The sequence below is a fragment of the Corynebacterium pyruviciproducens ATCC BAA-1742 genome, assembly GCF_000411375.1.
GTDB lineage: Bacteria > Actinomycetota > Actinomycetes > Mycobacteriales > Mycobacteriaceae > Corynebacterium > Corynebacterium pyruviciproducens.
This window is the reverse complement of record NZ_KE150446.1, coordinates 1,402,151-1,458,142: the sequence shown is the minus strand read 5'-3', so window position 1 is coordinate 1,458,142 and position 55,992 is coordinate 1,402,151. Positions and strand designations below refer to the sequence as shown.

The 55,992-nt window shown below is 61.8% G+C and carries 53 protein-coding genes, 1 tRNA gene, 1 pseudogene and 1 riboswitch (1 of these 56 running past the window's edge); of the genes and pseudogenes, 32 read left to right on the top strand and 23 right to left on the bottom strand.

All coding sequences use genetic code 11. The features are described from left to right. Positions 1-61: 61 nt before the first annotated feature. On the top strand, positions 62-1,345 hold the full coding sequence (locus HMPREF1219_RS06405; RefSeq protein ID WP_156823214.1) for a hypothetical protein: 1,284 nt from the start codon (positions 62-64) through the stop codon (positions 1,343-1,345). On the opposite strand, the gene HMPREF1219_RS06400 is transcribed toward HMPREF1219_RS06405, so the two are convergent. The 5 genes from HMPREF1219_RS06400 to HMPREF1219_RS06380 form a co-directional block, all read right to left on the bottom strand. Then, entirely contained in the window at positions 1,342-2,118 is a 777-nt protein-coding gene (locus tag HMPREF1219_RS06400) for an ABC transporter ATP-binding protein (RefSeq protein ID WP_016458081.1), read from the bottom strand. The genes HMPREF1219_RS06405 and HMPREF1219_RS06400 overlap by 4 nt on opposite strands. A 3-nt stretch (positions 2,119-2,121) precedes the next feature. Beyond that, positions 2,122-3,108: an ABC transporter substrate-binding protein gene (locus HMPREF1219_RS06395; RefSeq protein ID WP_016458080.1), complete on the bottom strand. Its 987-nt coding sequence runs from the start codon at positions 3,106-3,108 to the stop codon at positions 2,122-2,124. A gap of 59 nt (positions 3,109-3,167) precedes the next feature. Next, positions 3,168-4,220: a FecCD family ABC transporter permease gene (locus HMPREF1219_RS06390; protein WP_016458079.1), complete on the bottom strand. Its 1,053-nt coding sequence runs from the start codon at positions 4,218-4,220 to the stop codon at positions 3,168-3,170. A 39-nt stretch (positions 4,221-4,259) separates the two neighbouring features. Beyond that, positions 4,260-6,173 carry a cytochrome ubiquinol oxidase subunit I gene (locus HMPREF1219_RS12195; RefSeq protein WP_016458078.1) on the bottom strand — a complete coding sequence of 638 codons (1,914 nt, stop codon included), beginning with the start codon at positions 6,171-6,173 and terminating at the stop codon, positions 4,260-4,262. Between the two features lie 106 nt (positions 6,174-6,279). After that, complete coding sequence (locus HMPREF1219_RS06380) at positions 6,280-6,996, bottom strand: lipoprotein LpqH (protein ID WP_016458077.1); 717 nt, start codon at positions 6,994-6,996, stop codon at positions 6,280-6,282. 260 nt (positions 6,997-7,256) lie between these two features. Beyond that, positions 7,257-7,525, top strand: a riboswitch (cobalamin riboswitch). 63 nt (positions 7,526-7,588) lie between these two features. Here HMPREF1219_RS06380 and HMPREF1219_RS06375 point away from each other — a divergent pair. Genes HMPREF1219_RS06375 through HMPREF1219_RS06360 form a run of 4 tightly spaced genes read left to right on the top strand, consistent with a single transcriptional unit; the run spans position 7,589 to position 10,068 of the window. Then, positions 7,589-8,287, top strand: coding sequence for an energy-coupling factor ABC transporter permease (locus HMPREF1219_RS06375; protein WP_016458076.1), 699 nt, complete (start codon positions 7,589-7,591; stop codon positions 8,285-8,287). Then, entirely contained in the window at positions 8,284-8,619 is a 336-nt protein-coding gene (locus HMPREF1219_RS06370; RefSeq protein WP_016458075.1) for an energy-coupling factor ABC transporter substrate-binding protein, read from the top strand. Before HMPREF1219_RS06375 ends, HMPREF1219_RS06370 begins: the two co-directional genes overlap by 4 nt. Before the next feature lie 4 nt (positions 8,620-8,623). After that, entirely contained in the window at positions 8,624-9,337 is a 714-nt protein-coding gene (locus HMPREF1219_RS06365; RefSeq protein WP_016458074.1) for an energy-coupling factor transporter transmembrane component T family protein, read from the top strand. Next, complete coding sequence (locus HMPREF1219_RS06360; RefSeq protein ID WP_016458073.1) at positions 9,334-10,068, top strand: energy-coupling factor ABC transporter ATP-binding protein; 735 nt, start codon at positions 9,334-9,336, stop codon at positions 10,066-10,068. Before HMPREF1219_RS06365 ends, HMPREF1219_RS06360 begins: the two co-directional genes overlap by 4 nt. 76 nt (positions 10,069-10,144) lie before the next feature. On the opposite strand, the gene HMPREF1219_RS06355 is transcribed toward HMPREF1219_RS06360, so the two are convergent. The 6 genes from HMPREF1219_RS06355 to HMPREF1219_RS06330 all read right to left on the bottom strand — a co-directional run bounded on the left by HMPREF1219_RS06355 (position 10,145) and on the right by HMPREF1219_RS06330 (position 14,426). Further along, positions 10,145-11,491 carry an MFS transporter gene (locus HMPREF1219_RS06355; protein WP_016458072.1) on the bottom strand — a complete coding sequence of 449 codons (1,347 nt, stop codon included), beginning with the start codon at positions 11,489-11,491 and terminating at the stop codon, positions 10,145-10,147. A gap of 188 nt (positions 11,492-11,679) precedes the next feature. Continuing rightward, entirely contained in the window at positions 11,680-12,012 is a 333-nt protein-coding gene (locus HMPREF1219_RS06350) for a fluoride efflux transporter FluC (protein ID WP_016458070.1), read from the bottom strand. After that, positions 12,009-12,308, bottom strand: coding sequence for a CrcB family protein (locus tag HMPREF1219_RS06345; protein WP_051120490.1), 300 nt, complete (start codon positions 12,306-12,308; stop codon positions 12,009-12,011). Before HMPREF1219_RS06345 ends, HMPREF1219_RS06350 begins: the two co-directional genes overlap by 4 nt. 11 nt (positions 12,309-12,319) lie before the next feature. Next, complete coding sequence (locus HMPREF1219_RS06340) at positions 12,320-12,658, bottom strand: FluC/FEX family fluoride channel (protein ID WP_016458068.1); 339 nt, start codon at positions 12,656-12,658, stop codon at positions 12,320-12,322. Between the two features lie 3 nt (positions 12,659-12,661). Next, positions 12,662-12,997, bottom strand: a complete 336-nt coding sequence (locus tag HMPREF1219_RS06335) for a CrcB family protein (protein ID WP_016458067.1) — start codon at positions 12,995-12,997, stop codon at positions 12,662-12,664. A gap of 10 nt (positions 12,998-13,007) precedes the next feature. Further along, the gene (locus tag HMPREF1219_RS06330) at positions 13,008-14,426 is read right to left on the bottom strand and encodes an alanine/glycine:cation symporter family protein (RefSeq protein ID WP_016458066.1); all 1,419 of its coding nucleotides are present in this window, start codon (positions 14,424-14,426) and stop codon (positions 13,008-13,010) included. Between the two features lie 277 nt (positions 14,427-14,703). Here HMPREF1219_RS06330 and pgm point away from each other — a divergent pair, with 277 nt between their 5' ends. The 4 genes from pgm to HMPREF1219_RS06310 all read left to right on the top strand — a co-directional run bounded on the left by pgm (position 14,704) and on the right by HMPREF1219_RS06310 (position 18,000). Then, a complete protein-coding gene (gene pgm, locus HMPREF1219_RS06325) occupies positions 14,704-16,362 on the top strand; it encodes a phosphoglucomutase (alpha-D-glucose-1,6-bisphosphate-dependent) (protein WP_016458065.1) in 1,659 nt (552 codons plus the stop codon). Positions 16,363-16,525: 163 nt separating this feature from the next. Next, a complete protein-coding gene (locus HMPREF1219_RS06320) occupies positions 16,526-16,981 on the top strand; it encodes a MauE/DoxX family redox-associated membrane protein (protein ID WP_016458064.1) in 456 nt (151 codons plus the stop codon). 93 nt (positions 16,982-17,074) lie between these two features. Next, the gene (locus HMPREF1219_RS06315; RefSeq protein WP_016458063.1) at positions 17,075-17,803 is read left to right on the top strand and encodes a DsbA family protein; all 729 of its coding nucleotides are present in this window, start codon (positions 17,075-17,077) and stop codon (positions 17,801-17,803) included. Between the two features lie 121 nt (positions 17,804-17,924). Beyond that, positions 17,925-18,000 (top strand) — tRNA-Ala (locus HMPREF1219_RS06310). 45 nt (positions 18,001-18,045) lie between these two features. Here HMPREF1219_RS06310 and HMPREF1219_RS06305 read toward each other — a convergent pair. Together HMPREF1219_RS06305 and HMPREF1219_RS06300 are read right to left on the bottom strand one after the other, a co-directional pair. Further along, a complete protein-coding gene (locus HMPREF1219_RS06305) occupies positions 18,046-19,863 on the bottom strand; it encodes an MFS transporter (protein WP_016458062.1) in 1,818 nt (605 codons plus the stop codon). Further along, the gene (locus HMPREF1219_RS06300) at positions 19,853-20,344 is read right to left on the bottom strand and encodes a MarR family winged helix-turn-helix transcriptional regulator (protein WP_016458061.1); all 492 of its coding nucleotides are present in this window, start codon (positions 20,342-20,344) and stop codon (positions 19,853-19,855) included. The genes HMPREF1219_RS06305 and HMPREF1219_RS06300 overlap by 11 nt, the downstream gene beginning before the upstream one ends. A gap of 433 nt (positions 20,345-20,777) precedes the next feature. Between HMPREF1219_RS06300 and HMPREF1219_RS06295 the strand changes: the two genes are divergently transcribed. The 6 genes from HMPREF1219_RS06295 (at position 20,778) to HMPREF1219_RS06270 (ending at position 26,341) form a co-directional block, all read left to right on the top strand. Then, entirely contained in the window at positions 20,778-21,389 is a 612-nt protein-coding gene (locus HMPREF1219_RS06295; RefSeq protein WP_016458060.1) for a DUF4956 domain-containing protein, read from the top strand. Next, positions 21,379-22,191, top strand: a complete 813-nt coding sequence (locus tag HMPREF1219_RS06290) for a polyphosphate polymerase domain-containing protein (RefSeq protein WP_016458059.1) — start codon at positions 21,379-21,381, stop codon at positions 22,189-22,191. Before HMPREF1219_RS06295 ends, HMPREF1219_RS06290 begins: the two co-directional genes overlap by 11 nt. A gap of 61 nt (positions 22,192-22,252) precedes the next feature. Next, positions 22,253-24,085: a carbohydrate-binding domain-containing protein gene (locus tag HMPREF1219_RS06285; RefSeq protein WP_016458058.1), complete on the top strand. Its 1,833-nt coding sequence runs from the start codon at positions 22,253-22,255 to the stop codon at positions 24,083-24,085. A 50-nt stretch (positions 24,086-24,135) separates the two neighbouring features. Continuing rightward, positions 24,136-25,116 carry an MDR family oxidoreductase gene (locus HMPREF1219_RS06280; RefSeq protein WP_040427343.1) on the top strand — a complete coding sequence of 327 codons (981 nt, stop codon included), beginning with the start codon at positions 24,136-24,138 and terminating at the stop codon, positions 25,114-25,116. 44 nt (positions 25,117-25,160) lie between these two features. Further along, complete coding sequence (locus tag HMPREF1219_RS06275; RefSeq protein ID WP_016458056.1) at positions 25,161-25,577, top strand: pyridoxamine 5'-phosphate oxidase family protein; 417 nt, start codon at positions 25,161-25,163, stop codon at positions 25,575-25,577. After that, positions 25,577-26,341 carry a fructosamine kinase family protein gene (locus tag HMPREF1219_RS06270; protein ID WP_016458055.1) on the top strand — a complete coding sequence of 255 codons (765 nt, stop codon included), beginning with the start codon at positions 25,577-25,579 and terminating at the stop codon, positions 26,339-26,341. Before HMPREF1219_RS06275 ends, HMPREF1219_RS06270 begins: the two co-directional genes overlap by 1 nt. 48 nt (positions 26,342-26,389) lie before the next feature. On the opposite strand, the gene nadE is transcribed toward HMPREF1219_RS06270, so the two are convergent. Next, entirely contained in the window at positions 26,390-27,265 is an 876-nt protein-coding gene (nadE, locus tag HMPREF1219_RS06265) for an ammonia-dependent NAD(+) synthetase (RefSeq protein ID WP_051120489.1), read from the bottom strand. Here nadE and HMPREF1219_RS06260 point away from each other — a divergent pair. Beyond that, a complete protein-coding gene (locus HMPREF1219_RS06260; RefSeq protein ID WP_016458053.1) occupies positions 27,264-28,592 on the top strand; it encodes a sugar porter family MFS transporter in 1,329 nt (442 codons plus the stop codon). The two genes, nadE and HMPREF1219_RS06260, sit on opposite strands and share 2 nt — an antisense overlap. A gap of 111 nt (positions 28,593-28,703) precedes the next feature. Next, entirely contained in the window at positions 28,704-28,826 is a 123-nt protein-coding gene (gene ykgO, locus HMPREF1219_RS06255; RefSeq protein ID WP_016458052.1) for a type B 50S ribosomal protein L36, read from the top strand. A 94-nt stretch (positions 28,827-28,920) separates the two neighbouring features. Here the strand turns inward: ykgO and HMPREF1219_RS06250 are convergent, their stop codons facing one another. The 3 genes from HMPREF1219_RS06250 to bcp are packed head-to-tail and all read right to left on the bottom strand — an operon-like array spanning position 28,921 to position 31,135. After that, the gene (locus tag HMPREF1219_RS06250; protein ID WP_016458010.1) at positions 28,921-29,400 is read right to left on the bottom strand and encodes a gluconokinase; all 480 of its coding nucleotides are present in this window, start codon (positions 29,398-29,400) and stop codon (positions 28,921-28,923) included. Next, positions 29,400-30,629 carry a D-mannonate dehydratase ManD gene (gene manD, locus HMPREF1219_RS06245; RefSeq protein WP_016458009.1) on the bottom strand — a complete coding sequence of 410 codons (1,230 nt, stop codon included), beginning with the start codon at positions 30,627-30,629 and terminating at the stop codon, positions 29,400-29,402. The genes HMPREF1219_RS06250 and manD overlap by 1 nt, the downstream gene beginning before the upstream one ends. 53 nt (positions 30,630-30,682) lie before the next feature. After that, positions 30,683-31,135 (bottom strand): thioredoxin-dependent thiol peroxidase, encoded by a 453-nt coding sequence (gene bcp, locus HMPREF1219_RS06240; RefSeq protein WP_016458051.1) that lies wholly within the window; start codon positions 31,133-31,135, stop codon positions 30,683-30,685. 615 nt (positions 31,136-31,750) lie between these two features. Between bcp and HMPREF1219_RS06235 the strand changes: the two genes are divergently transcribed. The 7 genes from HMPREF1219_RS06235 to HMPREF1219_RS12800 are packed head-to-tail and all read left to right on the top strand — an operon-like array spanning position 31,751 to position 39,698. Next, entirely contained in the window at positions 31,751-31,849 is a 99-nt protein-coding gene (locus HMPREF1219_RS06235) for a potassium-transporting ATPase subunit F (RefSeq protein WP_016458049.1), read from the top strand. Further along, positions 31,846-33,588: a potassium-transporting ATPase subunit KdpA gene (gene kdpA / locus HMPREF1219_RS06230; RefSeq protein ID WP_016458048.1), complete on the top strand. Its 1,743-nt coding sequence runs from the start codon at positions 31,846-31,848 to the stop codon at positions 33,586-33,588. The genes HMPREF1219_RS06235 and kdpA overlap by 4 nt, the downstream gene beginning before the upstream one ends. Next, on the top strand, positions 33,585-35,651 hold the full coding sequence (gene kdpB / locus HMPREF1219_RS06225) for a potassium-transporting ATPase subunit KdpB (RefSeq protein ID WP_016458047.1): 2,067 nt from the start codon (positions 33,585-33,587) through the stop codon (positions 35,649-35,651). Before kdpA ends, kdpB begins: the two co-directional genes overlap by 4 nt. Positions 35,652-35,666: 15 nt before the next feature. Further along, on the top strand, positions 35,667-35,867 hold the full coding sequence (locus HMPREF1219_RS06220; protein ID WP_016458046.1) for a hypothetical protein: 201 nt from the start codon (positions 35,667-35,669) through the stop codon (positions 35,865-35,867). After that, entirely contained in the window at positions 35,849-36,427 is a 579-nt protein-coding gene (locus HMPREF1219_RS06215; protein ID WP_016458045.1) for a potassium-transporting ATPase subunit C, read from the top strand. Before HMPREF1219_RS06220 ends, HMPREF1219_RS06215 begins: the two co-directional genes overlap by 19 nt. Positions 36,428-36,431: 4 nt before the next feature. Then, positions 36,432-38,993 (top strand): ATP-binding protein, encoded by a 2,562-nt coding sequence (locus HMPREF1219_RS06210; protein ID WP_016458044.1) that lies wholly within the window; start codon positions 36,432-36,434, stop codon positions 38,991-38,993. Next, positions 38,994-39,698, top strand: coding sequence for a response regulator (locus HMPREF1219_RS12800; RefSeq protein WP_016458043.1), 705 nt, complete (start codon positions 38,994-38,996; stop codon positions 39,696-39,698). 57 nt (positions 39,699-39,755) lie between these two features. Here the strand turns inward: HMPREF1219_RS12800 and HMPREF1219_RS06200 are convergent. Continuing rightward, positions 39,756-40,730, bottom strand: a pseudogene (locus HMPREF1219_RS06200) (IS1634 family transposase); the annotation flags it as partial. Between the two features lie 650 nt (positions 40,731-41,380). Between HMPREF1219_RS06200 and nrdH the strand changes: the two are divergent. The 3 genes from nrdH to nrdE all read left to right on the top strand — a co-directional run bounded on the left by nrdH (position 41,381) and on the right by nrdE (position 44,390). Then, positions 41,381-41,614 carry a glutaredoxin-like protein NrdH gene (gene nrdH / locus HMPREF1219_RS06195; RefSeq protein WP_016458040.1) on the top strand — a complete coding sequence of 78 codons (234 nt, stop codon included), beginning with the start codon at positions 41,381-41,383 and terminating at the stop codon, positions 41,612-41,614. A gap of 195 nt (positions 41,615-41,809) precedes the next feature. Then, positions 41,810-42,241 (top strand): class Ib ribonucleoside-diphosphate reductase assembly flavoprotein NrdI, encoded by a 432-nt coding sequence (nrdI, locus tag HMPREF1219_RS06190; protein ID WP_016458039.1) that lies wholly within the window; start codon positions 41,810-41,812, stop codon positions 42,239-42,241. Continuing rightward, a complete protein-coding gene (gene nrdE, locus HMPREF1219_RS06185) occupies positions 42,234-44,390 on the top strand; it encodes a class 1b ribonucleoside-diphosphate reductase subunit alpha (protein ID WP_016458038.1) in 2,157 nt (718 codons plus the stop codon). The genes nrdI and nrdE overlap by 8 nt, the downstream gene beginning before the upstream one ends. 64 nt (positions 44,391-44,454) lie before the next feature. On the opposite strand, the gene HMPREF1219_RS06180 is transcribed toward nrdE, so the two are convergent. Then, positions 44,455-45,180 (bottom strand): FadR/GntR family transcriptional regulator, encoded by a 726-nt coding sequence (locus HMPREF1219_RS06180; RefSeq protein ID WP_016458037.1) that lies wholly within the window; start codon positions 45,178-45,180, stop codon positions 44,455-44,457. A gap of 240 nt (positions 45,181-45,420) precedes the next feature. Here HMPREF1219_RS06180 and nrdF point away from each other — a divergent pair, with 240 nt between their 5' ends. From nrdF to HMPREF1219_RS06155, 5 genes are all read left to right on the top strand, one after another. Beyond that, a complete protein-coding gene (gene nrdF / locus HMPREF1219_RS06175) occupies positions 45,421-46,428 on the top strand; it encodes a class 1b ribonucleoside-diphosphate reductase subunit beta (RefSeq protein ID WP_016458036.1) in 1,008 nt (335 codons plus the stop codon). 762 nt (positions 46,429-47,190) lie between these two features. Further along, the gene (gene ctaD / locus HMPREF1219_RS06170; protein ID WP_016458035.1) at positions 47,191-48,885 is read left to right on the top strand and encodes an aa3-type cytochrome oxidase subunit I; all 1,695 of its coding nucleotides are present in this window, start codon (positions 47,191-47,193) and stop codon (positions 48,883-48,885) included. An 84-nt stretch (positions 48,886-48,969) separates the two neighbouring features. After that, complete coding sequence (gene serB / locus HMPREF1219_RS06165; RefSeq protein ID WP_016458034.1) at positions 48,970-49,860, top strand: phosphoserine phosphatase SerB; 891 nt, start codon at positions 48,970-48,972, stop codon at positions 49,858-49,860. Next, positions 49,857-50,573 carry an aminoacyl-tRNA hydrolase gene (locus tag HMPREF1219_RS06160; RefSeq protein WP_016458033.1) on the top strand — a complete coding sequence of 239 codons (717 nt, stop codon included), beginning with the start codon at positions 49,857-49,859 and terminating at the stop codon, positions 50,571-50,573. The genes serB and HMPREF1219_RS06160 overlap by 4 nt, the downstream gene beginning before the upstream one ends. Positions 50,574-50,601: 28 nt before the next feature. Continuing rightward, positions 50,602-51,222 (top strand): hypothetical protein, encoded by a 621-nt coding sequence (locus HMPREF1219_RS06155; protein ID WP_016458032.1) that lies wholly within the window; start codon positions 50,602-50,604, stop codon positions 51,220-51,222. Between the two features lie 16 nt (positions 51,223-51,238). Here the strand turns inward: HMPREF1219_RS06155 and HMPREF1219_RS06150 are convergent, their stop codons facing one another. The 4 genes in view from HMPREF1219_RS06150 to HMPREF1219_RS06135 are tightly spaced (at most 50 nt apart) and all read right to left on the bottom strand, a layout consistent with a single transcriptional unit that may run on beyond the window. After that, on the bottom strand, positions 51,239-52,630 hold the full coding sequence (locus HMPREF1219_RS06150; protein WP_016458031.1) for a class I adenylate-forming enzyme family protein: 1,392 nt from the start codon (positions 52,628-52,630) through the stop codon (positions 51,239-51,241). A 26-nt stretch (positions 52,631-52,656) separates the two neighbouring features. After that, the gene (locus HMPREF1219_RS06145; protein ID WP_016458030.1) at positions 52,657-54,579 is read right to left on the bottom strand and encodes an ATP-dependent DNA helicase; all 1,923 of its coding nucleotides are present in this window, start codon (positions 54,577-54,579) and stop codon (positions 52,657-52,659) included. Between the two features lie 3 nt (positions 54,580-54,582). Next, positions 54,583-55,887, bottom strand: a complete 1,305-nt coding sequence (locus HMPREF1219_RS06140; protein WP_016458029.1) for a nicotinate phosphoribosyltransferase — start codon at positions 55,885-55,887, stop codon at positions 54,583-54,585. 50 nt (positions 55,888-55,937) lie between these two features. Continuing rightward, positions 55,938-55,992: the final stretch of a hypothetical protein gene (locus tag HMPREF1219_RS06135; protein ID WP_016458028.1), read on the bottom strand. The gene runs 302 nt beyond the window's last position; only the last 55 of its 357 coding nucleotides appear in the window; the start codon falls outside the window, past its right edge; its stop codon occupies positions 55,938-55,940.

Here is a 55,992-nt window from a genome sequence, read left to right as displayed (position 1 = left end):
GCCTTCACGGAGGCATCTGCGTGCCCAGCGGATTTATTTGGATCGTCGTAATATTCGCTATGTGTCTAGGTATCAAAGTGTCAGCCAGGTAAAACAAAGCAAGCCGTTGTACACGATGATTGTCGTCGTCGTGCTCATGTTCGTGGGGCTTACCGGGGCGTGGCTTATCGTGATGCGCGATGAGGTGGGCCACATGTTCGGCCTCTCAGAGCCGGACAACGTCGATCCGCGCTCGATTCCTGCACAAAACACCCAGGTGGATCAAGATTTCCGGGTGACAGGTATGGCGAGGGATTGGGATTCTGAATACAGCCTCATTTTCTCCACCGATGACACCGCCACGGCGCACAGCGCTCTTGTCGATTCGAATTTCACCGCTCCCCTCGTCCCGTTCCGTAACGGCTTGTTCCTCGCGGTGGATAACTTCAACCGCGTCCATTTCTTTAACCCGGCGTCGGGCAACCTGGAGCCGGGGCCGGTTCTGGGAGGGGCCACATATCCTACAGAGAAACCGCAGGTCTCACCCAATAACTGCTTCGTGGGGTATAAAGTGCACGCTAGCCGCACCGTATCCCTTTCCGTCACCAACGGCGAGACGGTCGCCACGGGCACCCTGGGGACGGAGGATTTTGCCGATGTTATGGTCAACGACGACGGTTCCGCCGTGGCAGTGTCGCCCATCGTCCGCTACGAGGGCGGGGTGAGTGTTCCGCAGAGGGAATTGCAGGTGATGTCTTTGCTTTTCGACGATTCCTCCACGGTGCGCCTCCTCACACTTCCGGAGGGGAAGACTGCCCGTGGGGCGTTCGTATCAGGGACGGCGCAGGAGCCGGTGGTACTTGTCGTGTACGAGCCGCCGTCAGGCGGGGTGGCATCGTGGTCATTGTTTACCGTCGATGGCGGGGGCTTCCGGGAAGAGCCGGGCGCGCCGCTATCGCCGGGCGATGAGTCGTGGAGGGCGTACACTTTTGTGCCTGAGGGGTGGGAGCACCGGGGTGGTGAGCTTGTCAGCGGGCATGCGCATTATCACGATGTTGGCGTGACCAGCATCGGTTTTCCCTCATCGCCTAGCGATTCGCTGGGCGCGTCCACCTGCGAGCCGACGTTTCCCAAGAAATTCACCACCGAACAGTTGACTCTCGATCGAAATGTGGCGGCGGTGTTCCTGCTTCGCAGGTCGGATCTCTACCTGGGTCTCATCAACCTTGATGAGTGCACCATTCCCCTCGTGCCGCTGCCGTTCGATCGGTCGCTGTTGCAGTGGGGTGGGGTGGAGCTCGGCCAGGTGACCGGCTTCTACGTCACTGACCCCGGGTTGCTCGAGTCCGTCGGTTACCATCCTTAGGGGCTTGTCTGCGCCCAGAAGACGAACTGTCTGATCCCCTCGACGTCGATGGGGGTTGCCCGCACCCCGAACACATCGCGGATGAGCGCGGGTGTGAGGACGTCGGAGGGCATCCCGCACGCGACGGTTGCGCCGTGGTTGAGCACGAGGATCCGGTCGCAGTAACGGGCGGCAAGGTTGAGGTCGTGGAGGACGAGCACAATCGTCTTGCCCGTGGAGTGGATGAGCTCGAGGAGCGCCAGCTGATTCTTGAGGTCAAGGTGGTTCGTCGGCTCGTCCAGCAGCATGAAGTCCGTGTCTTGGGCGAGCGCCCGGGCGATTGCCACCCGCTGCCGTTCTCCTCCGGATAACTGCGTGGTCAAACGGTCAATCTTCCCGGTGAGGTTGGTGGCCTGCAGCGCCGCCTCGATCCTCGCGGTGTCCTCGGGGGTTTCCGGGGTGACGAGGTTGGTGCGAAACGGCAGTCTGCCCAGCGCTACGGCACTGCGGACGGGGAGGGGAAGTCCCTCCTCGTCGGCTTGGGCGACGACGGCGACAGTGCGCGCCACGTCCCGGCGGGTGAGCTCCGCCAGTGGTGTGCCGCCGTACACTACGGTCCCTTTTTGTAGTGGGAACGCTCCGTAAAGTGCCCCTACGAGCGTGGATTTGCCTGAACCGTTGGGACCGACAACTCCGACTGTTTCGCCGTGGGCTGCGGGGAAGCACACGGAATCGAGGACGCGGGTTCCTCCCCGGTCCACGGTTATGTTGTCTGCTCGTAGGGTGTGGTGCATGTGCTAGCCCTGCAGCTGCTTGGCGAGGGTGGTGGCACCCCTGACCGAGAGGGTGGTTGCCGGGTCGGTGAGGGCGAATGGCACGTAGTACACCTTGTTGTCCTGTACTGCCTTGAGGTCCTTGGCGCTGGGGAGGGCTTCGAACGCGTCACGGGCTGCTTGCTCGTCGCCGTCCTCGCTGGTGAGGACGATGACATCGGGGTTCTTGCCCAGGAGATCCTCCACAGAGGCATCGAAGACGCGGGTGGAGTTGTCGGTGTACATGTTGGTCAGGCCGTTGGCAGCGAGGATCGGGTCGAACATGGAGGTGTTGCCGTAGGTGTACATCTCGGTGGAGCCCGGGGTGACGTAGAGCGCTACGGCGTTGAGGTTGGTGTCCGCCGCCGGGGTGGGCAGCTCGCTTTCCACCTTATTGATGAGCTCTTCGCCCTTTTCTTGGACGTGGAAGATGGCGGCTACCTTGGTGATCTCGTTCTTCACGTTGTCCCAGCTGGCGGGGCCTTGCTCCTTTTCGGTGCAGAAGGTATCAGGGGCGTAGACGGGGATGCCGGCCTCGCGCAGCGCGTCGCGGTCAACACCGGTGTCGAAGGCGATGACGAGGTCCGGGTTGATATCGAGGATCTGCTCGGTGGACATTTGTGCCCCTCCGGAGGCCTGTTCACCTGCCTCCACAGAGGGGATGGCAGCGATGGCCTTTTCCATCTCGGCATCGATACCGGAGACGCGCTGTACGCCGGCCTTGTGTGTGACGTGGTCGAGCACGCCGAGTTCGTAGAGGATGGAGACATCGACTTCGCTCAGCATGAGGACGTTCTCGGGAGCCTTCTCAAAGGTGAGCGTTTCCTCGCAACTGTCGACGGTGGTTGCGGTGTCCTGCGCTGTCGCGGTGGTTGTCTGTTGTTGCTTGTCGACGGCACTTTCGCCGCAGCCGGAGAGGGCGAGGGCTGCGGACATGACGACGGCAAGTCCGACAGTGGATAACTTACGCATGGGGTGTCCTTTCGAGATACAAAGATACTTCACCTTGAATACTAACCTAGGGCATGTAGTTAGCCTAACCTGCCTTTAGTGAGAGCGTAGGCGAGAAATGGTCCTCCGATCAGGCCCGTGACCACGCCAATGGGGAGCTCCATGGGGGCCGCCACGACCCGCCCCACGGTGTCCGTCAATGTGAGAAACCCCGCACCCGCCAGTGCTGAGGAACACACGAGTGCGCGGTGGGCGTGGCCGGTCCACCGCCGCATGAGATGGGGGATGATGAGCCCCACGAACCCGATCGCGCCGGAGAAGGACACCGCCAGCGCCACCGCAGCCGAAACCGGGACGAGGAGCGCCACACGAAGGCGGCCCGGGTTGATGCCGACTCCTTGGGCGGTACGGTCGCCGGTGGAGAGGGCGTCGATAAGCGGAGAACAGATGACGAGCAGTACCGTGAGTGCGACGGCGACCACGACCATGATGAGAGCCGTGCGCCACGTCGCCCGGCCGAGGGAGCCCAGCATCCAGAACATGATCGCCTGGTTGGCCTCGGGGCGACCGGACGTGAAGATGACGAGGTTCGTCACCGCCTGGAGGGAGAATCCGACGGCGAGGCCCGCGAGAACGAGACGCAGCGGGTTGGGGGAGCGGCCGGTGAGGCCCACGACGATGGCGAGCGTCCCCAGCGCCCCAGCGAAGGCGAGGAGACCCACCCCGGTGGTAGATGAGATTCCCAGGACGAGCAGCGCGATGGTGCAGCCGGTTCCCGCACCGGAGCTGATTCCAAGGACGAAGGGCTCCGCCAGCGCGTTGCGTGCAACCGCCTGCAGCACCACGCCGGACACCCCCAGCACGGCCCCTACCCCGAGGGCGAGGAGGCTGCGGGGTAGGCGGGTAGTCCACACGATCGCATCGATGTTCCGACTCCACGTGATCTCCACGGGAACGCCCGGGATATGGCTGGCGATGACGCCTACCACCTGTCCGAGTGTGACATCGGCCGGGCCCGCGATGATGGCGATGAATGGCGTGAGAACCATGAGCGCGGCGACGATCCCCACCCGGGCCCAGCGCTTGGCGGCATTGGTCTCAACTGACTGGCGAGGAACGGTTGTGCGCGCCATGCAGGCATCACCCTTTCATCAATGTAACACTCAAGAAGTCTACGGATTATTGGTGGTAAAAACCAAGTGATTCACGTCGGTGCTCGCATGGGTGACGACGATCCTCGCCCGGCCCGCCTCCGGGGTTGCCAGCGTGGCCAGCAGGTCGGCAGCGTCCGCCTCGGCAATGTGCTCGGTGGGCTCGTCGAACAAGACGATGAGGGTGGTGTCGAGGCGCGCGCGGGCGAGAATCTGGCGCTGCCCGCTGGACAGCGAGTTCGCGCCGTCGGCAAGCACCATGTCGAGTGGCAACGGAAAACCAACCGCACGGCACGCCTCGGTGAGCGTTGCGTCGTCGGCGGCGGGCTGAGCAAGCAGGAGGTTCTCACGGACGGTGGTGCTAAAGATCCACTCATCCTCCTCGTAAAGGCGAAGAACCTCGGCGGGCGCACGTCCTTCCATGCCCACAATGTCGATCGTGCCACTGTGCGGCGACACGATTCCGGCGATTGCCTCCACTAGCGACGTTTTCCCAAAGCCCGACGGCGCAGAGACTACTGCCGTCTGGCCGCAGCCGACCGAAAAACTCCAGGTCGGACCACCGGGGCGGAAGACACCATTGTGCACCGCCACGGCCGGCCCGGTCGCGGTTCCCACCACACGCACACTCGCCTCCGCCATGTCCGTGCGTGGGGGCGAGACAGTCTGGGCGGGAGACAACCCGGCGGGACTCGTGTGCCCGGTGCACGCAAGCAGGCGCTGCGCAGCCTCACTCGACAGGGGTGCCTGGGAGTCAGCCGACGGAAGGGCATGGTGGGACTCGAACGCCGCCAACGCCAACAGTACCGCCATGCCCAGCCACGTCGGGTCCCCAACGGCGGGGTAGTGCGCGGCACCGAGAACAACGAACCCGAGGACGGTGAGCCCCGCAATGAGGGTTGTTAACGCGGCCGCCACGGCGAGGGGCGCTCGTGGGTGCGCACTGCCCGCGTCCGCGCGTCCGCCGCCTGTCGCACCTCGTCGAGGGCGGGCGCAAGCTGGTGTGACACCGGTGAATTGGTTGGCGGCGAGGAACGAGAGGACGAACGGGACACCGATGAGGTGGCGGGCGGATTCGCAACCATTAAACGTGGCGATGGAGAGAATAGAGAAGTGCGGATCCAGCGTCGTCTGGCATAGTGCCTCCGCCGATGCCATCTTCATCGGTTGCTGCTGGAACATGAGCTGCGCCAGCAGGTGACCGGTGGCGGCGACACCCGCGGTGCCGAGGAGGATAACGTAGCTTACCATCCGGCTGCACGCGCGCCACAGCTTGCTATCTTCCTCGATTATTCTGCGAGCAGTGCTGGTAGAAGTCACTTTCTTGAAGATGGATACGGCGGCCACCACCGTTCCGGCCGTAATCCACGAGCCGAAAACGGCGTGGGGGAACACAGCGAGCGCGGTGGGGTTGGTGAGCAGCGCCCAAAAATCCACGAGCTCCGCGCGACCGGTGTCCGGGTTGAAGCGGGCGCCGACGGGGTGCTGCATGAAGGAGCTGGCCACGATGATGAAGTAGGCCGAGACGTTGACGGCCGTGGCCACGATCCAGATGCTTGCCAGGTGGAGGGCTTTAGGGAGGCGCCCCCAGTCGAAGATCCAGGAGCCGAGGAGAATAGATTCGAAGAAGAAGGCCGCGAGACCTTCGAAAGCGAGTGGTGCGCCGAAGACATCGCCAACGAACCGGGAGTAATCGGACCAGTTCATGCCAAATTGAAATTCTTGGACGATGCCGGTGACTACGCCCATGGCGAAGTTGATGAGGAAGGCGGTGCCGAAGAATCGTGTCGCCCTGTACCAATGGTCCTTGCCGGTGGTGTGCCACATGGTTTGCATGAGCGCCACCATGGGGCGAGTCCGATAGTGCGGGGGCAAAATGTAGTGGTAGACGGTGGTAATGCCGAATTGCCACCTGGATAGTTCTACGAGGTCCACAGGTGCTCGTTAATGGGTTACTTGTGGGCTCACTGAAGTGCCAAAACAAGTAATAATGATGAAATTGTGCGGGCTGTCAAGGTGGCCTGTTGGTCTCCTCAGTCCGCTACCCAATTGGTCGGAGGTTCGTAGACAAAAGTTCCATGAGGGGGAAATCGGTGGGTGTAATGGGGCGAATCGTAAAGAAAGCAACCCAGGATAGGGGATGCTTGTACAAACCTCGTTCCAGGGTGGTTGACGTGGTTTTGGCGTTGTGGCCTTGGTGTGGCGCTGAGGCCGGGCGGCTCACCTTTACCTCAAACGGGAGGGCAGTGCCTTCGGTGCCGTCGTAGGTGCCTTCGCCGGTGATGGTCCACTCGGAGCCGCTCTTCTTCACGGTGGCGGCAGCCTCCTGCGAATCGGAAAGCTCAAACTCGCGGTTGCCCTCGGACTCAACGGAGAGTCCACCCAGGTGCGGGGTGTCATCTGGATCGATGATTTCCACCTCGAGGTCATTCGGGGTTTCGGCGCCCGCGTGGATGTTGAGCTCCGGCTGGCCGTCATCTTCCTCGTTGGTGCAAGAAACGGGGGCAAAGGTGTCGGGCACCGCGGCGCCGTCGATGGTTACGGACGCGCCGTTGTGGGAGGGTACAGTCGCCGTGGACGGCGTGGTCTCCTTGTCATCATCCGCGTTATCGGTGTCGGTAGACACGACGGTGATTGACGTCGCGGGGGTTGCCGCCTCAGTGACGGTGGTTCTCTCGGAATCTCCACCGCAGGCGGTCAGCCCCAAGGCCAGCGTGGCGGTCGCGAGGATGGCGGGCATTTTCTTCGGGAAAATCATGTAACAACCATCTCAATTGGAATGTTTGCCACAGTCTAACCTATAGATAAAATGGCATTTATGGAAAAATAATTATGAAAGAATGATCAAGGCGGAGCTCTCTTCTTCGCGTGGGGTGGGTGCTGGGAGGTTGCGGGCGGGGTAGGGGCGCCGACTGTACTTGGCAGTTAGTGGTGTGGCCCAGGAAAGAGTGCGTGTACCAGCCGTTATAGCGCCTGGTGTCGGGGGGTGAGGAGAAAAAGACAATCAATTGAGGGTTTGCAATGGGGGTTGCTGGTAGTAGGCTGTGAAACGAAGTTTGTTCATGGCAGTGAACGGGAATTTTCGGTGAGACCCGAAAGCGATCCTCGTCACTGTGTGGCACCGAGGCGGGGTTCACCCCGCGCCTGGGGCGCTTCGATCCGTTGCATTTAGTGGCAACGGGGTCACTGTGGCCGCATGGCTGTGGGAAGGCTGGAAGCGATTCGGGTACGCACGTTACTGCGTGGAGGGGCTAAGCCAGGAGACCGGCTGCCTGCGAAAAGCTTCCGCGGAAAATTCATCATGTGGCTGGCGAGGTACTGGCCGCAGAATTTATAAGGATGCGTATCCTATGCATATTGCCGAGGGCTTTTTGCCCGTTGAGCACTGCGTCGGATGGGCTGTAGCGGCGACCCCGTTCGTTGTCTACGGCGCATACAAAGTGCAAAAACAAATCAAGGAAAAGCCGGAAACCGCCATGCTGCTTGGCGCGGCTGGTGCCTTTAGCTTCGTGCTGAGCGCAATTAAGATGCCGTCGGTGACGGGCTCGAGCTCGCACCCCACCGGCACACCACTGGGCGCCATATTATTTAAACCACCGGTCATGGCGGTGCTTGGCGCCATTGTCCTGCTGTTCCAAGCGTTGCTTTTGGCTCACGGCGGGATCACCACCCTGGGGGCCAACATCTTCTCCATGGCGATCGTCGGCCCGTGGGTGGCCTACGGCGTGTTCGTGGCGTTGCGTAAGTGGAACCAGACTGCTGCGGTGTTCCTCGGCGTGTTCCTGGCCAACGTGGGCACGTACTCCACCACCGCGCTGCAGCTGGCCATGGCGCACCACGAGGGCGGGTTGCTCCAGGCTGCGGGAACGTTCCTCGCGCTGTACGCGCCCACCCAGGTGCCACTGGCGATCGTCGAGGCGATCATCACCGTCATCATCATCAAGACCCTGGAGAAGGTTGCCATTCCGGAGCTCACCTCGCTGGGCTTCCTGCGTCCTTCGAGCAGTGACACTGTCGCCGCTGCAAATAAGGAGGCTGCACACGCATGAAAACCAGGAATCTAGTTCTGTCCATCATCGCGATCATCTTCCTAGTGATCCTGCCGTTCTTCGTGGCCGGTGGCTCCGATTTCGGTGGTGCCGACGATAAGGGTGGCGACCTCATTGAGCAGGAGAACCCGGGATACGAGCCGTGGTTCGAGTGGCAGCCGGAGCTTCCCGGCGAGGTCGAGTCCGGTCTCTTCGCCCTCCAGGCTGCGCTTGGTGCCGGTTTTGTGGGCTACGTGCTGGGCTACTACAAGGCCCGCCGCAAGAACGTGACCGAGCCGGAGGACGCTGGCTCCGCGCCTGCTCAGGGCGCGAACCTAGAAAGCGTCAAGTAACACCGTGTTCGAGCTCGAAGCGGCTGCTGCGAGCTCCCGGATTTCCACCGTGCCAACGGCGGAGAAAATCCTCCTCCTTGTGGGGCTCACGTTCTGTGCCGTCGCGGTTAATCCCACCGTGGTGGCCGTGCCGTTGATTATCGCGTTCATCTGGGCTAAACCCCCGTTGAAGCTCTATCTCCCAATCATCGGTTTTAACGCAGTGTTCGTGGGTGTCGGCATGATCCCGCTGGTATGGAACCTGACCAGCTCCGGGATCGTCGCCGTCCCCGGCGGATTTTCTAACGCCGTGTCCGTGTGGTGGCGTTGTGTGGTGGCAGCCTCTGGAACTCTGCTGTTCGCGTGCACAACGCCACTGTCGGACATCATTTCGTGGGCGCGGCGCGTGCACATTCCCACAAGCCTCACCTACGTGGTGCAGATCATGTATCGCATGGTCGGCGCCCTGTGGCAGACGTTCGTGGGGATGCGCGAGGCCGCGGCGCAGCGGCTCTCGGAGCGGACTTTCCGCACCCGGATGCACTCCACGGGGCTCATTGGCGCCTCGCTCTTTGTGGTTGCGTTCATGCGCGCCCGGTTGATGCAGGAGGCCCTGGAGTTGCGTGCGGACCCGCTTGAAGTGAAGACTTTTCATTCTTATGTGCCGGCCCGTCCGGCGCGTCTTGTGGCGATCGCCCTGGTCCTGGTTGCCACGTTTTGTGTGGGGTATGTTTTATGAGCCTTGAAGGTACTGGCATTGTTGTCCCGGGAGTACTCAACGGACTGGATGTCTCTGTCGCCGTTGACTCCCGGCTCGGTATCGTCGGCGCTAACGGCTCCGGCAAGACGACGCTGTTTAGGGTCCTAGCTGGCTCGCTGAAGCCGGTCTCTGGGTCTGTGCTTGTCGACGCCGCACCTTTGTCCTACTCCCGCAAGGGGCGGACGGCTCACCGTGAGTTAGTTCAGTTGGTGCTGCAGGAGCCCGACGCGCACCTCATCTCCACGTCCGTCGTCTCCGACGTCTCCTTCGGCCCCCTCAACCTGGGGCTCACCCCGAGCGAGGCGGAGGCGCGCGCCACCCGCGCGATGGAGCAGCTCGGCATCGCCGACCTCGCCCACCGCGTCCCCCACCAGCTGTCCTTCGGACAGAAGAAACTCGTGGCGCTCGCCGGTGCGCTGGCCATGCAGCCGCGCTACATCCTTCTTGACGAGCCGACCGCCGGCCTGGACTACTACGCGGCGGACCTGCTCATGAAGGCGCTGAACACGGTGAGCGATGTGGGCATCATCTTCACTACCCACGAGATCGACTTCGCCTACGAGTTTGCCGATGCGATCCGGATCCTCCACGAGGGCACTCTGCACGAGTGGGACGTTAACCTGCTCTCCGCCGCCCACCTGCGCCTGCCCTGGGCCCCCGTGGTGAGCGACCGGTTGGGTCGCGCGGTGCGCAGGCCGGAAGACGTCTGAACGGTCTACCCCGTTCAGACGTAAAAGATAAGGAAAACGCCACGGGAATTCCCGTGGCGTTTTTGCAACTTATCTCTTACTTCATAAGCGCGCGTTCGCGCTTCCCTACGATGATCATGAGGATGATGGCGACAACGACGACGCCGAGCAGGAACATGTAGGTGACATTCCAGCCGAAGTGATGGATGAGGATGCCCACGCCCGACGAGGCGAGCGTGGCGCCCAGGAGGTAGCCAAACAGCCCGGTGAACCCGGCGGCGGTGCCGGCGACGTTGGCGGGGGACAGGTCAATGGCCTGCAGGCCGATGAGCATGACCGGCCCGTAAATGAACCCGCCGATGAGGGCGATGAGCAGGTAGAACAACCACAGCGGGGCGGTGGGGGGAAGCTGCCAGTAGGCGAACAACGAGACCCCCACAACGGCGAGGGCGAGGATACCGGCACCCGAGCGCCAACCGTGGAAGACGACGTCGGAAAGCCAACCCACCAACAGGGTGCCGAGGATACCAGCGAGCTCGTAGATGGCGAAGCCGATGATGCCGTCGGAAATGTCGGCGGAATCGGTGCGCTCGGCGAGGTAAATGGGGATCCAGTTGAGCACGCCGTAGCGCAGGGTGTAGATGAACACGTTGGCCAGTGCCAGCATGACGATGATCGGGTTGGTGAGAACGTGGCGGGTGACCACCTGGAGCCAGCTGCCCTCGGCGGGGTCAACACTATCAACCTTGGCGGGATCGTCGCGGTACTCCTCGATGGGCGGAAGCCCCATGACCTCCGGACGGTCGCGGATGAGGAGAAAAGCGATGACGGCGATGACGAGCGCGACGATAGGCGGCACGTAGAACGCGGGTCGCCAGTCGGCCTCGCTCGTGGCGAAGGTGGACAGTGCCCAGGCGGAAAGGACACCGAGCCCGCCGCCGCCGACGTTGTGGGCGCAGTTCCAGATCGACGTCTTCCAGCCGCGCTCACTGGTGGAGAACCAGTGGACGAGGACGCGTCCCGAGGGAGGCCAGCCCATGCCCTGGAACCAACCGTTGATGAACATGAGGGTGGCAAACAGGGCGATCGAGCTGGTGACGGCCGGCATCGAGGCGATGAACAGGTTCATCACCGCCGATAGCGCGAGCCCCAGCGGCATGAAGTAGCGCGCGTTGGAGCGGTCCGAGAGCATCGCCATGAAGAACTTGGACAGACCGTAGGCGAACAGCACAGCGTTGGACACGATGCCGATGCCCACGGCGTTCATGATGTCGTGCTCTTTGAGGATCGCCGAGACGAGCGAGACGTTGTTGCGGATCAAGTAGAAAGCCGCGTATCCCAGGAAAATACCCATGAACACGTTGAACCGCCAGGTTTTGTACTTTCTATCCACCTGGTCTGCCGGTATTCGGGGTGCCGCGGGAGGGGCTGCGAGGAATGACATGGAACTCCAATCTCCATACCTACTAAGGGGTAAGTTACTGCCTAGTAGCCTATTTTGGCGTGCGGAAATTGGGAAGTAATGGGGGTGATCGTTCCGATTCTTGACGGGGTGGAGGGGCTGGAAAACGCCAGCACATGGCGTAAAAGCAAACGGCAGATGAACGCCGGGTTAACTCCCCCCGTTATGGCCTACAACGCGTGAGCGACCCGCAGACCCCACGCCACAGCGAGGAGGCCTCCGGCCACGTGCGCGGTTGCGAACCACGCGAGCCTGCGCCACTGGCGGGCCTTCACCATGAGCCCGATCTCCTTCGACAGCGTCGACCACGTGGACAGCGCCCCGGCGAACCCGGTGCCCACCAGCACGGGGTGGAAGTCCGCGCCGGTGGCAAGCGCCAATACGAAGCATGCGACGAGGTTTGCCACGAGCACCCCGGGTGCCGAGCCCAACCACTTAGTGCATCCGTAGCGGATCGCCCCGCCGAGGGCGCCACCGACGAACACGCCGAGTACCGCCATCATTTCTTGCCCCCTATCGCGTCGCCGGCAAACCACGCGGCGATGCATACCGCGGCCGCCACCACGAGGTAGGCGAGCGAGGAATCCGTAACACTTACGAGCATGTACGTGGAAAATGAGGTGAACCCGCCGAGGAACCCGGTAGACCACCACGCTGGCTGTGGCTTCCAGCCAATGAGGAGGCAGCCCACCGCATTGATGGCGATCAGCTCCCACGAACTGGCAAGAGGGAGCAGTGTGAGGAGATAGCGCACCACTGCCCCAAGCCCTGCCGCTGCGGCAATAAGAAGTGCATTCACGTGCAAGAAATCTACCACGGCACCGCCAGCTGGCTGCCGATGAAAGCGGCCACGTGGCCGAGGGCCAGGTTGGCCGCGAGGTAAAAAGCGAACAGAAAATATCTGCGCTCATGCAGCTCACGGCCCAATTCCGCTGCGAGGGCCGGCCAGGTGGACAGCGCCGCCGCGATCCCCGTGGTGACCACGAGGTTCAGCGCCCCGTGCGTGGAGGCCGCCCCCACGAGGAAGCACGCCACCGAATTGGCCGTGGCGATTCCCCACAGGGTGCCCATGACACTTGTCAACACATAGCGGATCACCCCGCCGACGAACCCGCCGACGGCCACGATGAGGAAACTCCACGCACCCACTTTCTACGCCTCCGCCTTCGTGTGCGCACGGCGCACATGCTGGTGCACGACATCGCCGAGGAACCAAGCGCCCATGCAAAAAATTACCTCCAGCACCAGGTAGACGGCGTTATGTGCTTGGTAGGTCATGACGAGGTACGTGGAATACGAGGAGAACCCGCCGAGGAACCCGATCGTCCAAAAAGGCCCCGGCTTCATCGCCCCGATGGCGAAGCACCCGCAGATGTTGATGAGGGTGATGGTGACAAAGCTGGGGCCCAACGCGAGGATGGTGGCGTGGCGCACCATGGAGCCAAGTGCCGCGCCGCAACCGACGTACAGTGCGGCTTTGAGGCTCATTGTGGGTAGGTCACGACCATTCTGGGATGTGGCGGGCGTTGAACTCGGCCACAGAGGTGGGGGTTTCCCGCAGCTTTGGGTCGAAGTCCAAGTAGTCCTTTGTTTCTTTTGCTACAAACCCAGATAGTAGCAGCAGCCCGATGAGGTTCGGGATCGCCATGAGGCCGTTGGCTACGTCGGCAAGCACCCAGGCGATCTGGATCTCGGAAATAGCGCCGATGAATACCACGCATGTGAAGAGCATGCGGTAGGGCAGGGAGCCGTGCATTCCCACGAGGGCGATGAGGCAGCGTTCGCCGTAGTAGGCCCAGCCAACGATGGTGGAGAAGGCGAAGAACATGGTGGAGATGGACACGATGGTGCCGCCCCAGTTGCCGGGCAACCCGCGGGAAAACGCCTCGGCCGTCATGGAGCCGGCCTCGCTGGCGCCCATCGTCCACGTGCCCGTGGTGATGATGGTGAGGCCGGTGAAGGTGACCACGACGATGGTGTCGATGAAGGTCTGCGTCATGGAGACGAGGCCCTGACGGACGGGGTGGTTCGTCTGCGCGGCCGCGGCGGCGATGGCCGCCGAACCCATGCCGGACTCGTTGGAGAAGATGCCACGGGCGACGCCGAGCTGGAGTGCGAGCAGAAGGGACGAGCCCGCAAATCCGCCGACGGCTGCCGAGCCGGTGAACGCGTCGTGGAAGATGAGCGCGAAGGCGCCGGGGATGTCGCCGGCGTTGACGATGAGCACGATGGAAGCGCCGAGGATGTAGATGATGATCATGAGTGGCACGAAGGCGCTCGTCACCTTGCCAATGGTCTCGATGCCGCCGAGCAGCACCATGCCGATGAGGAAGAACATGAGTGCGCCGGTGGCGTGGGTATCCATGCCAAAGGCATCGTTCATGGCCGTGGCCACGGCGTTAGCCTGGGTGAGGTTGCCGATGCCAAACGAGGCGATGACGGCGAAGATACCGAAGGCGAGTGAGAGGCCGCCGCCGAGCTTGCCGCCGATGCCCTTCTTGAGGTACTTCATCGGCCCGCCGAGCATGTGGCCGGTGGAGTCCTCCTCACGGAACCGCACGCCGAGGAAGGCCTCGGTGTACTTACTGGCCATGCCCACCAGGCCAGTCACCCACATCCAGAACAGCGCGCCGGGACCACCGAGCGCGAGTGCGGTGGCCACGCCGACGATGTTGCCCACGCCCACGGTTGCTGCCAGTGCGGTGGTCAGCGCCTGGTAGTTGGAGATGTCCCCTTCGCCCGTGGGGTCGTTGGGGTCGATGAGACCGTGCCTGAAGGCCACGATCATTTTCCTAAATTGCAGGCCTTTGAGCCTTGCGGTGAGCCACAGCCCTGTTCCTAGCAGCAGCGGAATGAGGAGGAAAGGGCCCCACACCACTGAATCTACCTTGTTTAAAATGTCCAACAGGGATTCCATTGAGCCCTCCTTTGCGCACGTAGTGAGCTCATTGCGAGTTCGGTGAATAGGTGAGATTGTCTCCTGTGTCCGCGCTGTCGTAGCAGCGTGGAAAGAAGATTGTGGATATTTTCCAAGCCTGATAGTTGAATTCCAATTAGTTGAACAAGTTTTTCCCTCATGCGGGGGTGGGAGGGTACAGCGGGTTTTAACCCGTTCTCCTGCAAAAGTGTGTGAAACAGGCAAAGATAGGAAGAAGACGTATATATTCCGCAGAGACGACTAAGGAGCAGTCACTATGGCTCACGAGAGAGCAGGGCAGCCGGCCCGCGAAGAGGACCTCATCGATGTGGGGGCCGTGAAGAAGGCCTACTACGAGGGCAAACCCGACCCGGAAAACCCTGATCAGCAGGTCAGCTTTGGTACGTCGGGGCACCGTGGCTCCAGCCTGGACACGGCCTTCAATGAGGATCACATCCTCGCCACTACGCAGGCGATCGTCGAATACCGCGCGAAGGAGCACATCGAGGGTCCCGTCTTCATCGGCCGTGACACCCACGCGCTGAGCGAGCCGGCGATGCTCACAGCCATGGAAGTGCTGCTGGCCAACGATATTGACGTGCTCGTCGATGCCAACGGCGCCTACACTCCGACACCGGCGGTGAGCCACGCGATCCTTCAGTACAACAAGGGCCTGCCGGGTGGGGTGACGGGCACGGACGCGAAGCGTTCCGACGGCATCGTCATTACCCCCTCGCACAACCCGCCCCGTGATGGCGGCTTCAAGTACAACCCGCCCACCGGTGGCCCCGCCGGCACGGACGCGACCGACTGGATCGCCGCCCGCGCCAATGAGCTCATGCGCGGCGGGAATGAGGATGTCAAGCGGGTGTCTGTGGAGTCCGTCACCGATAGTCGTGCCACCGCCTTCGATTTCCTCGGCCACTATGTGGACGATCTGCCCAGCGTGGTGAACCTGCAGGCGATCGCCGATTCGGGGATCTCCATCGGCGCGGATCCCATGGGTGGTGCTTCCGTGGACTACTGGGGCGCCATCGGCGAGAAGTACGGCCTTAACCTCACGGTTGTTAACCCCGAGGTCGACCCCACGTGGCGGTTCATGACGCTCGATACCGACGGCAAGATTCGTATGGATTGCTCGAGCCCTAACGCCATGGCCTCGCTCATCCACAACCGCGACAAGTACGACATCGCCACCGGCAACGATGCGGACAGTGACCGCCACGGCATCGTCACCCCCGATGCTGGCCTCATGAACCCGAACCACTACCTCGCCGTCGCCATCGAGTACCTGTTCAGTCACCGTCCCGGCTGGCCCGAGGCCACCGCCGTGGGCAAGACGCTCGTGTCCTCCTCCATGATCGACCGTGTGGTTGCCTCCCTGGGGAGGACGTTGGTTGAGGTTCCCGTGGGCTTCAAGTGGTTTGTTCCGGGGCTTATCGACGGAACGATCGGCTTCGGCGGCGAAGAATCCGCCGGCGCGTCCTTCCTGCGCACCGATGGCACGGTGTGGTCCACCGATAAGGACGGCATTATCCTCGACCTCCTGGCCTCAGAGATCCTCGCCGTCACCGGGGAGACCCCGTCGAAGCGCTACGCCACCTTCGCCGAGAAGTTTGGTTCCCCGGTGTACGCCCGCACCGATGCCGAGGCGAACCGTGAGCAGAAGGCGATCCTCAAGAAGCTGAGCCCGGACCAGGTGAAAGCCACCACCTTGGCGGGGGAGGAGATCGTCGAGAAGCTGACGGAAGCCAAGGGTAACGGTGCACCGATCGGCGGTCTCAAGGTCGTGACCGAGAACGCGTGGTTCGCCGCCCGCCCGTCTGGCACCGAGGATAAGTACAAGATCTACGCCGAAAGCTTCAAGGGCGAAGACCACCTCAAGCAGGTCCAAAAAGAAGCCCAGGCGCTGGTCAGCGAGGTGCTGGGCAAGTAGCCGGCACCACGCAGCGGGAGGCCGCTGCGGGCTACCGCCTCATACGGGCCCGGGGGTTCCCGGGCCCGTTCTTCTGCCCTTTGCGCGTCAAACGCCTGTGAATACCCTCCCGATTGTTGGGGTGCTTAGTGCAACCAGTGGACACTGTTATATATTGTGTGACGTGACCACTTTTAACCTGTCCAACGTCATCTCGGCGGTGTGCCGCTTTGGGCTTGCCGCCGTGTGGCTTGTCAGTGGCTATCTTAAGCTCATCGACCCCGTTGGAACGAAGAAATCTGTCGAGGCCTACGAGTTGTTCTCCATGGATATCGCCCACATGATCGGTACGGTGCTGCCTCTGGTGGAACTCGCCCTTGGCGTTTTGCTGCTGCTTGGCGTGTTCCTGCGCCCGGTGGCTGCGGTGTCTGCACTCATGTTCGTGGGCTTTGCTATCGGCATTGGCTCGGCGTGGGCGCGGGGACTGACCATTGACTGTGGCTGCTTTGGCGTGGGCGGGGAAAACCCCGATGTGGGTGCCCTCACGTACATCGAGGGGATTGGGAAAGACATCCTCTTTTTCCTCATGGCCGCGTGGACAGTGAAGCGACCGTTTTCGCGCTGGGCTGTGTACGCTTGACTGGATCGAGGCATCGTTGCCACCGCGTACGGTGACGGTGCAATAATGTAGCGCACATACTTTTCATTTGAACGAACCACAAAGGAGACGATCGTGACCAACACGAAAGTAAAGAACCCGAGTGAAAGAGGCAACGGTTTTATTTGGGCCCTGGTCATCCTCGGCCTGGTGATCGCAGCCGTCATCGGGTACATCCTGTTCACCGGCCGCACCGCGCAGACTAACAAGGTGCTCGACGGCGTCGACGTGCAGGAAGTCGCCTTCGATGTGGATTACTCCGACAATGTCATCAGCCTTGTGGGCAAGGATGCCACGGCGGACACCCCGGAGATCGACCTGTACGAGGACTACTCCTGCGTCCACTGTGCGGAGCTGGCCAAGATGTCCGACGCGGACATGAAGAAGGCGGTTGAGGATGGCAAGCTCATCGTCAACATCCACTCCCTCAACTTCCTTGACCGTGGCCAGGACGGCCACTCCACCCTCGCCGGTGCCTCCGCCGATGCGCTTGCGCAGGCGGGCGACGCCAAGGCGTACTGGAACCTCCGCTCCACCCTGCTGGAGAAGCAGGAGGAGATTTACAGCAAGTGGCAGGCTAACGATATGGCCGATGTTGCCGAGGCCCTCGGCGCGCACTCCGATGCGGTGAAGTCGATCCGCGACGGCTCCAACATTGAGCACTACAAGCAGGTTGCCACCGAAGATGCCGAGCAGCTCAAGGCTGCCGACCCGAAGGGGCAAGTCTCCTCGCCCCGGGTCCTGCAGAACGGCCAGGATGTCAAGCTCACCGAGAACTGGATTGAGGAAGTCTCTGCCAAGTAATCCTTGAGCTACGTAAGGAGCGCGCCGTGAGGTTGCGCTCCTTATCTGTATCTACCTGGCGATTTGTCCTCACCCTCGGCCCGCCTGTATATTAGTCCTTGTTGCAAAAAACGCAGCTTATGGGGCTATGGCGCAGCTGGTAGCGCACCACACTGGCAGTGTGGGGGTCACGGGTTCGAATCCCGTTAGCTCCACCAATAATTCCCGGTAGGAAAACCTACCGGGATTTTTCTTTTTCACCTTTACTCTGCAGAGACCTTGTTCTCTGCAGAGGTTTCGCCCTCTGTAGTGACCTTTCTCTCTGCAGAGACTCCGTTCTCTGCAGAAGCCGCGATCTTCTCGTCGATCTTCCGCTTCGACGGCAGCCCCGCGAGCAGCGCGGTGCCTGCCAGTGAGAGCAGCGTGTAGAACCAGAACAGCCGGGCGAAGCCCTCGTTGAGGCCGAGCTGGAAGGCTTGCTCGATGTCGCCACGGTTCGCCTCAATCTGTGCGAGGTAATCTGCGCGGGCATCTTCCATCGCCGGCAGCGCGGCGCCTGCGCCCTGCGGGAGGCGGCTTTCCTGCTCGTCGAATAGCGCGTTGGCCACGTCCTTCGACCGGTCGACGATGGTGGTCACGTCGGCGGTCTGGAGGCTTTGCGCAAGCTCCGGGGGAAGCGTGGCATCCGCACCGGCTGCCTGCGCGGCGGCGGGTGCCTCTGGCATCTCGGCCATCACCTTTCCGGGGAGGTCCCCCATGGCGGTGGATAGGAGACCCACGAGGATCGCCGGCGCCAGGGTGACACCGAGCGAGCGCACGAGGGACAGCGTGGCCTGCCCGGCGTTGGCCTCAGACTCGGGAATGAGGTGCAAGATGAGGTAGGTCAGCGGCGCCCCCATGAGGAAGCCGAGGCCGAGGCCGAACAGGAAGATGGCCACCGAGGTCGAAAGCGCCGAGGGATACGGGCTTGCCCAATAGATGAGCGTGAAGCCGGCGATGGTGGAGATCACCGTGCCGATACCGAGGACGAGCCGCGGGCCGAAGCGGTCTGTCAGCTTGCCGCTGATCGGGGCTCCCACGGCGGAGGCGAGACCGATGATGGTGGTGGGGTAGCCACCGGCACCGGCGGGCAGCCGCATGGAGTTCTCCGCAAATTGGGGGATGAACATGACCGTCATCATGAGAACGCCTGCCACCGCACTCATGAGGAGGGTGGTGCCCACGTTGATGGTGGCGAAGTAGCGGAAATCAATGAGCGGGTCATCGGCCCGCTTCTCCACCAGCCAGAAACACGGCGCGAGCAGCGCGGCGACGGTAAAACCGCCCCACACGGAGGGAGTTGCAAGAGATTGGCCGATGTGGGTGAAGTCAAGGTTTTGGAACGCCCACAACAGCGAGGTGATGAGGACGACGAAGATGACGGTGCCCGTCACGTCAATGGTGCCTGCGGGCTCGCTCTCCTGCTCGGGGAGGAACCGCAGGCCGAGGGCGATGACGATGACGGCAACCGGCACGTTGAGGTAGAAGATCCACTGCCAGTTGGCCTGCCCGGCGATAGACAACACCAGGGAGCCGGCTGATGCGCCGAACACGTTGGCCACGCCGTACACCATTCCCACGAGCCCCAGCGCCATGCCGCGCTTGGCAGGTGGAACGATAGTGCCGATGGCGGCGGTGGCCACCGGCATGATTCCGCCGCCGCCGATGGCCTGCACCACGCGGGAGGCGATGAGCAGCCCGAAGGAGGAAAAGTCCTGTGCGAGCCCGCACCCCAGTGAGCCGAGGCCAAACAGCGCGATGGCGATGACGTACACGGGCTTGCGGCCGAGGATATCGGCGAGCTTGCCCACCACGGGGATCGCGGCGGCGTAGGCGAGGGTGTAGATGGTGAAGATCCACACGCCCGTCTTGTCGTCCACACCGAGGCCGGTCTGGATGACGGTGCGTGCCGGGTTGACAATGCCGGTGTCCAGCGCCCCCATGCCGATACCGGTGAGGTAAAGGGCGAGGATGAGGCCCCAGTGGGCGGGCGTCGTTAAGCTACTGGAGCCTTCGGGACGAGCTACTTCTTTAGTGGTCATCGGTCGCGCTTTCGGGGTGGGAGGTGGACAGGGCGTCGACAAGCTGGTGAAGCATCGACGTGAAGGTGGCGAGCTCCTCGTCGGAGCGGTCGCGGAACAGGAGACCTAGCCCGTGGTCCATGGGGGCGGAGAAGTTGTGCCCCACCTGGCCGCCGAGCTCGGAGATGCGCAGCACCGTGCGCCGGCGATCGGCGGGGTCGGGCTGCCTGGTGATGTAGCCAGCCTCGAGGAGACGTTCTGTGAGGTAGGTGACCGCGGGCTTGGACACGCGGAGGATGCCGGCGAGCTCGGTGGGGGAGAGTGGGGAGCCGGTGAGCTCCGCCCGCCAGATGTGGAGGACCGCCTCCCCGTCCTTATCGTTCATGTTCATGGACGCGGTGAAGCGTCCGATGGTGTCGGTGGACGCGAAGATGAACCGGTGTAGCTCGTAGAGGAGTGCGCTGGTTAATTCCTCACGCTCAGGTAAAGTGTTCTCGCTCATGTTGTTAAGTATATTAACCGTTAAGAAATTTAACAAGTAGGGAGACGGGGTGGTAAGACGGCACCGCGCTGCGGGGTCTCATGCAAATCTCGGCTCGGGCAGGTTGGCTGGCGATTTGTTTAGAAGGGTAGAGAATAGCTGAAAAAGGTCGGACCTTTCGTATGAAATACGGAAAAATCCCCGGTTTTGCTGTGGTGCTCACATGGGGGTGTGCGGTATCTAAAATTCGAACATCGAAACCTGTGTCCCAGTTCAGTGCGTACAGGATATGTTCGGTTTGGGGTAAAAAACCCGAATAAAACCGGCACCTAATTGGCGAAAACTTTCACGGATCCCTCAACGTTCATCTCGCACCATAGACACTGTCCATCGCGCCACCGGGTGTGTTGGTGGGGCGATTGTATCGAGTCATACCTAGATATGGAGGGACGAAATGTTCACTACTTTGACGATGCTAGGTCTCAACCTGGTGGCTATCGCCATCCTCGTACTCGGGATCTACTTCCCCCGCCACCACCGCACCGACCTCGTTGTCGCGTTCTTCGCCGTCAACATGGGCGTCTTCGGCGTGGCCACCGTTCTCACGGGAACCAACGTCGGCATGGGCCTGGGAATGGGCCTCTTCGGCGTGCTGTCCATCATCCGGCTGCGCTCCTCGGAGATCTCCCAAAGGGAGGTGTCCTACTACTTCGCCGCCCTCGCCATCGGCCTTGTCAACGGCATGACCACCACGCCCAGCGAGCTTGAGGTAGTCATCGTCGCAGCCATCATCGCCACGCTCGCCGTGGCGGATAGCACACGGCTGTTCGGCCAGTACCGCTCGCAGGAGATCAAACTCGACCGGGCCTACCCCACCACGGCAAAGGCCACGCGGGCGGTGGAGCTCCTCCTCGGCACCGAGGTGAACTCCGTCACGGTGCACTGCGTCGACCTCATCAACGACACGACGAAGGTGACCGCCCGGTTTCGCGAACCCGCGGCGCGTGAAAAGAGCGCACCGGCACTGGGGCAGACGGAAAACGAGGTAGCGCTCAATGCACTGTAAGCCGTCCCTCGCGCTCTTTGAGCCCATTTGCCTGGACGAGCTCAACGCCTGCGCCCGCATGATGACGCGGGTGGATCGCAAGTACCTCCTCACAGGTAATGAGGCGCGCGAACTCCTCGCCTCCCTTCCGCAATCCACGCGGATACTGGAAATAAACGGCCGATTTCTACAGCATTACCGCACGTCATACCTAGATTCCTCTTCGTGGGGGAGCTACTTTACCGCAGCCTTCAAGCGCCGCCGCCGCTACAAGGTACGCATGCGCGACTACGTGGATTCCGGGATCGCGTTCCTGGAGGTGAAAACCCGTGGCCCGCGGGGCACCACGGTGAAGGAGCGTGTTCCCATCAAGGTGGAGGAGGCCTACGGCGACCGGATCCCCCAGCGGCTGGAGCCGTGGCTTGCTCAGACTCTGGAGGCGCGCCGGGTGGATGTGGGCGCCGAGGTGGGAGCGCTTCGCCCCACGCTGAGGAACGAGTATTGGCGTGCCACCTTCAAGCCGGAGGGGGAGGGCCGGGTGACGGTGGATTCGGATCTGCGGTGGCACAGCTCCCGCGGTGGCCACCTGGAGGGCTTGGACTTGGTGTTTGTGGAGACAAAGTCGGGCGCGCGGCCGAGCGTGGTGGATCGGCAGCTGTGGGCGATGGGGTTGCGTCCGCAGAAGGTGTCCAAGTTTGGCACGGGGCTTGCCGTCATGCACCCGGAGTTGCCGAGCAACAAGTGGCGCCGGGCGATGCAGACGTTTGAGGCGGCGCGCGTGTCGGCGGACGTGGGGGCCGACATAGCGGCCCCGGTCGAGTAAGCGAATCAAATCTAGAAATCGTTGAAAAACAACAGAAACTCAAAGCAAAAGGAACAAGGAAATGAAACTGAGGATGAAGAAATGCGTGGCCGTGGCCGCGGTTGTGGGGATGCTGGGGCTTGCGGGGTGTGATTCCACCACGCAGATGAGCCCCGCCGCGAGCTCGCAGGCGGTGACCCAGACGGTGTCGCAGGAGACCTCCGGCACGTGGGATACAACTAATCCGCCGACGGCCGCAGAGGAGGCGAGCGAGAACAGCGAGCCAACGGTGGTGGAGGCGGCCACGTCGAACGCGAAGGAGGTGAACCTCAGCGGGGATGAGTCGCTGGAGATCACCGAGGCCGGCACGTACCGGATCAGTGGGGAGACTTCGGCGGGGGTGACGGTGACAGCGGCCGAGGGAGAGGTGACGCTCATCCTCGATGGGGTGACCATAGGCAACGGCATCGCCATCAACGACGGCGACGTGGCGCTGGTGGTGGAGGACACGAACACCGTCCGGGGTGAGGTGTCCGCCGCCTCCGACCTCACCATTTCCGGTGACGGCAAGCTCACGGTGGAGGCCCCGGAGGACGGCATCGTGGCCAAGGACGATCTCACCATCACGGGTGGCACGCTGTCCGTCACCGCCGGTGACGATGCCCTCCAGGGCACCGATTCGGTGACCATCTCCGGTGGGGAGCTCACTCTGACCGCGGGCGGCGACGCGGTGAAGTCGTCCAAGGACGATGACACCACCAAGGGGTGGGTGCGCGTCACTAGCGGTAGCGTCACGGCGACGGCCGGGGACGACGCTCTGTCTGCCGTCACCGATGTCCTCATCGGGGGTGGCACGCTGTCGCTTTCGTCCACGGACAAGGCCATCAATGCGGGCACGTTTGCGCTTGTCGACGACGGGTCGGTCACCGTCACTGCCGACGACGACGGTATCCACTCCGATGGGGCCCTGCGCGTCAGCGGCGGCGAGGTGACGATTTCCGCCGGCGATGACGGACTCCACAGTGAGGTCGCGGCGACCATCAGTGGAGGAAAGGTGAACGTCGACAAGTCTGAGGAGGCCTTGGAAGGTGGACTGGTGACCATCTCGGATGGCGAGGTGAACCTCACCTCCAACGACGATGGCATCAACGGCTCAGGCTCTACCACCGTCGAGGCGGGCCTGGAAGCGATCGCCGCGGCAGACAACTCGAGTGAGACCGAAACTCGAGAGGAAACCGGCGAACCCCCGGCAGGTGGCGCAATCCCCGGTGAACCCCCGGCGGGCGGGATGCCTCCGCAGGGGATGGGCGGCGGAATGCCCGGCGAATCGACGGGCGAGCAGGTGACCATCACCGGCGGAACCGTCACCATCAACGCCGGTGGCGACGGCCTGGACTCCAACGGTGACGCGACGGTCAGCGGTGGCCAGGTCACCGTCAACGGACCGGAAAATAACGGCAACGGTGCCCTCGATGTGGCGGGTGCCTTCGAGGTCACCGGCGGCACTGTGGCGGCCCTCGGCTCGGCAGGCATGGCGCAGGCCCCCACCACCGGCGAGGGCTGGGTGCAGGCCAACGTCAGCGCCGCCGCGGGCGACACCATCGAGGTCAAGGACGAATCCGGCACCGTCGTAGCGACGCTGACCGCTAAGAAGAAGGTGGGCAACGTGGTGTACGCCAGCCCGGAGATCACCTCCGGTGCCACCTACACCGTCGGCGACCAGACCGTCACCGCAGGCACCGCCACGAGTGGCGGAATGGGCGGCGGCATGCCCGGCGCTGGTGGCCCCGGGATGGACCGTGGCGGGGCGATGATGCAGGGTTACCCGGATGCCACCGCGAACGGGTCCGCGTCCAGCACCGCCGAGCGGCGCGGTGCGCCTGGGCGCAGGCAGAACACCACCGCGCAAGGGTAGGCCAGTGGGAAGACCGGAGGCTCCCAGTGCATGCTCTGTAGAATATGGCCATGAGTAAAGCACTGATCGTAGACAAGAATGACGACACAATAACCCTGGAAATTCGCCAGGTGGGAGACGAATTCCTGGGTGAGGGTGACACCATCATCGCAGTCAGCCACTCCGCGCTCAACTACAAAGACGCCATGGCGCTCGAGGGAAACCGCGGCGTGGCACGCATCTTCCCGCTCGTCCCCGGCATCGATGCCATCGGGCGGGTGGAATCCACCACCGCCGACGGTTTTGCGCCCGGCGACCTCGTCGTCCTCAACGGCGCGGGGCTCGGCGAGTTCCGCCACGGTGGCTACCAAGACCGGGTGCGGGTGGACTCCTCCTCGCTCATCGCCGCCCCTGCGGGCTGGAGCGCCGAAGACCTGGCCGCGGTGGGTACGGCGGGTTACACGGCGGCGCTGTCCGTCAACGCCCTCGTTGAGCAGGGGGTGCGCCCCGACGACGGTGAGATCCTTGTCACCGGCGCTACCGGCGGCGTGGGCACCGTCGCCCTCATGCTGCTCGCCTCGCTCGGCTACACCACCGTCGCCGCCACCGGGCGTGGCAATAGCCTCGGCGACTATCTCACGGGGCTGGGTGCCAGCCGAATCATCGACCGCGACGAGCTTTCCCACAAGGGCAAACCGCTGCAGAAGGCCACCTACGCTGGTGCCGTCGACTGTGTGGGTTCCACCACGCTTGCCAACGTCCTCGCGCAGGTGACGTGGGGCGGGACGGTGACCGCTTGCGGGCTGGCCCAAGGTGCGGATCTCACCACCACCGTTTTGCCGTTCATTCTCCGCGGCGTGAAACTCGTGGGGGTGAACTCCGTCGATGCTCCACTGGACTACCGCACACGTGCCTACGACCTCCTGCGCGAGCACCTCGACCTGGCCAAACTCCACGCCGCCACGCAGACCGTCACTCTGGAAGAGGTGGCCGAGGCAGGCAAGCAGCTGTTTGCCGGCGGCATCCACGGGCGCACGATTGTTCAACTTTAAGCATTGTCCGTGCAGGTAGGCAGGATTAATGGAACAATAGTGGTATGAGTGATTCGCCAATTACCGTCCTCCCTGAGGACGATGCCATAGACAAGCTGCAGACTAACGACTTCGGTCGTATTGGTATCCGCCACGAAGATGACGTAGACATCATTCCCATCAACTACGTCACCGAGGGTACGACCATTTATTTCCGCACGGCGGAGGGCAACAAGCTGTCCACCATCATGGCTAACCCGCGCGTGGCCTTTGAGATCGACCATGTCGATGTCAACACGGCCTGGTCCGTGCTGGTGAAGGGCACGGCCACGCGGATTACCTCCACGGAGGAGGAGAACCACGCCGAGTCCCTCGGGCTCGAACCGTGGGTGCCCACCCTCAAGTACAACTGGGTGAAGATCGTGCCGGATACCATCGAGGGCCGCGCCTTCGAGCTCGGCCCGGAGCCCGCCCGTTACTAGTGGTTAGCACCGTTTTCACCAAAACGCCCCGTGAGCCAGGCGCCGCCCTCGCCGAGGCTGCGGGGCTTCGGTGGCTGGCGGAGGCCTCCCCGTGCGTGGCGGAGGTTGTGAGCGTCACCGACTCGTCTATCACCACCCGCCGCTACGAACCGGCGCGCCCCACCGTGGAGGCCGCGCGGCGCGCCGGGGAGGAGCTCGCCCGCATTCATGCCACGGGTGCCCCCGCCTTCGGTAGCCCACCAGAGGGGTGGGACGGCCCCAACTATATCGGCACGCAGCCCCAGGCGTGTGACCCTCGCCCCACGTGGCTCCCCTTCTATGCGCAGCAGCGGGTGCTGCCCTTCGTGCGGTCGGCTGTGGACAACGGCAACCTCGAACCGCGGGGTGCCAGCACGGTAGAAAAGGCCCTGGAAGCGGCGGCAAGCGCCACTGGCGACGTGGAGCCGCCTCGGCCCGCCCGTATCCACGGTGACCTGTGGGCGGGGAACCTGCTGTTCACCACCGTCGGCCCGCGGTTTATTGATCCCGCCGCCCACGGCGGCCACCCGGAGACCGACCTCGCCATGCTGGCGCTGTTTGGTGCTCCCTACATCGAGGAGATTTTCGCCGCCTACGAGGAGGCCGCGGGGTTGGATTCGTCTTGGTCCGCGCGCATTCCCCTCCACCAGCTTCACCCGCTCGCGGTCCACGCGACCACCCATGGCGCAAGCTATGGCTACGCCCTCGTCCGCGCCGCCGAGGATGTTCTCGCGCTGTTTGCGTAATAATCCCTGCGGCTTACGCGTTGTAACGCGCGTAAGCCGCCTCAGTGTTTAAACGCGCCACCACGTGTCCAGAGGGGTGACGGGCAGGTGGCGCTTGTGGGCGTTGACGCGCCAATGGCGGGCGATGACGGCGGCGGCCTCCTCGCTGATTTCCTCGCCACGCAGGTAGGCATCGATATCGCGGTAGGTGATGCCGAGGGCGACCTCGTCAGGAAGCGCGGGGCGATCCTCTTCCAAGTCGGCGGTGGGAATCTTCTTCCACGTGCTTTCCGGCGCGCCGAGGTGGGCGAGCAGCTGCGCACCCTGGGATTTGTTGAGTCCCCACAGAGGCAGGATATCGGCGCCACCGTCGCCGAACTTGGTAAAGAACCCAGTGATGTTCTCCGCAGCGTGATCGGTGCCGATGACCAGCCCCCGGTGCTCCCCGGCGACCGCGTACTGGGCGATCATCCGGGCACGGGCTTTCACGTTGCCCTTGTTAAAGTCGCTGAGTCCAGCGCTGCCCAAAGCCGTCGCCGTCGCGTCTGCCAGCGCGTCCACGCCGGGCTTGATGTTGATGTCCACGGTGTGGTCCGCGTGGATGAATTCGAGCGCAATGTCCACATCCGCGGCATCAGACTGGATACCGTAGGGGAGACGCACCGCGTAGAACTCGGCGGTGGCGCCTTCTTCCCGCAGCTTGTCGATCGCCATCTGGGCCAGCTTTCCTGCCAAAGTGGAATCTTGGCCGCCGGAAATCCCTAGGACATAACTGTTAAGCCCGGTGGAAGTGAGGTAATCGGCGAGGAAAGTGACGCGGGAGGCAACCTCTTTTGCTGAATCGATTAAGGGGCGGGTACCCAGTGCTTTTACGATTGTTTTCTGTAAGTTTTGTGTATTTTCGGGCACAACTTTTCCTTTTCTTTTGGCAGAATAACGCTCCATGAAAACTATTAATAGTCCGCGCATCGTGGCGCTCATTGCCGCACTGGGTGGGCTTCTATTTGGCTACGATACCGGGGTTATGAGCGGTGCGTTACTGTTCATCACCCCAGAGTTCGAGATGACACCCGTGCAGGAGGGGTGGGTCACCTCCATGCTGCTCGTCGGCGCGGCCCTCGGCGCGCTCTTCGGCGGCCGGATCGCCGATTGGATCGGCAGGCGCATGACGCTCATCGTCGGTGGCCTCGTCTTTATCGCAGGGTCCGTGTGGTGCGCGCTATCCGAGGGTGTCATGCAGCTCGGCGCGGCGCGAACGCTTCTTGGGGTCGCAGTTGGAGCGGTGTCCATCGTCTCCCCCATGTTCATTTCGGAGATGGCGCCCCCCAAAATACGTGGCAGGCTCGTCTCTTTGAACTCGCTGGCCATTGTTGTGGGCCAACTCGTCGCTTTCACGGTCAACTCGGCGTTGGCGCACACGGGCAACTGGCGGCTCATGCTGTTGCTCGCCTTTGTTCCCGGTGTGCTGCTGGCAGTGGGGATGGTGTTCGTGTCTGATTCGCCGGAGTGGTTCGCCTCCCGCGGGCAGATGAACAAGGCCCGTGCCGTTGCGTGCTCGCTCGGCATGGGAGACGGCGACTACCGTGCGCAGCAGAATACATCCTCCTCGTTGATGGAACAGCTGCGGGCGCTGCGTACCCCGTGGGTGAGGGCCGCCGTCATCATCGCCATTTTCGTGGGTATTACCCAGCAGATTTCGGGCGTCAACGCGATCGTGTACTTTGCGCCCACGCTCATGAACCAGGTGGGGTTGCCGGCTACCAACGCGGTGTACACGTCCATCCTTATCGGAGTGGTCTCGGCGGTGTCGTGTTACGTCGGCCTCAAGATCGTCGACCGGGTGGGTCGCCGGACGCTGCTGCTCATCGGTCTGGCTGGAAACGTGACCTCGCTTGTGCTGTTGGCGGTGGCGTTCCGCTTTGCCGAGGGCAGCTTCTTCTTTGCCATGGTTTCGCTCGCCCTCATGGCGGTGTTCATCGCCTTCCAACAGGCTTCGGTGTCGCTTACTACGTGGCTGCTCATCTCTGAAATCGTGCCTCTTCAGGTGCGTGGCTTTGGCATGGGGGTCGCAGGGTTAGGCCTGTGGGTGGCTAACTGGGCCGTCGCCCAGTTCTTCCTCCCGCTTGTCGACACGATCGGTGGCTCCCTCACCTTTGCCGTGTTCGCCATCCTAGGTGTTGTAGCATGGGTGTTTGTCCGCGGCTGGGTGCCGGAAACGACAGGTAAAACGCTGGATGAGGTGGGTTCCACGTTCCGCGACCGATACCGGTAACATGTGCTGGTTTGGATTTATCGCCGTGAGTGGCTATCATGATTCCTCGTGTTCGTACTGGCCCACCGTGGGCTAGTAACTATTGATGCGCAGACGAGAAAGGAGCGCCCAATGAAGGTCCGTAACTCCCTTCGGTCGCTGAAGAATAAGCCGGGCGCCCAGGTTGTGCGCCGTCGTGGCAAGGTTTACGTGATTAACAAACGTGACCCGCGATTCAAGGCTCGCCAGGGCTAGAAGCTAGCGACTTCAAGCGCCGTCCCCCGGTTCGGAGGGCGGCGCTTTTCTTTTCTTCGGGTCGGCGGGGTGCTCCGAGGGAATTTTTTTGAGCCTACCGCACGGCCTGGTAGGCCGCCTCCACGATGTCCTCCACCGGCTGGTCGATATCGATGAGCACGCTTGGCTCATCGTCGGCCAGCGGCTCGAGGGTGTCGAACTGGCTGTCTAGCAGGGAGGTGGGCATGAAGTGTCCTTCGCGTCCCTGTACCCGCTCGAGGTGCACCTCGTATGTGCCGTGGAGGTGCACGAAGAACGTGTTCGGCGCTTTCTTTCGGATGATGTCGCGGTAGCTGCGCTTGAGTGCGGAGCAGGCGATGACCCCGTCGTCACGCTCGCTGAGCCACTGGCCCGCGAGCCCCAGCCAGGGCTCGCGGTCCGCGTCCGTCAGGGGCGTGCCGGAGCGCATTTTGTCAATGTTTTCCTTGGGGTGCAGCTCGTCTCCGTCCTTGTACTCGATGCCGAGTCGCTTGGCGAGCTGGCATCCGACGGTGGACTTCCCGCAGCCGGACACACCCATGACGACGATATGCATTACCAGTTATGCACCGTGCCGTCGGCAAGCCTGTTGTAGGGCAGGTATGCCTGCTCGTAGGGGAACTTCTCGGCGATCTCCGGGTGGAATTCCACGCCGAGGCCGGGCTTGTCACCAGGGTGCAGGAACCCGTTCTCAAAGGTCATGGAGGTCTCAAACACCTCGAGGGTGTCCTTGGAGTGGGTCATGTACTCCTGCGCACCGTAGTTGTGGATGTTGATGTCCAGGTGCAGCTCGGCGGCGAAGCCGATGGGGGAGACATCCGTCGGGCCGTGGAAGCCGGACTTGATCTGGTACGGCTCGGCCTGTGCCATGACCTTCTTCAGCGGGGTGATGCCGCCGAAGTGGGTGGTGGCGCAGCGGACGTAATCGATGAGCTGGTCATCGATGAGGTCCTTGATGTCGTACACCGTGTTGAATACCTCGCCGATGGCGAGCGGGGTGGTGGACTGTTGGCGCACGTAGCGGAGGTTCTCTTGGTTTTCGCCCAGGGTGACGTCTTCGAGCCAGAACAGGTTGTACGGCTCGAGCGACTTGGCAAACTGGGCGGCCTCGCGCGGGGTGAGGCGGTTGTGGCCGTCGTGTAGCAGTGGCAGCTCGGGGCCGAACTCGTTGCGCACGGCCTCGAACACGGTGGGCACGTGGCGCATGTAGGCGGCGGAATCCCAGTCCTCCTCCACGGGCCAGTCGCCACGGTTGGCGGGTTCGAAGTCGTAGCGCATGCCGGAGGACTGGTCCTGGGCGGCGACGCCGTACAGCTTGTTGATGCCCGGCACAGAGGTTTGCACGCGGATCATGGTGTAGCCGAGATCCATCTCGTAGCGGATGGAGTCGAACAGGCTCTCCAGGTCGGTGCCGGAGGCGTGGCCGTAGGCGCGGGCGCCCTTGCGGCAGGCGCCGCCGAGCAGCTGGTAGACGGGCATGTTGGCCATCTTGCCCTTGATGTCCCACAGGGCCATGTCGACGGCGGCGATGGCGGCCATGGTCACCGGCCCACGGCGCCAGTACGCAGAGCGGTAGAGGAACTGCCAGGTATCCTCGATGTTGTGGGCATCGCGTCCGACGAGCAGCTGGCACACGTGATCCTTGAGGTAGTGTGCGACGGCGAGTTCACGGCCGTTGAGGGTGGCGTCGCCGACACCGACGACGCCGTCTTCGGTCTCGAGGCGGAGGGTGACAAAGTTGCGGGACGTGGAGAATACGTACACGTCGGCTTTCGTGATCTTCATGCCTCTAGTGTCTCCCGAACGCCCCACTTCCAGCTAGTTGTTGCCAGAAGTTGTTACAGGTCGAGATCGCGGCGGATGCGGTCAACGTGTCCCTTCGCCCGCACGTTGTACCAGGCGTGTTCGATTACGCCGTCAACCACGTAAAACGTGGAGCGGATAACACCCATGACGGTCTTGCCGTAGTTCTTCTTCTCCCCGTACGCCCCGTACGCCTCCGCCACCGCGTGGTCCGGATCCGATAGCAGCGTGAAGTTCAGCCCGTGGTCCGAAATGAACTTTTCCAACTTCTCCGGCTTGTCCGGCGAAATCCCCAGCACCGGCAGCCCCAACGACTCAATGTTGTCCCGGAAATCGCACGCCTCCGTGGTGCACCCCGGCGTGTTCGCCCGCGGGTAAAAGTACACGATAGCCTTGCCGGTTGCCGGCGGAACCGTGACGGAAACGCCCTCCGCGTCGGTCAGAGTGAACTGAGGGGCTTTGTCGCCCTTTTCCAAACGTTTTGTCATGTAGCCGAGTGTAGCGATCTGAGGGTGTGGGGTTCGGATGCGCTGCTAGCCAGCGACGATGGGTGCCAGAGCGAGCAGGTTAATGGTTAATGCTAACAACACGAGCAGCGAGGCACCACGCCATAACAACGCTCCGCGCCTTGGATAGGTAGCGTGCTTTCGGTTAGTCATACTGCACCGAGGACAACAAAAAGAGGTACGCGCGGTCAACTAATGAACATTGATAAAAAATGATCGACCCGTTTGGAGAACGTAGAGTAACTCTTCCGTGGTGGGGCGTAAAGAGAACGTAAAGATTCGGCCTAGGGGCGTAAAAATTGCGCAAACATCAACGTCAAAGGGTGATTCCTCTCCGTAGTGTTAGTTGTGGCCGAGAAAACCTCGGCCGCTATTCACAAAGCACACTCCTCCGGCCAGTCGCGTACGTCGCTTGTAATGCACTCGTATTTCTCGAGTGTTCATGGTGGTGGAGGACCGACCGGAGGGTGCCAGAATAGTCAGACACTGGAATGAAAGGGGCCGTGCAGCAATGCTCGATCTCGTAATCATCATCGTCATGGTGGTGACGTTCATCTTCCCGTCGATTCTCACGGAAGTGATGGGTAGTAGCAAGCGATGACCACCACGGCGACTTCTATCATCCTGCTGTTGATTGTTGCAGGGCTGATTGTGTACCTCATTATTTCACTCGTAGATCCGGAGCGTTTCGCATGATCCACGCACTTGTGGGGGTGCTACCCCAATTTTTGTTTTTGGGGCTGATGCTCGCCATCGCCTACGTGCCTCTGGGCGACTGGATGGCGAAGGTTTACCAGTCTGAAAAGGACTGGGCTGTAGAAAAGGCTGTGTACGCGGTGCTCCGCGTCGACCCGAAGCGTGGTCAGACGTGGAAGGGCTACAGCCGCGCGTTGCTCGCTTTCTCGCTGGCATCAATCCTGGTGTTATACGCCATTCAGCGCTTGCAAACAGTATTACCTAGTTGGGGTAACCCCCGAGACGCGGCAGTTGAGCCCTACATGGCTTTCAACACGGCGGCATCGTTCGTGTCCAACACCAACTGGCAGTCCTATTCGGGAGAAGACACCCTGACAAACGGTGCCCAAATGTTGGGCCTTACCGTACAGAACTTCGCTTCCGCAGCCGTCGGCCTGTGTGTGGCGGTGGCTCTCATCCGCGGGCTCGCTCACCTTGGCTACCCGCGGGATTCCCGGGTTGGTGGAGGTCAACCGGGTATCTCTGGCAGAACCGTACCGCAGGGGTTGATTGGTAACTTCTGGGTTGACCTCACTCGCGGACTCATTAGGATTCTGCTTCCCCTTTCCTTTATCGTTGCGCTTGTGCTCATCTTCCTGGGCACAATGCAAACTTTTGGCTCTAACGTGGTGACTTCCCTCGGCGTGGATATCCCCCGCGCACCCGTCGCTTCGCAAGAGGCCATCAAGCTGCTGGGCACTAACGGTGGCGGCATCTTTGGTGCCAACTCGGCGCACCCGTTCGAGAACCCCACCGCCTTTACTAACGTGATCGAAATCTGGTCACTTCTGGTTATCTCCTTCTCTATGATCCGCACGTACGGAACGATGGTCGGTTCTCAGAAGCAGGCCTACACGCTCCTCAGTGTTGCTGGCGGCATCTGGGCAGTGATGGTGGGGCTGGTTAGCTGGGCGCAGGACACACCCGTAGGTGCTGCGGCTCGTGCTGCAGGTGCGAACATGGAGGGCATTGAGCAACGCCTCGGTATTCCCTCCTCCGCGCTGTTCGCGGTGTCAACTACGGGAACCTCTACCGGCGCTGTCGACTCGATGCATGATAGCTACGGTCCGCTTGGAGGCGGGCTTCTCATTCTCAACATGCTGTTCGGTGAGATCGCTCCCGGTGGCGTGGGAACCGGCCTGTACGGTCTCCTCATCGTGTCCATCCTTGCGGTGTTCATCGGTGGCCTGCTTGTCGGACGCACTCCGGAGTTTTTGGGCAACAAAATTGGCAAGCCGGAAATTTCTGCTGTTTGTCTATATACGCTGACCATGCCGATTTTGGTGCTCGCTGGCGTGGGCGCTTCGGTGGCTCGGTGGAAGTTGGTGGAGGACTCCGCCACGAACTTCGGGCTTCCCGGATCGCCCAATAATGCACATGGGCTCTCTGAGGTGCTTTACGCCTTCGTCTCTGCCTCGAACAACAACGGTTCGGCATTCGGTGGTCTCACCGTCACCGACCCTTGGTGGCAGGTGACCCTGGGACTAGCGATGCTGCTTGGTCGCTTCCTTCCCATTGTGTTCGCGCTGTACCTTGCCGGAAGCGTGGCCGAGCAGAAGCGGACCGCAACTACCACAGGTAGTCTCCCCACCGCCGGAGCTACCTTCGCGACGCTGACTGTCGGCGTCATCCTTCTTGTGGCGGCGCTTACCTTCTTCCCCGTTCTTACCCTGGGACCGATTTCGGAGGCCCTGTCATGACACTGAAAACCACAGCAGATCCTGCATCACAGGGATCCGCAAAGCCTGCAGTGCAAGCATCTTCACTGCAGCTAGCTGTAAAGACGTTGCCGAAGAAGCTGTCTCCGGTAGCGCAAGCCCGCAACCCAGTCATGTTCGTCGTCTGGGTCGGCGCGTTCCTCACCACGGTGTGGTCTCTGTTCAGCCCGAGCGTGTACTCCTGGACAGTAACCGTGTGGCTGTGGTTCACAATCGCCTTTGCCGCCTTCGCCGAGGCATACGCCGAGGGGCGGGGAAAGGCGCAGGCCGACAGTCTCCGGGCCGTGCGAGACGATGCCACGGCGAACCTCGTCCTTGCCGATGGCTCGACGGAAACGATCGCCGCATCCGAGCTGAAAAAGGGTGACGAGGTGATCGTCGTCGCTGGAGAAACGATCCCCGGCGACGGTGACGTGGTACAAGGAGCCGCGACTGTTGACGAGTCTGCTATCACCGGCGAGTCCGCTCCCGTTGTCCGCGAGGCCGGTGGCGACCGGTGCGCTGTGACCGGTGGCACGGTAGTGCTATCGGATCAGATCCGGGTGAAAATTACGGCAGAACCTGGCTCGACGTTCGTCGACAAAATGATCGGCCTGGTGGAAGGTGCACAACGGCGGAAAACCCCCAACGAGATCGCCCTCAGCATCTTGCTGTCCACGCTGACGATCCTGTTCCTCGTTGCTGTCACCGCGCTCGCCCCGATGGGTGGCTTTACCGGCGCGAAGCTGGAGCCATTGTCGCTCGTGGCGCTGCTCGTGTGTCTCATTCCCACGACGATCGCTGCCCTTTTATCCGCCGTTGGCATTGCCGGCATGAACCGCCTGGTGGAGCACAACGTGCTTGCCACCTCCGGTCGTGCGGTGGAAGCTGCGGGCGACGTGGCAACCCTTCTCATGGATAAGACGGGAACGATTACCTTTGGCAATCGCCAGGCCACGGGTCTTACCGTGGCAGACGGTGTGGACGAACACTACGCCGCCGAGGTGGCTCGAGTTGCCTCCATTGCGGACGAAACCCCTGAGGGACGTTCCATCGTGGAGTGGCTGACCGCGACGTACAACATCACCGACGACATCACAGACGAGCTGAAAACCGCCAACGTCGTTCCGTTCACAGCTACCACTCGCATGTCTGGTATCGACGTGGGCGGCCGCTTCCTCCGCAAAGGTGCGGGTGACGCGGTTAAAGCGTGGGTAACTGAGGCTGGAGGAACGTGGCCCGAACACATCTCGACGGCGGTTCACGAGATCGCGCAGTCAGGTGGCACGCCACTGCCAGTGGCGGAGGAAACCTCAGACGGCTCCCGGCGCGTTATCGGCGTGTTGCAGCTGACGGACGTGGTGAAGCCGGGCATGGCCGAGCGCTTTGCCGAGCTCCGGGAAATGGGTATCCGAACGGTCATGGTCACCGGCGATAACCCGCTGACCGCCGCGGCTATCGCTGAGGAAGCAGGCGTGGACGATTTCATCGCTGAGGCTACCCCGGAAGACAAGCTCGCCCGCATCCGCGAAGAGCAGGCCTCCGGCCGGATGGTGGCAATGACCGGCGACGGTACAAACGATGCCCCGGCGCTGGCGCAGGCCGATGTCGGCGTGGCGATGAACACAGGGACGTCGGCTGCCAAGGAGGCCGCCAACATGGTCGATCTCGATTCGGATCCGACGAAGCTTATCGACATCGTCCGCATCGGCAAGCAGCTGCTGATCACCCGTGGTGCACTCACCACATTCTCCCTGGCAAACGATTTGGCCAAGTATTTCGCGATCCTCCCGGCGCTGTTCGCGGAAAAACTACCGCACCTGAGTGCCCTCAACATCATGCATTTGCACTCCCCGCAATCCGCAATTGTGTCGGCGGTGATCTTCAACGCACTTATCATTGTCGCGCTCATCCCGCTCGCGCTGAAGGGTGTGCGCTATAAGCCGGCCAGTGCAGCGAAATTGCTTCGTCGCAACCTCGGCATCTGGGGAATAGGTGGTGTCATTACTCCGTTCATCGGGATTTGGCTCATCGATCTCGTCGTCAGCTTGCTTCCGGGGATGTAGAAAAGGATGAAAAACATGAGTAGAGAAATTCCTCTCGCCCTCACCCAAGAGTTGGCGGCCAAAGTGGCCCGCTGGGCAGAGGCCAATGGCATGTCCACCGCCGCCTCGAACACCGTGGTAGCAGAAACTCCACACGAAAAAATAGTCGCCGATGCGGCTTTAGAAAAAGACAAGCAAAGCGCAGAAAGGATCCGGGCATGTCACTACGATCGCTAGCTTCCATGTACGGAAGGAATCTCGGTGCAGGATTCGTTGCCGTGGGTGTCTGCGTTGCTGGGCTGGGAATCGCGTACCCCGTCGCAGTATGGGGAGTCTCGCGCGTGACCGCCGACACCGCTGATGGCGCACTGGTGTATTCCGGTGACTGCCTCCTCGCCTCTACCGAACTTTCCGACGGTCGGACTGACGGCCCCTGGTTCTTCGGCCGTGGGGAGGGGCTCACAAACATGGGTCCAAACAACGAAGAACTGCTGAACTCGATCAACGCCCGCCGACAGGAGATCGCCACCCGGGAGGGAGTCGATCCCGCGACCATCCCACCGGATGCTTTGACCGGCTCCGGTTCGGGCGCAGATTCCGGTATCAGCCAGGAGTATGCGCAGTTGCAGGTCCCCCGTGTTGCGCGGGAACGAGGGATGACAGAGGACGAGGTACAGGCTTTAGTAGCGGATGCCACGGTTGGTAAATCCTTCGGTGTGCTCGGCGAAAAGTGGGTCAATGTTACTAAGCTGAACTTGTCCTTGCCTAACGGAACCAGCTGCGAATCGGGCAGTTAAGAGTATGAATTCACACACGCCTTCTCCCACTGACCCCGCCCCCGCGGAGGGGACCGGCACGCCACGCCGCGGGAAGCTCAAGATTTACCTCGGAGCCGCGCCGGGGGTGGGAAAGACGTGTGCCATGCTCAACGAGGCGAAAAACCTTCACAGCGTCGGAATCGACGTGGTTGTGGGAATCGTTGAAGACCACGGGCGCAGTTACACGCGCAGTCTCTGTGAGGGGCTGCCGATCATGGCTCGCTTGGCCGGGCCAGGCGCGGGCGAACTCGATGTGGAAGGGGTGATTGCCAGGCACCCGAAAGTGGCTCTCATCGACGAGTTTGCACATACCAACGATGCCGGAGCTGTGCGGAGAAAACGGTGGCAGGATGTCTCCGAGCTGCTTGACGCCGGCATCGACGTGATTTCGACAATGAACATTCAGCACCTCGAATCACTCAACGATGTTGTCTCGCAGATCACGGGGATCACCCAGAAAGAAACGGTGCCTGATGAGGTCGTACGTGACGCGGACACCATCGAGCTCGTGGATATTTCCCCCGAATTCCTCCGGACGAGGCTTTCCGAAGGCCACGTGTATGGAGAAGAGCGGATTGGCCCGGCACTAAATAACTATTTCCGCCTGGGTAACCTGACTGCGCTACGCGAGCTCGCCCTCTTGTGGCTCGCTGACCAGGTTGACGATGCCCTATCCTCTTACCGGACCGAGCAGAACATCACCGAGCCGTGGGAGACGAAGGAACGCGTCATCGTGGCCGTTGAAAACGCCGCCCACGCAGAACCTCTTATTCGGCGCGGGCGCCGGATCGCCTCTAAATCTTCGGCGGATCTGGTGGTGGTGCACGTCATCTCGGGCGATACTTTCGTCACCGGCTCCTCCGATACGCTTGCCCGGCTGGGGGAGTTGTCCAAGGATGTTGGGGCGAAACTCCATCAGGTGACGGGCGATTCGGTGCCAGAGGCGCTCCTCAACTTTGCCCGCTCGATGAATGCTACCCAGCTTGTGTTGGGGGTGGCCCCCAACCGTCGCCACTCGCGGGTGCTGCGTGGCTCAGTGGCGGAGGCGGTGCTGAAGAAATCGGGCAAGATCGATTGCCATATTGTTAATATTCCCTCGAAGCAGAGGGGCCGCGTCCGGGAACTCTTTCACCCGGCCCAAACCGGGTGGGCGCGCGCAGCGGTGCGGTGGGGAGCATCCATTGCGGGTCTGGCAGCCACCACCGGGTTGGTGCGCTTAGCCGGAGGAGAGGAGTTCGGTACGGGGACGTGTTCGGCGTTTTACTTCGCGCTCATTCTCGCGGTAAGCCTGTTCTTTGGGTTGTGGCCGGCCGTGGTGGTGGCGATTGGTTCGGGGCTGGCGCTCAACTGGTTCTTCACTGATCCCCTCTATACGTTTGATATCGCGGAGCCGGCCAACGCCTTTATCCTCGTGGTGATGGTGGCAACCGCACTGGCAGTGGGGATTCTCGTGCGCCGGGCAGAGGTTGATCGCAGGACAGCAGTTTCCGCCACCCGCGATGCCGAGTTGCTCACTGTCTTCTCTCGGGAAGCACTTGGGCGCAATGGTCGCGAATCCGTGGATAGTCTGCTGGGCAAGGTAGGTGAGGCGTTCGGATCTACCCGCGCCACGCTTGTCGATTCCGTGGGAATTGAGTTGTCTCACTGGGATTCACCTCGTGCCCGCGCAGGGCTTCCGCAGCCAGCGGGGGAGGTGGAAACGAGTGTGCTGTCACACGATGAGTCAGTAGGGCTGACCCTCTCCGGACCGGTTCTGACCGCTCGGGACCGAGACCTCATCCAGGTGGTTGCCGATTATCTGGCGGGCCTTAACCGGCAGGTTCACCTTGCTGCGGAGGCTGCCCGCGCAGATGCGATCGCCGCAGCTGACGATTTGCGGCGTTCCCTTCTCGCGTCGGTCAGTCACGATTTGCGCACCCCGTTGTCTACCGCGAAGCTTGCGTTGAGCTCCCTGTTGAGTACTGAGGTGACCTTCAGCGAGGAGGACCGGGTGGCCCTATTGGAGGAAACTGCTGCTAGCGTCGACCAACTCATTACCCTAGTCACGAACCTGCTAGATTCTTCCCGCCTGGCTGCCGGGGCCGTGACCGCCCGGCGCGAACAGGTGGATCTCAGTGAGGTTGTACACCGCGCGGTGGCATCGTGCAGCTTCGGCCGGGACCGTTCGATTCTCCAGCGTGTGGCTGTTCATTCCTCCGTCCGCGGGGTGCAATGCGTGGCGGATTCAGCGCTCCTTGAAAGGGTGGTGGCCAATTTGCTGGATAACGCGTTGCGGTATGCCCCATCGGGAAGCGTCGATGTCACCGCACGCGCTCACGGTAAGGCAGTGGAGCTGCGGGTCAGCGACCACGGGCCCGGTGTGCCGGTGGCACAAAAGGAGACCATGTTCCGCCCGTTCCAACGGCTGGGGGACACGAACAATGATGCCGGCGTGGGGCTAGGCTTGTCAGTAGTCCGTGGCTTCGTCGAGGCAATGCACGGAACGGTGGCAGTGGAGGACGGGCCGGGGACAACGGTCGTCGTCACGTTAGAAGGAAGTGAATAGATGGCCCACGTGTTGCTTGTCGACGACGACCCGCGCCTCGTCCGCACCCTTTCCATCAACCTCCGCGCCCGCGGGTATGAGGTCAGTACCGCGACCACGGGCGCGAGTGCGCTGCAGTTGGCGGCGCAGGCGCAACCAGATGTCATCATCCTGGACATGGGGCTGCCCGATATCGACGGCTCGATTGTCCTCGAAGGGATCCGTGGCTGGTCTGACGTGCCCGTCATCGTCCTCACCGCCCGAACCGACCCGTTGTTCAGCGCTTCCTCGCTTGACAAAGGCGCTGACGATTACGTAACCAAGCCATTTTCGATGGAGGAACTTCTTGCTCGCGTGCGTGCCGCACTGCGTCACGGAGGGCCTCGCGCGTCGGGGGCCGCCAAGCCGAAGGAAGTTACTGTGGTCACTGCCGGGAACCTGGTCATTGATCTGGCGCGACACACGGTGACCAAGAAGGGCCACCTCGTTCATCTCACACCTACGGAGTGGGGTGTGTTGTCGCTGCTCATTCGCGCCGGGGGAGGGCTTGTGCGAAAGGAGGAGCTGCTCTCCGAGGTATGGGGAACCGGCTTCGAGGGGCAGGGACACTACCTTCGGATCTACACCTCTCAGCTGCGCCGCAAACTGGAGGATGACCCAGCTCACCCCGTACACGTCATCACCGAAACAGGGCTGGGGTACAGGTTCGTTATCGACCCCGCGTAATGCACCACGGCCCGACGTGTGAGCGTCGGCCTGTGCTGAAACCTGAGGTGGCTCATGTCAGTACGACGGTTTCGGTAGGTAGTCGAGGATTTCCTGGATTGAGGGTGGGATTGGTGCTTGGGCGTGGATTGTTTGACCTGAAACTGTGATTGTGAAGCTTCGATACCTTTTCAGCGATAGTCCCGAAACTTGCTCGAGGAGATGCCCGACGGCCATGGCACACATGACAACTGCGAGGTGGGCGTGGATGGAATTTTCCAGTTGTTCGTAAATAGGACGTGCTTTGAGGTCGGATTTGGCCATCCGAAAGGATTTCTCAATTTTGAATAGCTGCCGGTACGCCCCTATTACCTGCTCAGGACCCAGGTCAGTACGGGAGGTTTCATGCCCTTTGATCCCAGCCATCGCTTTGCGTTTTTCGGCCAGAGCGTAGTTGACTTTCTTGTCTGGCGCTTTGAGATCCACATACCGGTTGTGTTTGACTGGTATATCACGGGAGACAGCGCTTTCTGCTTTTGTGTCCTGCTCCTTGATGCCACGGAGGCTGCGCCGGGCTCTGTCTCTTGAGTACTGGTAGTAGGTCACGGTCGAGGACTTTTTGGGGGAGTGGCCATCTGCATGGGCGGCGGTCGTCCAGATCTGACCGTCCTTACAGTCGGTATCAGGATTGTCGCTCCGCCACTGGGCGATAACCTCCGGAATGCGGGCTTCTTTTGCACCGAGAATGTAGTCCAGCCCAGCCTCAAGTACCGCAGTCTTATTAGTGGCGGAATACATGCCAGCATCAGCAACCACGGTAATAGTATCGAGGTCATGGGCTGATTGCAGCCGATTGATCATCGGTGCCATCGTTTGGGTTTCAGCTTTGTTGCCTTCAAACGCACTAACCGCCAGTGACAGCCCAATAGCATCGTTGAGCATTCCAACCGTGATTTGCGGTTCGAGGCATCGCTCTTTAGAGAATCCAGGTTTGCGCAAAGCATCTGGGGTATCGGTTTCAAAGTACGACGTCGTCACGTCGTAGAGCACCAACCCGACACGAGCAGAAGCAGACGCGTCTCGTCAGGGCCTGCTACCTCACGCACAGGTTCCCGAGCCTCATTTTGGCAGGTAAATCTGTGGCCGAGTCCCACTCCATCGAGCTTCTCACGCCGCCGGGGGAGATTGAGTTTCTGAGAGCAACGGGTATCAGGGGGAACATTCCAGGGAAGAGTGTGGTGCATAAATTGGGGCGGGAGGGCATGCGACAGATGCACCTTAACCCATAATGTACGCCGACATGGTCTGACCACGTGTGAATGCCCAGGCGGTCGGATCTGCTGCAAAGTTTTGTGCCACCTTTTTCCATGTGGGTGCCCTCTCCTCATATGGCTGCCATAGTCGAGGCCCGCGGTGGTGGCCGGCGGGTCAATTATAACGATTTGATAACGAAGTTGAGACGCGACCTGGCGTTACGTTCCGGTGAATTGAATCCGTGTAATTCCATCGATGTAAGTTGGGGCCAGATGTAGTGTCGTTCCTGAAACTTACCTGGGAATATCATTCTTGTAACTACTACATGTGGTGTGTATTGCGAAAAGTCACCCCAATGGATAGTGTTATTAACTGTTACGCGCTACGGCAGAAAGCGTCGGCGCGAACACCGTGAGAGCCAAGAATTTTGAGTAGAAGGTAGAGCAACAATGTCTATCACCCTGTACACCAAGCCAGCGTGCCAGCAGTGCAAAGCCACCAAGAGGGCCCTGGACAAGGCCGGTCTGGAATACACGGTTGTAGATATTTCCATGGACGACGAGGCCCGCGACTACGTCATGGCCCTCGGCTACCTCCAGGCACCGGTGGTCACCGTGGATAACGATCACTGGTCCGGCTTCCGCCCGGATCGCATCCGCGAGATTGCCAACAAGGCTGCCTAAAGCCCCAACAGCTGGCCGGTCTTTCGGCCCATAACTTAAAACACCTCAAAGGCCAGTCCTGCATCAGGGCTGACTGCGGTGCCACCCAGCGTGGCGCCGACCGCTGTAGCCCGCCTGATAACACCGGCTGAACGCGTCCTTATCGGGCGGGCTTTTAACGTGCGACCCACGCTAACAGGAAAGATGTGAACTGACATGCTCGTGGTGTACTTTTCTTCGACAACGGAAAACACCAGAAAATTCGTCGACAAGCTCGGACTACCCAGCGCGAGGATCCCACTCCGCCGGAAGGACCCAGAGCTCATCGTCGACGAGCCCTACATCCTCATCTGTCCCACCTACGGTGGTGGGGTGAGTATGCGAGGGGAGCCGCCGAAGCCAGTACCCGTGCAGGTCATCCACTTCCTTAACAACAGGCACAACCGCGACCTCATTCGCGGTGTGATCTCGTCGGGCAACCTCAATTTTGGACCGGACTTTGGCACGTCCGGCACCGTGATCAGCCAAAAATGCAAGGTCCCGTACTTGTATCGATTCGAACTACTGGGAAACGCCCACGATGTGGAACATGTCAGGCGAGGAATTCTAGACAACGCTGAAAGGCTAGGACTGAATAAAGATGAGTGAACTGGGAAAATCAGTGGCAGAGCCGGTCAAGGCGGGGGAGAAGGTCGACTACCACGCCCTTAACGCCCTCCTCAACCTGTACTCCCCGGACGGCAAGATCCAGTTTGACAAGGACCGTGAGGCGGCACGGCAGTTCTTCCTTCAGCACGTCAACCAGAACACGGTGTTCTTCCACAACCTCAAGGAGAAGCTCACCTACCTCGTGGAAAACGAGTACTACGAAAAGGACGTGCTGGAAAAGTACGATTTCGAGTTTGTGAAGAGCCTGTTTGACCAGGCCTACGAGCACAAGTTCCGGTTTAAAACGTTCCTCGGCGCGTACAAGTACTACACCTCGTACACGCTGAAGACGTTCGACGGCCAGCGCTACCTCGAGAGGTTTGAGGATCGCGTGTGCATGGTCGCCCTCACCCTCGCCGCCGGCGATGAGGATCTCGCTCGCAAGCTTGTCGACGAAATCATTCTCGGCCGCTTCCAGCCTGCCACCCCGACGTTCTTGAACTCCGGCAAGATGCAGCGCGGCGAGCCCGTCTCCTGCTTCCTTCTGCGGATTGAGGACAGCATGGAGTCCATCGGCCGCGCCATCAACTCGGCGCTGCAGCTATCCAAGCGCGGTGGCGGTGTCGCTCTGCTGCTCAGTAACCTGCGCGAAGAGGGCGCGCCGATTAAGAAGATTGAGAACCAGTCCTCCGGTGTCATCCCCGTGATGAAGCTTTTAGAAGATTCGTTCTCCTACGCCAACCAGCTTGGCGCGCGCCAGGGTGCCGGCGCGGTGTACCTCCACGCGCACCACCCGGACATTTTGAAGTTCCTCGATACCAAGCGCGAGAACGCCGACGAGAAGATCCGCATCAAGACACTCTCCCTCGGCGTGGTCATCCCGGACATCACCTTCGAGCTGGCCAAGAAGAACGATGACATGTACCTGTTCAGCCCGTACGATGTCGAGCGCGTGTATGGCAAGGCCTTCGCCGACGTGCCGATCTCCGAGCACTACCACGAGATGGTAGAAGATCCTCGGATTCACAAGAAGAAGATCAACGCGCGCCACTTCTTCCAAACCCTGGCGGAGATCCAGTTTGAATCCGGCTACCCGTACATCATGTACGAGGACACCGTGAACCGCGCCAACCCCATCGAGGGGCGCGTCACGCACTCCAACCTGTGCTCCGAGATCCTCCAGGTAGCCACCCCATCCGAGTACAACGCGGACCTTAGCTACTCCACGGTGGGGGAGGACATTTCCTGCAACCTGGGCTCGCTCAACATCGCCATGGCGATGGATTCCGGCGACTTTTCCAACACCATCGAGACCGCCATCCGCGGGCTCACAGCCGTCAGCGAGCAGACGTCCATTGACTCGGTGCCCTCCATCAAGAAGGGTAACGAAAACGCCCACGCCATTGGCCTGGGGCAGATGAACCTGCACGGCTACCTCGGCCGCGAGCACATCCACTACGGCTCCGAGGAGGCGCTCGACTTCACCAACGCCTACTTTGCCGCCGTCATGTACGAGTGCCTCAAGGCCTCCAATAAGATCGCCAAGGAACGCGAGACCACCTTTGTCAAGTTCGACACGAGCGACTACGCCTCCGGTGCCTTCTTTGATAGGTACGACCCGGTAGAGTTCGCGCCTAAGACGGAGAAGGTAAAGCAGATCTTCGCCGAGTCTACGGTCCGCGTGCCCACTGCCGAGGACTGGGCAGCGCTCAAGCAGGACGTGATGGAGCACGGCCTGTATAACCGCTACTTGCAGGCGGTGCCGCCGACGGGCTCCATCTCGTACATCAACAACTCCACCTCGTCTATCCACCCGATCGCCTCCCGCATTGAGATCCGCAAGGAGGGCAAGATCGGCCGCGTGTACTACCCGGCACCGCACATGGATAACGATAACCTCGAGTATTTTGAGGATGCCTACGAGATTGGCTACAAGGCGATCATTGATACCTACGCCGTGGCCACCAAGTACGTGGACCAGGGCTTGTCGCTGACACTGTTCTTCAAGGACACCGCCACCACCCGCGACATCAACAAGGCGCAGATCTACGCCTGGCGCAAGGGTATTAAGACGCTGTACTACATCCGGCTTCGCCAGGTTGCCCTCGAGGGCACAGAGGTTGAAGGCTGCGTCTCCTGCATGCTCTAGCTCCCCTGACAACGGGAAGAACACAAAGGCCACCCCGATGGGGTGGCCTGTTCTCGTTTCTCTACTACTGCTGGCCCCGTGTCAGCGCCTCGCGGACCTCGGCGAGAATGGTGTGCGCTGCTTTCTCTGCGCGGTCCGGGTCGCCGACGCCGATGGCGTGGGCGAGTTCGCGGTGCATGTGCATCGCTGTCGGGTGTGGGGTGTGGGGCATCTTGCCCGTCTTCGTCCGTCCGACGAGCACTGCCGCGATCGTCGGGGCGAGGGAGATGAACAGGTCGTTGCCACTGCCCTCGAGGATGAGGGTGTGGAAGCGGATGTCAGCATCGAGGAACTGGTCGCTATTACCCATCGCCCGAGTCCCAAGCTGGTGAATGCGCTCACCCAGGACTCGGAGCTCCTTGCGCTGCTCGTCCGTAGCCCGCGCAGCCATGAGGCGGGCTGCGATGGGTTCAATTCCCACGCGCAGCTCCGTCAGCGACATGAGCTGCGCGTCGTGGTCCTTCTCTGAGGCCAGTCGCCAGGCGATGATATCATCGTCGAACACCGCCCACGAGCTGGGCGGAAGTACTGTAATTCCCACGCGTCGGGAGGATTTCACCAGACCCAGCTGCTCGAGCGCCCGCATGGTCTCGCGGGCCACGGTGCGGGAAATGGTGAATTTTTCCGAGACATCCTGAAGCGTGAAGGTAGTGTCTGTGACGATCACCCCGGACACGATGGCTGAACCCAGCTTGTCTAGGACAGCTTCCAACTTGGGGGTTGCCTGGTTGGAGCGGCGCGGGACGGCCATGTGGACTCCTTCATTGTGGTGGGAGGGTTGTGTCTATTAATGGTCATCTTATTTGGGCGCGCCGACAATTTCTGAGTTCCTTCGAATACTGTGGAAATTCCGCTGAATTAGACCCTTGGGTTACCCCCGTTCCGGCGTTCAACTACGGGCGGTGGGGGTGTCTGAGAATGCAGTGGGTGGAGCTTTTAGGAGACTGGTACGATAGGGGAGAAAGTTCGGTTTCTTGAAAGGATTATGTCAGTGGCGTACCATCACTCACCTTCGCCGGCCCAGCATGTTGCGAAAAAGGACTTCTCCAGCCCGCTCTCCGGCATTAACTGGAATGAGATCGAGGACGAGAAGGACCAGGAAGTCTGGGATCGTCTCACCGGAAACTTCTGGCTGCCTGAGAAGATTCCGGTGTCCAACGACATCCCCTCCTGGAACACCCTCAACGAGACTGAGCAGATCGCCACCATGCGCGTGTTTACCGGGCTCACGCTCCTGGATACGATCCAGGGCACGGTGGGCGCTATCTCTCTTATCCCGGATGCTGTCACGCACCACGAGGAGGCGGTGTACACCAACATTGCCTTCATGGAGTCTGTCCATGCGAAGAGTTATTCCAATATCTTCATGACGCTGGCATCCACCCCCATGATCAATGATGCTTTCCGCTGGTCGGAGGAGAACGTCAACCTGCAGAAGAAGGGCGACATTATCCTGCGTGATTACGACGGCACGAACCCGTTCAAGCGCAAGATCGCCTCCACGCTGTTGGAGAGCTTCCTCTTCTACTCCGGCTTCTACCTGCCCATGTACTGGTCGAGTCACGCCAAGCTCACCAACACGGCGGACATTATTCGTCTCATCATCCGTGACGAGGCGGTTCACGGCTACTACATCGGCTACAAGTATCAGCGCATGCAGGATAACCTGAGCCAGGCGGAGAAGGACGAGCTCAAGGATTACACCTACGATCTCACCCTCGACCTGTATGACAACGAGGAGCAGTACACCGAGGATATGTACGACGAACTCGGTTGGACTGAGGACGTCAAGCGGTTCCTGCGCTACAACGCCAACAAGGCCCTCAATAACCTGGGGTACGAGGCCTTGTACCCCACGGACGAGACCCGGGTGTCGCCGGCGATCCTGTCCGCGCTGAGCCCCAACGCCGACGAGAACCACGATTTCTTCTCTGGCTCCGGCTCCTCCTACGTCATCGGTGCGGTGGAAAACACCGAAGACGCGGACTGGGACTTCTAGCCCTTTCTGTACTGACACGGCCACCGAGCACCGCTCGGTGGCCTTTTCCATCTCTGTCTGACGGCTCTGCCGGGCAGCGAGCATGTCTTGGGAGGGCAGATCTTTCCACGGACCTTCATGGGCGGCATCGGACAGGCCGGAAGATGACGGGCACGCGGCGGTGGCTCAGGCAGAAAGGGGAGCGTACATCAAGTCCCGGGGTGTTCGGGGTTGTACGGGTAAAAAAGTATCCCGCACACTCACAGTTGCGTATACCCCAGCGGGTTACGTGTGTGTTACAGTGCGGCGGGGTCCGGCATCGTCGATCCTGTCGGGTGGTAGATACTCGTGTGAGGAAAATGTCAGAACGGGAGCCGTGGTAGCAAAAGTGGCTCACAAAGGGCGTGCATAGATACATGTATAAATACGCGTATATATAGATGTATGTTCGCGAAATGGTTGAACAAATAGCACGTTATCAACCATTTGGTTCACTGAAACCGGGGGACAACTAAAGCGGTATTGGGGCAACCTTTTTAGTCACCTTTTCGCGCCTTAAAAAGTGGAGGCTCTAGCGGGGTCCACTGCGGGGGCGTGGCTACCAGCGCTTTCTTGTCACACCAGTCACATGGTCGGAAAAACGCGGGGTAGGACTGGCATTTATGGGGTGGGTGAGGGGCTGGAAAATCGAGGGGTGGTTGCATTAAAGTTCAAAGAAGTATGAACCGAAAGCTGTCGGGCGTGTAGCTAGTTGCACACCCGGCGCTAAGTCAGGAGGAACTAATGACCGCTGTTGCGCCAAGGGTTGACCGTCCGGTCGTACCCGAACGGCCACTTCCGCACGGTACCGGTCGTAGGGGCAATATCTTCTGGGAATTGCTCACCACGACGGACCATAAAATGCTGGGCATTATGTACATCGTCATGTGCTACGTGTGGTACGTGATCGGTGGCATTATGGCCCTTCTTATTCGTGCCGAGCTGTTCCACCCAGGAATGCAGTTCCTGTCCAACGAGCAGTACAACCAGCTGTTCACCATGCACGGCACAATCATGCTGCTGGCCTACGGCACACCGATCGTGTGGGGCTTCGCTAACTACATCGTCCCGCTCCAGATCGGCGCACCTGACGTGGCGTTCCCGCGTCTTAACGCCTTCGGCTTCTGGATCACGCAGATCGGCATCGTTGCTTTCTGCGCGGGCTTTGTTACCCCGGGCGGTGCAGGTGACTTCGGCTGGACCATTTACACCCCGCTGAGCGATGCAATTCACTCTCCTGGTGTGGGCACTGACTTCTGGATCGTCGGCGTGGGCGCTACCGGTGTTGGTACGCTTGCTTCCGCCATCAACATGGCCACCACCATTCTGTGCCTCCGTGCACCGGGCATGACCATGTTCCGTATGCCGATCTTCGTGTGGAACATTTTCGTTGCTTCCGTCATCGCCCTCCTCATCTTCCCGGTTCTCACCGCCGCCGCTCTCGGCGTGCTGTATGACCGCAAGCTGGGTGGTCACATCTTCTCGGCCGGCAACGGTGGTGCACTCCTGTGGCAGCACCTGTTCTGGTTCTTCGGTCACCCTGAGGTGTACGTCCTGGCTCTGCCGTTCTTCGGCATCGTCTCCGAGATTGTCCCGGTGTTCAGCCGCAAGCCGATGTTCGGCTACGTCGGTCTGATCTTCGCCACCCTGTCCATCGGCGGCCTGTCCATGGCAGTGTGGGCTCACCACCTGTACCCGACGGGCGCTGTGCTCCTTCCGTTCTTCTCCTTCATGACGTTCCTCATCGCCGTTCCTACCGGCATGAAGTTCTTCAACTGGGTTGGCACCATGTGGAAGGGTCACATCACGATGGAGACCCCGATGCTGTGGACCGTCGGCTTCCTGGCAACGTTCCTCTTCGGTGGTATGACCGGCATCATGCTGGCCTCCCCGCCGCTGGACTTCCACATCGCTGATACCTACTTCCTGGTGGCACACTTCCACTACACCCTGTTCGGCACGATCTTCCTGTCCGCTACCGCTGGCGTGTACTTCTGGTTCCCCAAGATGACGGGTCGTATGCTCGACGAGACGCTGGGCAAGGTTCACTTCTGGCTCACGTTCATCGGCTTCCACCTCACGTTCATGGTTCAGCACTGGCTGGGCAACATGGGCATGGCTCGCCGTTACGCTGACTACCTGGATACGGACGGATTCACCCTCCTCAACCAGGTGTCCACCGTCGGCTCCATCCTGCTGGGTGTCTCCATCCTGCCGTTCATCTGGAACGTGTTCAAGAGCTGGCGCTACGGCGAGGTCGTCACCGTCGATGATCCGTGGGGCTACGGCAACTCGCTGGAGTGGGCAACCTCCTGCCCGCCGCCTGCCCACAACTTCACCTCTCTGCCGCGCATCCGCTCCGAGCGTCCGGCCTTCGAGCTGCACTACCCGCACCTCGTTGAGCAGGCTCGCGCCGAGATGCACGTCGGTAGGCACTAGGAGCATTCATACTCCTGCTAACAACTAGCACAATCCCCGTAGGTACTTCGGTACTTACGGGGATTCGCTTGTTAAAGTACGTCTATGGTCTCCACTCACTGCATCGTTCTCCAGTCACCCTCCGATCCTCTTCTTGCTCCGCTTGTCGACACCCTCTCCTCGCTCACTGCGCCCCCGTTGCGCACCGAGACGCTCACCGTCGGCTCGCTGAACGTGGCCGAGCTCTACGTGAGCCTAGAAGGCGGAGTGGAGCCGGGCGTTACCGCTCGCATCCGCGAGCTGTCCGAGGAGACGGGTGTGGATATCGCGCTCGTAGAGGCGGGTGAGGCACGTCCCGCCCGCACACTCATCGTTATGGATTGCGATTCCACGCTCATCAACGCCGAGGTCATCGACGAGCTGGCGGCCCACGCGGGCCGGAAGGAAGAGGTTGCTGCGATCACCGACCGCGCGATGCACGGCGAGCTCGACTTCGCCCAGTCCCTCCGCGAGCGCGTCGCCTGCCTCGAGGGCATTCCGGAGACCGTCTTTGCCGAGGTTGCCTCCGCGATCCAGTTCAACCCCGGGGCGCTCGACCTCGTGGCACGGTGCAACGAGCTGGGCTGGCCAACGGCGGTGGCCTCGGGCGGCTTCACGCCCGTGCTCGATAGGCTCGTGGCGCGGGCGGGCATCACCTATTCGCACGCCAACGAGCTGGTGGTGGTTGACGGGCACCTCACCGGCAGGGTGCTGGGGGAGATCGTGGATAAACACGTCAAGGCCCGCTTCATGCGGGAGTGCGCCGCGCGCGAGGGCCTGCCACTGGAACGGGTCATCGCCGTGGGCGATGGTGCCAACGATATCGAGATGGTCTCCGGCGCGGGCCTCGGCGTTGCCTACATGGCCAAGCCGGCGCTTAAGGAGGTTGCGGATACCTCACTCAACCACGGCCGTCTCGACGGCGTGCTCGCTATCGCCGGGGCGGTGGCACGATGATCCACAAGGACGGCGTGAGAAAGTCCCACGAGGCGCTGGTGCGTGGGCTAGCCAACAGCGCCCACGAGGACGGCGAGGAAGAGTACGCCATGCCGATCGTCATCAACCTGCCCAAGCACGACCGCCCGCACCGCAACGACGTCCTCGTGGCGGCGGGTCAGGCGGTGGTGGCGGTGGTGCTCGATCCGCGTGCGGCCGCCAACCCCGAGTTTGACCGTTGGTACGGCAAGCGGATCCGCAAGATCACCCGCCGGGCGCGCAACGCCGCGTGGGAGCATGTGCAAGAGGTGCCGGGCGTCACCGTGACGTTTGACACAGCTCAGGTGCGGGCATTCACCCCGGCCCCGGTGCACGCCACTGACCAGCGGATTGACAAACTCCAAATCGGCGGGACGGACATTCCCGCTGATGGATGCCAAGGGAGTTCCCAGGGAATTTGCACGGTATTCATTGATAGCTCCCTTACCATGTCATTAGGAAAAGCGGCGGCCCAGGTTGGGCACGCAACGATGCTCTTCGCAGCAGAGCTACCGGCCGACGAGGCGGTTAGCTGGGCGGAGGCAGGTTTCCCGCTCGCCGTGCGTGAGGTGGACCACGAGGAGTTCGTGGCCCAGTGCGCACAGCGCGGGGCAGTTGTTGTGCGCGACGCCGGGTTTACCGAGGTAGTCCCCGGCTCTTGCACTGCCGTTGCTGTTCCCACAGCCGCTCAATAGTCGTAGTGGCATGAACAAGGAGACCCGTATGTCAGTGACCACGCTGCAGCGAACCGTCTATAGGCGGTTTAGTCCCATTGAGGCGCTTAAGATCTCGTGGGACCGTTTCGCGTGCGATCTGTGGTGCTGGGCCCTCCCTTTTGTCTTGTACTGCGGTCTGGCGGTCCTCATCGGGGCGCGGCTGCAGTTTGGTAACAAGTACCTGTTTGCCACCGTCGTCAGCGTCCTCATGGGTATCTGGCACGGCATTGTTGCCGACGCCTCCGTCCGCGCCTGGCGCGGCGAAAAGGCGGCGTATTTTTACCCCCGTCACCTTCGCCCGGCGCTCGCCGCCGCCGTCATGTGGACGGCATCGTCCCTGATGTCCATCTTTTCCCCACTGCTCGGCCTGGTCATTCCGCTTTTCTTCGCCGTGGGGGTATCGGCCGTTGCCGTCGATGGTAGGTGTTCCAGCTTCTTCACGGAGCCGGTCCGCATGATACGGGCGGTGCCACTGCGAATGGTCATGCTCGTGCTGCTGGCCGGCTCGCTCGCCATCATCGGCGTGTTCGCACTCTTCATCGGCTCCGCCATCACCTACCCGCTTGCCGTCATGCTCCTCACCGCGGGACTCTTCCTGTCCCGTGGCGAGGAAGACGCGGGCGACTAAAGAGAGGCGCGGGCGGCTAAGAGCGCAGTTCGCGGCGCAGAATCTTGCCGGCCGCAGAACGCGGAATTGTATCCACGTGGTGGACGGCGCGAACCTTCTCATAGCCCGGCACCCGTTCCGCCACAAACGCCATGACCTGCTCCGAGGTGGCGGTGCCCACAACATAGGCGGCGGGGATCTCTTCGTCTTCGTGGATTTCCCTCACTACCGCGGCATCGGTGACACCGGGGCACGAGGTGATGAGCGCCTCCAACTTGATGGGGGATACCTGGTACCCGTGATACTTGATCACATCTTTCAGGCGATCGACAATCTCGACCTCGCCACCGGGCAGCTCTCGCGCCAGGTCACCCGTGCGCAGCCAGCGTCCCACAAGCGTCGCATCCGTGGCCACGGGATTGTGGTAGTAGCCCGCCATCACCTGTGGACCGGCGACCCACAGCTCACCCACCTCGCCGGGTGCCACATCCGTGATGGTGGACGGGTCGACTATCCGCTGCTCCGTGTCGGGCAGTGGGTGGCCTATCGAACTCAGTGGTGTGGTCGATGCTGTGGTGAGGTGGGTGACTGGCGACGCCTCCGTCATCCCGTAGCCCTGCAGCATCCGCGAGCCGGTGCGCTCGGCGGCACGCTCGCCGTCGGCAACGTTGAGGGCTGCGGCGCCGACGATCATGTACTTGAGGGCGGAGAAGTCCGTCTTGTCCACCAGGGGGTGGCGGGCCAAAAGCGTGGCCAGAGGCGGGGCGATGAATGTGGTGTGGACGCCGTACTTTTCGTGGGCGGTGATGAACCGCTCGGCCTCGAACGGCCACGCGAGAACGGTGGCGCCGAGGTAGAGCGGCACGTTGAGGAGCGCGGTGAGACCGTAGATGTGGCTAAACGGCAGTACGGATTGGCACACCGAGCCGCAGGGAACGGGCACCTTGGCGCCAAACTGGATGGTGTTGGCCACCAGGTTGCGGTGGGTGAGTACAACCACCTTGGGGGTGCCTGTCGTGCCGGAGGAGACGGGGTAGCAGCATGGCCCGTCAAGGTCGACGGCGACGGAGCCGATCTCGATCCGCTCGGGGCAGGCGCGTAGCTCTTCGTAGTTGGAGGAGTCGACGATGTAGGCCGGGCGCGGATCCTCGGGGACCACCCCGCCGATGGGCATGACGATGGCGCCGGCGACGATGCAGGCGTGGAACGCGGCGGCGAAGTCGATGGAGTTGGCGAGGCGCACGCCCACCACATCGCCGGGGGCGATGCCCACCGCGCGCAGCCCCGCGGCCACGTGGGTGATTTCCGCTGCGAGATCGCCAAAGCTGATGGAGCGATTGAGGTCGATCATGGCGGTTGCCTGTGCGTCATTTTGATGGGTAAAGACCAGTTCAGGCAGTGTTTCTTCCGGGTAGGTGAGGGATGTCATCGAAGTAATAGTTCCTTGATTAGCCACTAGTTGGTGCTGTGCCGGGCAGCGACGAGTCGTGTGAGGGCACCAGTGACGGTGGCGAGGTTGGTCGTTGTCCACATGGGTGGGATGGAGCGGAGGATGAATTTTCCGTACCGTTTGGTGGCGATCCGCGAGTCGAGGATGGCGACCACCCCGCGGTCGGTGGTGGAACGCAGGAGCCGGCCGGCGCCTTGCGCCATGAGGAGGGCGGCGTGGGTGGCGGCCACCTGCATGAAGCCGTTTCCGCCGCGGGCATCGGCGGCTTCTTTGCGGGCTTGGCTCAGTGGGTCGTCGGGGCGGGGGAACGGGATCCTGTCGATGGTGACGAGCGAGAGGGAGGGCCCGGGGACGTCGACGCCTTGCCACAGGCTGCGGGTGCCAAAGAGGCAGGAGTTTTCGTCGGCGGCGAAGCGTTCGATGAGCGTGCCGATGATGTCGTCGCCCTGGCAGTAGATGTCGAAGGGGAGCCTTGTGCGCAGCTCCTCGGCCGCTTGTTCCGCGGCCCGCCGGGAGGAGAAGAGACCAAGGGTGCGCCCACCGGCGGCGGTGATGAGGGTCTCCAGTTCGTCGAGTAGCTCGGGGGAGAGCCCGTCGCGGCCGGGCGGGGGCAGGTGGGAGGCGAGGTACATGATGGCGGAGCCCTGCGTGTCAAAGGGGGTGCCCACGTCGAGCCCGTCCCATGTCAGCCCCGTGAGGCCCCAGGAGGCAGCGAGCGCGTCGAAGCTGCCGCCGAGGGCGAGGGTGGCGCTGGTGAGGACGGTGGTGTTGTGCTCGAAGAGGTTATCGGCGAGGGTGGAGGCGACGGACAGCGGGGCGACCATGAGGCGGCGTTCATCGCGCCGGTCCACCTCCAGCCAGACGACGTCCTCCTCGGAGCCCTCGAGCATCCGGTCGATGCCCTCGGCGAGCCCTCCGATGTGGCTCATGAGGCTCTGCTTTTCCGCGTAGGTTTCGGGGTCGGTCTCGGCATCGACGGAGGTAAGCGACAGCTCGGTGCCCACCGTGTCCAGGGCCTCGGAGATTGCGCCGAGCGGTGGGACGGCGACCTCGGGGATGCCGTCCACCCACCGGCCTAGCGGCAGCTCGGGCAGCACCTCGTCGAGCTCGTCTGTGACCTCGCGCAGCTTGTCCACGCTGGGGTTGTTCTTCTCCAGGATCTTCTCCACGCGGGTGGCGGCCATCTTCAGCGCCATGACGCTGATGGTGGCGGTGGACACGGCGGTGATGCGGTCGACCAGCTCGTGCGCCTCGTCGATGACCACCGCGTCGTGCGGCGGGAGGATCTCGGCGGGGGAGACGGCGTCGATGGCAAGCAGCGCGTGGTTGGTCACCACCACGTCCACGTCGCGCGCGGCGGCCCTCGCCTTCTCTGCGAAGCAGTCGTCGCCGTGCGGGCACACGGAGGCCCCGGGGCACTCCTGCGCGGTGGTGGACACCTTGGCCCACACCGCCGGCGGCACACCGGGGTCGAGGTGGTCCTTGTCGCCCGTCTCCGTGTCTTCAGCCCAGGCGTAAACGCGCTTGAGGTAGGGCTCCATCCACTGGTAGTCCTCGGCGCCGATGAGTGCGTTCTCGCCGGCGAGTTTGTTGAGGCACACGTAGTTGGACCGGCCCTTGAGGATGGCGTAGCTGTAGTCGCCTCCGAGCGCCTCGGTCAGCCGCGGCAGGTCGCGCTCCACCAGCTGGCGTTGCAGTGCGAGGGTCGCCGTCGCCACGATGACGCACGCGTCCTGAACGTGGGCGTAGCTTAACGACGGCACGAGGTAGGCCAAAGACTTTCCGGTCCCGGTCCCCGCTTGAACCGCGAGGTGGCGCCCGGTGGCGAAGGCGTTCGCCACCGCCTCCGCCATCTTCTGTTGCCCGGGCCTTGGCGTGCCGCCGATCGCCTCGACGGCGGTAGCGAGCAACTCCTGGGTCTTCTCCACAGGCTAGAAACCCACGAACTGCGTGCCGATGGCGGGTTCGTCCTGGCTCAGCGCCAGGCCCTCCCACGGCAGGGAGATGAGGTTATCCGCCAGCAGCTGGCGCGACTGTTCAATGGTGGGCTGGTCGCCCACCACCTCGCCGTCGCGCATGAGCGGCTGGGTGAGCAGCTTGTAGTGGAAGTTACCCACGTCCGGCACGTCGTGGTTGAACGGGAAGACGATCTCCTCCACGCAGGTGCCGGAGGCGCGACTCGTGCGGATCGCCCGCTTCGCGCCGGGGACGGTGCGCTTGTTCCTGCTACGCTTGGCCACGGGGATGCCGTCGACCTCCACGAGCTTGTACACCATCTCGGCGGTGGGGGCGCCGGAGCCGGTGACCACGGAGGTGCCCACGCCGAAGGAATCGACCGGGTCGCCGCGCAGGCTGGCGATGGTGAACTCGTCCAGGTCGCTGGACACCACGATCTTGGTGTCCACCGCGCCGAGCTCGTCGAGGAGCTTGCGCACGCGACGGGTCATGGGGCCCAGGTCGCCGGAGTCAATGCGCACGCCGCCGAGCTTGGGGCCAGCCACCTCGATGGCGGTGCGCACCGCGTTGTCAATGTCGTACGTATCCACGAGCAGCACCGTGTCGATGCCCATTGTCTCGATCTGGGCGCGGAACGCGGCCTCCTCGTTCGGCGTGCCGTCCGGGTTGACGTGCACGAGGGTCCAAGCGTGGGCGGCGGTGCCGGAAGCCGGGATGCCGTAGCGGTACGAGGCCTCCAGGTTGCTTGTTGCCGCAAAACCGGCGATGTAGGCGGCGCGCGCCGCGGTGACGGCGTTGGATTCGTGGGTGCGGCGCGAGCCCATCTCAATAATCGGGCGACCGTCGGCCGCTACCACCATGCGGGCGGCGGCCGTCGCCACGGCGGAGTCCGCGTTCATGATGGACAGGATGACGGTCTCCAAGACGACGCACTCGGCGAACGTGCCGCGCACGGTGAGAAGCGGCGAGTTGGGGAAGAACAGCTCCCCCTCGGAGTATCCGTCGATCTGCCCGGAGAAATGGTAATTACGCAGGTAATCTATGGTGTCCTCATCGAGGAAGTCGAGGCTTCCCAGCTGCTCCTTGCTGAACACAAAATTCTTCACGGCCTCAAGCACGCGGCTGGTTCCGCAGACGACGCCGTAGCGACGCTGGTTGGTGAGGCGGCGGGTAAATACTTCAAAGGCGCATTGACGGTTCGCAGTGCCATCCTTCAAAGAGGCCTGAAGCATGGTCAACTCGTACATATCCGTGTACAGCGCACTGGACTTAGTTTCCATAAGGTTATGGTAGTCCGGGAGGTTGCTTCGCGGGCCGAGGGTGAGGGGGACTAGCTGCCCGCGCCCGCTAGCTCCGTGGCCATGGCGGTGAGCATCTGTTGGGCG

Coding starts and splice junctions, on each gene's coding strand:
- bcp (WP_016458051.1), bottom strand. CDS start 31,135: ATGACAAAACGTTTGGAAAAGGGCGACAAAGCCCCTCAGTTCACTCTG.
- kdpB (WP_016458047.1), top strand. CDS start 33,585: ATGACACTGAAAACCACAGCAGATCCTGCATCACAGGGATCCGCAAAG.
- HMPREF1219_RS06290 (WP_016458059.1), top strand. CDS start 21,379: ATGCACTGTAAGCCGTCCCTCGCGCTCTTTGAGCCCATTTGCCTGGAC.
- nrdI (WP_016458039.1), top strand. CDS start 41,810: ATGCTCGTGGTGTACTTTTCTTCGACAACGGAAAACACCAGAAAATTC.
- HMPREF1219_RS06285 (WP_016458058.1), top strand. CDS start 22,253: ATGAAACTGAGGATGAAGAAATGCGTGGCCGTGGCCGCGGTTGTGGGG.
- HMPREF1219_RS06235 (WP_016458049.1), top strand. CDS start 31,751: ATGACCACCACGGCGACTTCTATCATCCTGCTGTTGATTGTTGCAGGG.
- HMPREF1219_RS06220 (WP_016458046.1), top strand. CDS start 35,667: ATGAGTAGAGAAATTCCTCTCGCCCTCACCCAAGAGTTGGCGGCCAAA.
- HMPREF1219_RS06355 (WP_016458072.1), bottom strand. CDS start 11,491: ATGTCATTCCTCGCAGCCCCTCCCGCGGCACCCCGAATACCGGCAGAC.
- HMPREF1219_RS06350 (WP_016458070.1), bottom strand. CDS start 12,012: ATGATGGCGGTACTCGGCGTGTTCGTCGGTGGCGCCCTCGGCGGGGCG.
- HMPREF1219_RS06380 (WP_016458077.1), bottom strand. CDS start 6,996: ATGATTTTCCCGAAGAAAATGCCCGCCATCCTCGCGACCGCCACGCTG.
- HMPREF1219_RS06140 (WP_016458029.1), bottom strand. CDS start 55,887: ATGGAAACTAAGTCCAGTGCGCTGTACACGGATATGTACGAGTTGACC.
- nadE (WP_051120489.1), bottom strand. CDS start 27,265: ATGGAGCGTTATTCTGCCAAAAGAAAAGGAAAAGTTGTGCCCGAAAAT.
- ykgO (WP_016458052.1), top strand. CDS start 28,704: ATGAAGGTCCGTAACTCCCTTCGGTCGCTGAAGAATAAGCCGGGCGCC.
- HMPREF1219_RS06275 (WP_016458056.1), top strand. CDS start 25,161: ATGAGTGATTCGCCAATTACCGTCCTCCCTGAGGACGATGCCATAGAC.
- HMPREF1219_RS06180 (WP_016458037.1), bottom strand. CDS start 45,180: ATGGCCGTCCCGCGCCGCTCCAACCAGGCAACCCCCAAGTTGGAAGCT.
- HMPREF1219_RS12800 (WP_016458043.1), top strand. CDS start 38,994: ATGGCCCACGTGTTGCTTGTCGACGACGACCCGCGCCTCGTCCGCACC.
- HMPREF1219_RS06260 (WP_016458053.1), top strand. CDS start 27,264: ATGAAAACTATTAATAGTCCGCGCATCGTGGCGCTCATTGCCGCACTG.
- pgm (WP_016458065.1), top strand. CDS start 14,704: ATGGCTCACGAGAGAGCAGGGCAGCCGGCCCGCGAAGAGGACCTCATC.
- HMPREF1219_RS06280 (WP_040427343.1), top strand. CDS start 24,136: ATGAGTAAAGCACTGATCGTAGACAAGAATGACGACACAATAACCCTG.
- HMPREF1219_RS06370 (WP_016458075.1), top strand. CDS start 8,284: ATGAAAACCAGGAATCTAGTTCTGTCCATCATCGCGATCATCTTCCTA.
- HMPREF1219_RS06160 (WP_016458033.1), top strand. CDS start 49,857: ATGATCCACAAGGACGGCGTGAGAAAGTCCCACGAGGCGCTGGTGCGT.
- HMPREF1219_RS06215 (WP_016458045.1), top strand. CDS start 35,849: ATGTCACTACGATCGCTAGCTTCCATGTACGGAAGGAATCTCGGTGCA.
- nrdH (WP_016458040.1), top strand. CDS start 41,381: ATGTCTATCACCCTGTACACCAAGCCAGCGTGCCAGCAGTGCAAAGCC.
- manD (WP_016458009.1), bottom strand. CDS start 30,629: ATGAAGATCACGAAAGCCGACGTGTACGTATTCTCCACGTCCCGCAAC.
- HMPREF1219_RS06360 (WP_016458073.1), top strand. CDS start 9,334: ATGAGCCTTGAAGGTACTGGCATTGTTGTCCCGGGAGTACTCAACGGA.
- HMPREF1219_RS06300 (WP_016458061.1), bottom strand. CDS start 20,344: ATGAGCGAGAACACTTTACCTGAGCGTGAGGAATTAACCAGCGCACTC.
- nrdE (WP_016458038.1), top strand. CDS start 42,234: ATGAGTGAACTGGGAAAATCAGTGGCAGAGCCGGTCAAGGCGGGGGAG.
- HMPREF1219_RS06390 (WP_016458079.1), bottom strand. CDS start 4,220: ATGGCGCGCACAACCGTTCCTCGCCAGTCAGTTGAGACCAATGCCGCC.
- HMPREF1219_RS06155 (WP_016458032.1), top strand. CDS start 50,602: ATGTCAGTGACCACGCTGCAGCGAACCGTCTATAGGCGGTTTAGTCCC.
- HMPREF1219_RS06305 (WP_016458062.1), bottom strand. CDS start 19,863: ATGACCACTAAAGAAGTAGCTCGTCCCGAAGGCTCCAGTAGCTTAACG.
- HMPREF1219_RS06330 (WP_016458066.1), bottom strand. CDS start 14,426: ATGGAATCCCTGTTGGACATTTTAAACAAGGTAGATTCAGTGGTGTGG.
- serB (WP_016458034.1), top strand. CDS start 48,970: ATGGTCTCCACTCACTGCATCGTTCTCCAGTCACCCTCCGATCCTCTT.
- kdpA (WP_016458048.1), top strand. CDS start 31,846: ATGATCCACGCACTTGTGGGGGTGCTACCCCAATTTTTGTTTTTGGGG.
- HMPREF1219_RS06210 (WP_016458044.1), top strand. CDS start 36,432: ATGAATTCACACACGCCTTCTCCCACTGACCCCGCCCCCGCGGAGGGG.
- HMPREF1219_RS06395 (WP_016458080.1), bottom strand. CDS start 3,108: ATGCGTAAGTTATCCACTGTCGGACTTGCCGTCGTCATGTCCGCAGCC.
- HMPREF1219_RS06335 (WP_016458067.1), bottom strand. CDS start 12,997: ATGAGCCTCAAAGCCGCACTGTACGTCGGTTGCGGCGCGGCACTTGGC.
- HMPREF1219_RS06150 (WP_016458031.1), bottom strand. CDS start 52,630: ATGACATCCCTCACCTACCCGGAAGAAACACTGCCTGAACTGGTCTTT.
- HMPREF1219_RS06375 (WP_016458076.1), top strand. CDS start 7,589: ATGCATATTGCCGAGGGCTTTTTGCCCGTTGAGCACTGCGTCGGATGG.
- HMPREF1219_RS06250 (WP_016458010.1), bottom strand. CDS start 29,400: ATGCATATCGTCGTCATGGGTGTGTCCGGCTGCGGGAAGTCCACCGTC.
- HMPREF1219_RS06400 (WP_016458081.1), bottom strand. CDS start 2,118: ATGCACCACACCCTACGAGCAGACAACATAACCGTGGACCGGGGAGGA.
- HMPREF1219_RS06295 (WP_016458060.1), top strand. CDS start 20,778: ATGTTCACTACTTTGACGATGCTAGGTCTCAACCTGGTGGCTATCGCC.
- ctaD (WP_016458035.1), top strand. CDS start 47,191: ATGACCGCTGTTGCGCCAAGGGTTGACCGTCCGGTCGTACCCGAACGG.